At 45.8% G+C, this 43355-nt stretch carries 42 protein-coding genes, 1 tRNA gene and 1 pseudogene; 24 read left to right on the plus strand and 20 right to left on the minus strand.

What is annotated here, in order from left to right:
- The first annotated feature begins 363 nt into the window (after nt 1-363).
- The 4 genes from QUB35_RS26840 (at nt 364) to xth (ending at nt 3572) form a co-directional block, all read left to right on the plus strand.
- Entirely contained in the window at nt 364-1794 is a 1431-nt protein-coding gene (locus tag QUB35_RS26840; RefSeq protein ID WP_333144695.1) for an ATP-binding protein, read from the plus strand.
- Between the two features lie 64 nt (nt 1795-1858).
- Nucleotides 1859-2269, plus strand: a complete 411-nt coding sequence (locus QUB35_RS26845; protein WP_333144696.1) for a HEPN domain-containing protein — start codon at nt 1859-1861, stop codon at nt 2267-2269.
- Nucleotides 2248-2637 carry a hypothetical protein gene (locus QUB35_RS26850; protein ID WP_333144697.1) on the plus strand — a complete coding sequence of 130 codons (390 nt, stop codon included), beginning with the start codon at nt 2248-2250 and terminating at the stop codon, nt 2635-2637. Before QUB35_RS26845 ends, QUB35_RS26850 begins: the two co-directional genes overlap by 22 nt.
- Before the next feature lie 149 nt (nt 2638-2786).
- Nucleotides 2787-3572, plus strand: a complete 786-nt coding sequence (gene xth, locus QUB35_RS26855; protein WP_333144698.1) for an exodeoxyribonuclease III — start codon at nt 2787-2789, stop codon at nt 3570-3572.
- A gap of 16 nt (nt 3573-3588) precedes the next feature.
- Here xth and QUB35_RS26860 read toward each other — a convergent pair whose 3' ends face one another.
- Nucleotides 3589-3762, minus strand: coding sequence for a hypothetical protein (locus tag QUB35_RS26860; protein ID WP_333144699.1), 174 nt, complete (start codon nt 3760-3762; stop codon nt 3589-3591).
- A gap of 56 nt (nt 3763-3818) precedes the next feature.
- Here QUB35_RS26860 and QUB35_RS26865 point away from each other — a divergent pair, with 56 nt between their 5' ends.
- Entirely contained in the window at nt 3819-4694 is an 876-nt protein-coding gene (locus tag QUB35_RS26865) for an SDR family oxidoreductase (protein ID WP_333144700.1), read from the plus strand.
- Between the two features lie 75 nt (nt 4695-4769).
- Here QUB35_RS26865 and QUB35_RS26870 read toward each other — a convergent pair whose 3' ends face one another.
- The gene (locus QUB35_RS26870) at nt 4770-5891 is read right to left on the minus strand and encodes an EAL domain-containing protein (protein WP_333144701.1); all 1122 of its coding nucleotides are present in this window, start codon (nt 5889-5891) and stop codon (nt 4770-4772) included.
- A 618-nt stretch (nt 5892-6509) separates the two neighbouring features.
- A tRNA-Pro gene (locus QUB35_RS26875) sits at nt 6510-6583 on the minus strand.
- Nucleotides 6584-6674: 91 nt separating this feature from the next.
- Here QUB35_RS26875 and lipA point away from each other — a divergent pair.
- From lipA to QUB35_RS26890, 3 genes and pseudogenes are all read left to right on the plus strand, one after another.
- Nucleotides 6675-7550, plus strand: a pseudogene (lipA, locus tag QUB35_RS26880) (lipoyl synthase); the annotation flags it as partial.
- Between the two features lie 991 nt (nt 7551-8541).
- On the plus strand, nt 8542-9807 hold the full coding sequence (sigC, locus tag QUB35_RS26885) for an RNA polymerase sigma factor SigC (protein ID WP_333144702.1): 1266 nt from the start codon (nt 8542-8544) through the stop codon (nt 9805-9807).
- A gap of 480 nt (nt 9808-10287) precedes the next feature.
- Nucleotides 10288-10815, plus strand: a complete 528-nt coding sequence (locus QUB35_RS26890; protein WP_333144703.1) for a transcriptional repressor — start codon at nt 10288-10290, stop codon at nt 10813-10815.
- A 177-nt stretch (nt 10816-10992) separates the two neighbouring features.
- Here QUB35_RS26890 and QUB35_RS26895 read toward each other — a convergent pair whose 3' ends face one another.
- From QUB35_RS26895 to QUB35_RS26905, 3 genes are all read right to left on the minus strand, one after another.
- On the minus strand, nt 10993-12573 hold the full coding sequence (locus tag QUB35_RS26895) for a peptidoglycan-binding protein (RefSeq protein WP_333144704.1): 1581 nt from the start codon (nt 12571-12573) through the stop codon (nt 10993-10995).
- Between the two features lie 656 nt (nt 12574-13229).
- Entirely contained in the window at nt 13230-13406 is a 177-nt protein-coding gene (locus QUB35_RS26900) for a hypothetical protein (RefSeq protein WP_242724391.1), read from the minus strand.
- Between the two features lie 450 nt (nt 13407-13856).
- Nucleotides 13857-14318, minus strand: coding sequence for an SH3 domain-containing protein (locus tag QUB35_RS26905; protein WP_333144705.1), 462 nt, complete (start codon nt 14316-14318; stop codon nt 13857-13859).
- On the opposite strand from QUB35_RS26905, the gene QUB35_RS26910 reads away from it, so the two are divergent.
- On the plus strand, nt 14293-14433 hold the full coding sequence (locus QUB35_RS26910) for a hypothetical protein (RefSeq protein ID WP_333144730.1): 141 nt from the start codon (nt 14293-14295) through the stop codon (nt 14431-14433). The two genes, QUB35_RS26905 and QUB35_RS26910, sit on opposite strands and share 26 nt — an antisense overlap.
- 84 nt (nt 14434-14517) lie before the next feature.
- Here the strand turns inward: QUB35_RS26910 and QUB35_RS26915 are convergent, their stop codons facing one another.
- The 7 genes from QUB35_RS26915 to rpmH all read right to left on the minus strand — a co-directional run bounded on the left by QUB35_RS26915 (nt 14518) and on the right by rpmH (nt 19553).
- The gene (locus QUB35_RS26915; RefSeq protein WP_333144706.1) at nt 14518-16026 is read right to left on the minus strand and encodes an AAA family ATPase; all 1509 of its coding nucleotides are present in this window, start codon (nt 16024-16026) and stop codon (nt 14518-14520) included.
- A gap of 129 nt (nt 16027-16155) precedes the next feature.
- Nucleotides 16156-16668 carry a YceD family protein gene (locus QUB35_RS26920; RefSeq protein WP_333144707.1) on the minus strand — a complete coding sequence of 171 codons (513 nt, stop codon included), beginning with the start codon at nt 16666-16668 and terminating at the stop codon, nt 16156-16158.
- A 98-nt stretch (nt 16669-16766) separates the two neighbouring features.
- Entirely contained in the window at nt 16767-17240 is a 474-nt protein-coding gene (locus tag QUB35_RS26925; RefSeq protein WP_333144708.1) for a R3H domain-containing nucleic acid-binding protein, read from the minus strand.
- Nucleotides 17241-17251: 11 nt separating this feature from the next.
- Nucleotides 17252-18400, minus strand: coding sequence for a membrane protein insertase YidC (yidC, locus tag QUB35_RS26930; protein ID WP_333144709.1), 1149 nt, complete (start codon nt 18398-18400; stop codon nt 17252-17254).
- A gap of 204 nt (nt 18401-18604) precedes the next feature.
- Nucleotides 18605-18997: a PH domain-containing protein gene (locus QUB35_RS26935; protein ID WP_333057957.1), complete on the minus strand. Its 393-nt coding sequence runs from the start codon at nt 18995-18997 to the stop codon at nt 18605-18607.
- Nucleotides 18969-19373 (minus strand): ribonuclease P protein component, encoded by a 405-nt coding sequence (gene rnpA, locus QUB35_RS26940; protein WP_333144710.1) that lies wholly within the window; start codon nt 19371-19373, stop codon nt 18969-18971. The genes QUB35_RS26935 and rnpA overlap by 29 nt, the downstream gene beginning before the upstream one ends.
- A 42-nt stretch (nt 19374-19415) precedes the next feature.
- Nucleotides 19416-19553, minus strand: coding sequence for a 50S ribosomal protein L34 (rpmH, locus tag QUB35_RS26945; RefSeq protein WP_015174196.1), 138 nt, complete (start codon nt 19551-19553; stop codon nt 19416-19418).
- A gap of 292 nt (nt 19554-19845) precedes the next feature.
- Between rpmH and QUB35_RS26950 the strand changes: the two genes are divergently transcribed.
- Together QUB35_RS26950 and QUB35_RS26955 are read left to right on the plus strand one after the other, a co-directional pair.
- Nucleotides 19846-20253 carry a type II toxin-antitoxin system HicB family antitoxin gene (locus QUB35_RS26950; RefSeq protein ID WP_333144711.1) on the plus strand — a complete coding sequence of 136 codons (408 nt, stop codon included), beginning with the start codon at nt 19846-19848 and terminating at the stop codon, nt 20251-20253.
- Nucleotides 20250-20672 carry a type II toxin-antitoxin system VapC family toxin gene (locus QUB35_RS26955; protein WP_333144712.1) on the plus strand — a complete coding sequence of 141 codons (423 nt, stop codon included), beginning with the start codon at nt 20250-20252 and terminating at the stop codon, nt 20670-20672. The genes QUB35_RS26950 and QUB35_RS26955 overlap by 4 nt, the downstream gene beginning before the upstream one ends.
- On the opposite strand, the gene QUB35_RS26960 is transcribed toward QUB35_RS26955, so the two are convergent.
- Nucleotides 20661-21200 (minus strand): hypothetical protein, encoded by a 540-nt coding sequence (locus tag QUB35_RS26960; protein WP_333144713.1) that lies wholly within the window; start codon nt 21198-21200, stop codon nt 20661-20663. The two genes, QUB35_RS26955 and QUB35_RS26960, sit on opposite strands and share 12 nt — an antisense overlap.
- On the opposite strand from QUB35_RS26960, the gene QUB35_RS26965 reads away from it, so the two are divergent.
- The 8 genes from QUB35_RS26965 (at nt 21180) to QUB35_RS27000 (ending at nt 29251) form a co-directional block, all read left to right on the plus strand.
- A complete protein-coding gene (locus tag QUB35_RS26965) occupies nt 21180-21842 on the plus strand; it encodes a class I SAM-dependent methyltransferase (protein ID WP_333144714.1) in 663 nt (220 codons plus the stop codon). The genes QUB35_RS26960 and QUB35_RS26965 overlap by 21 nt on opposite strands.
- Nucleotides 21843-21973: 131 nt before the next feature.
- Complete coding sequence (locus QUB35_RS26970; protein ID WP_333144715.1) at nt 21974-22105, plus strand: DUF433 domain-containing protein; 132 nt, start codon at nt 21974-21976, stop codon at nt 22103-22105.
- A 123-nt stretch (nt 22106-22228) separates the two neighbouring features.
- Nucleotides 22229-22939: a M15 family metallopeptidase gene (locus QUB35_RS26975; RefSeq protein WP_333144716.1), complete on the plus strand. Its 711-nt coding sequence runs from the start codon at nt 22229-22231 to the stop codon at nt 22937-22939.
- A gap of 631 nt (nt 22940-23570) precedes the next feature.
- Nucleotides 23571-24644: a glucose-1-phosphate thymidylyltransferase gene (locus QUB35_RS26980; protein ID WP_333144717.1), complete on the plus strand. Its 1074-nt coding sequence runs from the start codon at nt 23571-23573 to the stop codon at nt 24642-24644.
- Nucleotides 24645-24940: 296 nt separating this feature from the next.
- A complete protein-coding gene (locus QUB35_RS26985; protein WP_333144718.1) occupies nt 24941-25474 on the plus strand; it encodes a hypothetical protein in 534 nt (177 codons plus the stop codon).
- Nucleotides 25475-25726: 252 nt separating this feature from the next.
- Nucleotides 25727-27865 (plus strand): glycosyltransferase, encoded by a 2139-nt coding sequence (locus QUB35_RS26990; protein WP_333144719.1) that lies wholly within the window; start codon nt 25727-25729, stop codon nt 27863-27865.
- A gap of 115 nt (nt 27866-27980) precedes the next feature.
- The gene (locus QUB35_RS26995; RefSeq protein WP_333144720.1) at nt 27981-28199 is read left to right on the plus strand and encodes a hypothetical protein; all 219 of its coding nucleotides are present in this window, start codon (nt 27981-27983) and stop codon (nt 28197-28199) included.
- Nucleotides 28181-29251 carry a glycosyltransferase family 1 protein gene (locus tag QUB35_RS27000; RefSeq protein ID WP_333144721.1) on the plus strand — a complete coding sequence of 357 codons (1071 nt, stop codon included), beginning with the start codon at nt 28181-28183 and terminating at the stop codon, nt 29249-29251. The genes QUB35_RS26995 and QUB35_RS27000 overlap by 19 nt, the downstream gene beginning before the upstream one ends.
- Here QUB35_RS27000 and QUB35_RS27005 read toward each other — a convergent pair.
- A complete protein-coding gene (locus tag QUB35_RS27005; protein WP_333144722.1) occupies nt 29248-29376 on the minus strand; it encodes a hypothetical protein in 129 nt (42 codons plus the stop codon). The two genes, QUB35_RS27000 and QUB35_RS27005, sit on opposite strands and share 4 nt — an antisense overlap.
- 213 nt (nt 29377-29589) lie before the next feature.
- Nucleotides 29590-31737 carry a glycine--tRNA ligase subunit beta gene (gene glyS / locus QUB35_RS27010; RefSeq protein WP_333144723.1) on the minus strand — a complete coding sequence of 716 codons (2148 nt, stop codon included), beginning with the start codon at nt 31735-31737 and terminating at the stop codon, nt 29590-29592.
- Between the two features lie 178 nt (nt 31738-31915).
- Here glyS and QUB35_RS27015 point away from each other — a divergent pair, with 178 nt between their 5' ends.
- Complete coding sequence (locus QUB35_RS27015; RefSeq protein ID WP_333144724.1) at nt 31916-33043, plus strand: HetZ-related protein 2; 1128 nt, start codon at nt 31916-31918, stop codon at nt 33041-33043.
- Between the two features lie 604 nt (nt 33044-33647).
- On the plus strand, nt 33648-34706 hold the full coding sequence (locus QUB35_RS27020) for a GspE/PulE/PilB domain-containing protein (protein ID WP_333144725.1): 1059 nt from the start codon (nt 33648-33650) through the stop codon (nt 34704-34706).
- A gap of 542 nt (nt 34707-35248) precedes the next feature.
- On the opposite strand, the gene QUB35_RS27025 is transcribed toward QUB35_RS27020, so the two are convergent.
- From QUB35_RS27025 to trpB, 3 genes are all read right to left on the minus strand, one after another.
- Nucleotides 35249-35881: a ribonuclease D gene (locus tag QUB35_RS27025; RefSeq protein WP_333144729.1), complete on the minus strand. Its 633-nt coding sequence runs from the start codon at nt 35879-35881 to the stop codon at nt 35249-35251.
- Nucleotides 35882-36032: 151 nt separating this feature from the next.
- The gene (locus QUB35_RS27030; protein ID WP_333144726.1) at nt 36033-36539 is read right to left on the minus strand and encodes a CAP domain-containing protein; all 507 of its coding nucleotides are present in this window, start codon (nt 36537-36539) and stop codon (nt 36033-36035) included.
- Nucleotides 36540-36835: 296 nt separating this feature from the next.
- Nucleotides 36836-38074, minus strand: a complete 1239-nt coding sequence (gene trpB / locus QUB35_RS27035; protein ID WP_333085184.1) for a tryptophan synthase subunit beta — start codon at nt 38072-38074, stop codon at nt 36836-36838.
- 258 nt (nt 38075-38332) lie between these two features.
- Here trpB and QUB35_RS27040 point away from each other — a divergent pair, with 258 nt between their 5' ends.
- Nucleotides 38333-38701: a translation initiation factor gene (locus QUB35_RS27040; RefSeq protein ID WP_333051370.1), complete on the plus strand. Its 369-nt coding sequence runs from the start codon at nt 38333-38335 to the stop codon at nt 38699-38701.
- Nucleotides 38702-38853: 152 nt separating this feature from the next.
- The gene (recR, locus tag QUB35_RS27045; RefSeq protein ID WP_333036394.1) at nt 38854-39447 is read left to right on the plus strand and encodes a recombination mediator RecR; all 594 of its coding nucleotides are present in this window, start codon (nt 38854-38856) and stop codon (nt 39445-39447) included.
- A 101-nt stretch (nt 39448-39548) separates the two neighbouring features.
- On the opposite strand, the gene QUB35_RS27050 is transcribed toward recR, so the two are convergent.
- Complete coding sequence (locus QUB35_RS27050) at nt 39549-40697, minus strand: flagellar assembly protein H (RefSeq protein WP_333144727.1); 1149 nt, start codon at nt 40695-40697, stop codon at nt 39549-39551.
- A gap of 258 nt (nt 40698-40955) precedes the next feature.
- Between QUB35_RS27050 and QUB35_RS27055 the strand changes: the two genes are divergently transcribed.
- Nucleotides 40956-43067, plus strand: a complete 2112-nt coding sequence (locus QUB35_RS27055) for a prolyl oligopeptidase family serine peptidase (RefSeq protein WP_333144728.1) — start codon at nt 40956-40958, stop codon at nt 43065-43067.
- Nucleotides 43068-43355 lie beyond the last annotated feature (288 nt).

Below are 43355 nucleotides of genomic sequence, written 5' to 3' on the forward strand. Positions count from 1 at the left end.
GGTGGCTGTGGGCTTTTTCATTCCTTTATTTTACCAGATGCCGCCACTTAAGTTTTTTTGACCTGAATCCTTACGAAGTATTTTCATTACGATCTTCAGAGGATGATTTTATTTTCCCCATATTACTGTTAATTTTCCTGCTTTAAATAATAAAGTTGACGGACGAGAATGTTTAGACTCAAAAATTAATACCTTTTGATATGATATCATCTAACTTTATTTTATTTAACTAGCAAATAGTATACTTTAGTAGCCATTTTTACCTCAAAACATATTGAATTAAGTAGGATTTAGTTGCTAAAGTATCAAACAGTAGGATAGAGTAGGAAAATCATAGGCAAAACCCCACCCCCTACTCGATATATGGACGTTCAAGAAGTTTTAGAATGCGCTGACAATCTTGTATTCACCAAAACGCAAAAACACCTAGACCATCTTCAAGAAGCTATATTGCGCGGTACTTGGCAACGCCAGAAATACCCTGAAATTGCCAAAAGCTGCCACCGTAGCGAAGCTCATGTCAAAAAAGTAGCCTCAAAATTATGGAAGCTTTTATCAGAAACATTAGGTGAAGACATCAATCAATCTAACTTTCGCCCAACTGTAGAGAGATGGCAATTCTCGAATTTCTCCATTACTGGGAATGGCTGTGTGCAGATAGGTAAAGTCTCCACAGATGGTTCCCTCTCTTTCACAGTCCCCGAACCAACACATAAAAACGAGGATATATCAAATAAACCAACAGAAAACGCTAAACTTACAGTATCTCAAGACTTATCCGACGCACCAGAACCCAACCTATTCTATAACCGCACATCCGAACTCACCACCCTCAACCAGTGGATTTTGGAAAACCGCACCCGCCTCATCACCATATACGGCTTATCCGGTATTGGCAAAACCGCCCTGACTCTCCAACTCATCGCACAAATTCAACACGAATTCGATCGCATCATCTGGCGAAGTCTCCGCAACTCTCCACCCCTCGCATCACTCCAAACCGACTTAATTAAATCCTGTAGGGGCGGTGCCCCCGTGCCCGCCCCCTCCGTGCCCGCCCCCTATCCAGAAGAAAGGGCAACCACGGGGGGATTGCCCCTACTAGAATATTTACGATCGCACCGCTGTCTGATCATCCTCGATGATATCCAAACCATTTTCAGCAGCCAACAACTCGCAGGAAACTACCAACCTGGATATGAAAATTACGGCGCATTCTTCAAACAAATAACAGAATCATCCCACAACAGTTGCTTAATCCTCCTGAGTTGGGAAAAACCCAGAGAAATCGCCGCCTTAGAAGGCGAAAACCGCCCCTGCAAATCTCTGCAACTCAACGGTTTAGGCCCCGAAGCACAAGAAATATTCAGAGAAAAAGGGTTAGCAGAACCGGAGAAATGGTCAGAACTGATCGACCTTTACCGAGGCAATCCATCCTGGTTAAATATAGTTGCCACATTGATTCAAGACTTATTCGGCGGTAGCGTTTCCGAATTCCTCTCCTATGATACCCTATTCTTAGGAGACTTAGAATCACTCCTGCACCAGCATTTCGATCGCCTAACCGCATCCGAACAACAGGCGATCGCATGGCTAGCCAATACCCCCGAACCTGCCGACATCTCAAAAATACCAGAAAACCTGCAACTATCACCGCCAGAACTCTTGAAAGTCATGCAATCTTTAGGACGACGGTCATTAGTTGAAACAGTAAAACACAACGGGCGATCGCACTTTACGATCGGGCCAGTAATCAGAGAGTATATAATCAACAAAACCCGAAACAAAAACTGATAAATTTATCGCTCTGCTAAACTAGAGCTAAGATAGTAAAAATTTATGGAGGTATGCTAAACTTTTGAATAGGCAAGATTTACAGAACCTAGCACTCACTCGACTTGAAGAAGTAGAAGTGCTGCTCGACAATCATAAATACTCAGGTGCTTACTACCTCAGCGGTTATGTCATTGAATGCGCTTTAAAGGCTTGCATTGCCAAGCAAACTCAGGAATTTGATTTTCCTGACAAGAAAACTGTTATGGACAGTTACACCCACGATTTGGAAAAGCTGGTTAAAGTTGCGAAACTTGATACAGAATTCAAGACTCTTCTAAAAGATCCTAATTTTTCATCTCGATGGTTAGAGGTCAGAGATTGGTCAGAAGAAAGCCGTTACCAAAAATATAACCGACAAAAAGCCCTGGATATTTACTCAGCAATTACTGACCCAAATCACGGAGTTTTACAATGGCTACAGCAACATTGGTAAGTTACGAAATAGAAGAAGGTCAAAGACTAATAGATGCTCTGAATGCAGCAAATCTATCAGTTGATTCTGCTCTCTGGAACTACGCACCAGGGCCAGAAACATGGCGGCTGATGCTCACCTCACCTCTGCACGATCGCGAAGGCTCACTGAAAACTTATGGGGAAATTCTATCAGTCTTTCGCCAAGTTAAACCAGAATTGAAAATCGATTGGACAGCACTTGTAGCAGTCAGCCCAAAACATGAATTAATTGAAGGCTTACGTCAGTTACAGCAAGATTGGAATTTAGACTTATCAGGCAGAAGACTCACAAATAATCGGGTTAATCAGACGTGGGTCGAAGATGCTTACATTTATCAAATCAAGTGAGTTGACCCGGCAAAAAATAGCTTAAAATAGGTGCGATCGCTTTTATTATTAGTCCGCGCAGGCGGACTTTGTATGTGTAGTAGCGGTTTCAACCGCCGAGTCATCCGAATTTGGGTTTCCCCCACATCACCGTTAGGATTACTATATTAATGAAAATCGCCACCTGGAACGTCAACTCAATCCGCACCCGCATAGAACACGTTACTAGCTGGTTGCAAACAAACTCCCCAGACGTTCTCTGCCTCCAAGAAACCAAAGTTACAGACAAAGACTTCCCCCTAGAACCCTTCACCAACCTCGGCTACAACTGCTACATTTCCGGTCAAAAATCCTACAACGGCGTCGCCATTCTCAGCCGATCGCCCCTAACGCAAATCAGCACCGGATTTGCCCCCCTTCTCGGCGACGAAACCACAGATATTTTTGACGAACAAAAACGCCTAATAGCCGGAACGATCGACGATATTTGCATTATTTGCGTATACGTTCCCAACGGTTCCGAAGTCGGCAGCGAGAAATATGAGTACAAACTAAAGTGGCTCAAACTGCTGCAAGAATACCTCAAAATAGCACTAGATAAATCCCCCAAATTGTGTATTTGCGGCGACTTCAACATCGTCCCGGACGATCGAGATATCCACAATCCCAAAGCCAATGCTAACTCCGTCGGCTTGTCTGTCGCCGAGCGCCTCGCGCTAAAAGAAATCATAGAATTAGGATTAAACGACCCCTTTCGCAAATTCACATCAGAAGGCGGCCATTATAGCTGGTGGGACTACCGCGCCGCCGCATTTCCACGCAACAACGGCTGGAGAATCGACCACCATTATCTCAGCCCTCCCCTGTACGAACAAGCAAAAAACTGTACAATAGACATTGCTCCCAGAAAATTAATCAAACCCAGCGACCATGCCCCCGTAATTGTCGAAATTTGATTTATAAGTTATAAGGTTAGTAACAATTGACATCTTGCCCCATTCTCAATAAGCCTTGGATGGGCGGACAGGATGCCCACACCACAATAAAATTAACTCTTTGTGGAACAGGCATCTTGCCTGTTCTTAAGGGGCAGGATGCCCAACCCCTACTCCCCACAATAAAACTCACTATTTGTGGAACAGGCATCTTGCCTGTTCTTGAGAAATGTGCAATATGTAAGTAACAACCAACCACAAAAAATCATGTTCTTAGTAACCGGAGCAACAGGCGCACTAGGCCGCCGAATTGTACGAGAAATCAGACAGCAAGAAAAGCCTGTCCGCGCATTCGTTCGCCTCGCATCTCGCTACTCAGAACTAGAAAACCGAGGCGCCGAGATTTTTATCGGCGACTTAAAACAAGACAAAGATATTAAAAAAGCCTGCCAAGGAGTGCAATACATTATCAGCACCCACGGCACCGGCGGCGACGTTCAAGCAGTACACTACCGCGCTAACATAGAATTAATCGACTGCGCCAAAGAAGCCGGAGTGCAGCACTTTGTCTTTATTTCTGTACTGGGAGTCGATCGAGGATACGAAGATTCCGCAGTATTCAAAGCCAAGCGAGAAGTTGAAAAATACCTGCAAAACAGCGGATTGAATTATACAATCTTGCGGCCTGCCGGTTTTGCTTCCAGCTTGTTACCGCTAGCAGAAAGATTTCGAGAAACCGGACTTTACCTGCTGATTGGCGACGGCAAAAACCGCACCTCTGTTGTCAGTACCGATGACTTAGCAAAGATTGCCGCAGACTCGGCAACAGTCGAAGGCGCACGCAACCAAATTCTGCGAGTCGGTGGCCCGGATGTGCTGACAAGGGATGACATTCCCTGCATTTTTGCACGCTTATTCAAGCGCGAACCGATAGTAATCAACCCGCCGCTGATGGTGTTTGACGGTTTGAGAAATGCGTTGGGTTTATTGAATCCTCAAGCTCAAAAAGACTTAGGAACTTTGCGGGTATTGCTGGGTAACGAGTATTTCTGCACTCCCGAAGAAGTGCAAAACTTGGAATCAATCTACGGCATGAGAATGGAATCCTTAGAAATGTTTCTGCGGCGCAATTTAAGCGTTTAAAGTGCTAGTAATTCTCGTTCCCAGGCAGAGCCTGGGGACGAGCAAATGTAGCGCCAAATCGCAAATGGAAACCACCTAAGCAGAAATAGGTACTGGTTCAGCACCAATATAACTCGTAACTGCGATCGGCGGCGAAGTCGGCTTAGCAATCAAATAACCTTGAACAAAAGTTGCTCCCCGTTCCCGCACCCACTCAAACTCCTCCAAAGTTTCCACACCTTCAGCAACAGTTTTAATTTCTAATTGAGCGGCAATTTCTAACATCTTTTCAGTAATTAGGGCCTTATAATAATCTTGATCGACGTTGCGAATCAATTGCATATCCAACTTAATAAAATCTGGACGCAGTTGGTGCATCAAATTTAAATTAGAAGAACCGCTGCCAAAATCGTCCAGGGCAATTAAAAATCCCGCCTCTCGGTAAAACCTCAGAATATTAATCAAGTGATCGATATCAGGAGGGTGCTGAGATTCCGCTACTTCAAAAACAATATTGCTGTGAGGAATTCCAGATTCATCAATAGCCTGTACTGTTCTTCGCAGGCACGTAGCGGGATCGTAAACTGAAGTCGGAGAAAAATTAATAAAAAGTAGTTCTTTGATATCGTAAACATGGGCTTCGCGGATAGCGCGAGTCCGGGCTAAAACATCTAGTTGAAAAATTAGGCCGGCTGATTCTGCTTGGGCAAAAATCCGACCCGGATAAATTAAGTTTCCTTGCTCGTCAATTCCTCGGAGCAGGGCTTCGTGGGCAAAAATTTTAGAAGTATCTGAGGTATAAACAATGGGCTGAAAATGTGTAGTAATGCGTTCTTCGGACAATAAATCTAACAGCCAATCAGAGTTACTCAAATTAATAAAACTGTCTAAGGAAGTGCTGCGATAAAAATCGCTAAGTTTTGGCTGTTCAACTTCGCGCATCCACAAAACTTTTGTCTCTTTCAACTCTTGAGTTGTCAGCACCGATGATGCTAGGGCGTTAAACTTTTCTTTGGCTATTCCCTCAAGCATAACGTACAAACACTTGCTCTCTTCTAAAAGCTTGAATTCAAGTTTAGCCTTAGTCAGTGCCGAAATAACCTTGGTCAGGGTGTGCGATACTGGAAACCACAGGTATAGACCTCCCCTGCCCTCTATTTTTTCGGGTACTGTTTCGCAGCGAGAGCAGGAGCCGAAGGCTTTGCCACTTATTTGCATTGGAATATCCTCCGGTTTTCGGGTTAATTTTAGACCCGCTAAGAATTAGCTTTTATTATAAGCTCATTCACCTATTAATTCATCTATCTCAAGATGTAAATCTTAATGAACTTGTATTTAAGAATTATTGCAGTATTTATACTTGCCTCCGGTTTCAAACCTTGGTCAAAGTTCTCAGCATTGAGCAAGTACCTGTGATTAAACACAGTCCCAAATCATCACAGAGGGAGAAGGCAAAGACTTGTTCTCTAGTCTCTACTGCTGCTCTGATTGTTTACGTTTTATTCTATAATTCCCTCTGCCAAAACAGTGGCTACAGTTGATTTTTTAGCAAAGGGGAATTAACACGCCCATGAAGCGCAGCTATCCCGTAGGGAATCGCCCGATCGACTAATTTATGCGTACCAGAAATATACACACCCGGATGATCGCCCAAAACAAACTCACTTGCTGGGGCATATCCAATCTAATTTTATAATCGGGATGACAGGATTTGAAGCAGTTTTGGAGATACTCAGCTACTTAGAAGAGTCGGACTGAGCGAAGGATGAGCGGAAAGTGGAATATTCTAGAGGGTAATAAATCTGAAACTCGTTACCCGTGAAGAGTTAAAAGCAATCGGGATGACAGGATTTGAACCTGCGACCCCCTCGTCCCGAACGAGGTGCGCTACCAAGCTGCGCTACATCCCGAAATTAGTCACTAGATTTTAAGCTTATCACATTCAAGTAAAAATTTAGCAACCTCGTATATAATTATTTGTAAAACACTACTCAGGCGGAGACAGACGTGACAGTTAAGCCCCAGTGGTTGCGAGTTAAAGCCCCCCAGTGGGAGCGCGTCGGCAACGTCAAAGAAATTTTGCGGGATTTATCCCTGAATACGGTTTGCGAGGAGGCGTCGTGTCCGAACATCGGCGAATGCTTCAACGCAGGTACTGCGACTTTTTTGATTATGGGCCCGGCTTGTACCCGCGCCTGTCCTTACTGCGACATCGATTTTGAGAAAAAGCCCCAACCTTTAGATCCCACAGAACCCCAAAGATTGGCCCAAGCAGTGCAGCGGCTCAAACTCAACCACGTCGTGATTACCTCTGTCAACCGGGACGATTTGCCGGATGGGGGCGCGTCTGTGTTTGTCGAGTGCATTCAAGCAGTGCGATCGGCGATGCCCGATACAACTATAGAAGTTTTGATTCCCGACTTGTGCGGCAACTGGCAGGCTTTAGAAATTATTCTCGCAGCCCGGCCAGAGGTACTCAACCACAATACCGAAACCGTAAAGCGACTTTACCGCAAGGTGCGGCCGCAAGGAAAGTACGATCGCACCTTGGAACTATTGCAGCGAAGCCGCGAACTCGCACCAGGGGTTTACACCAAATCCGGCATCATGGTGGGACTCGGAGAAACAGACACCGAAATTCGGGAGGCGATGCAGGACTTACGGGCTGTCGGCTGCGATATTTTAACAGTTGGACAGTACCTGCAACCGACTCAAAAGCACTTGAACGTCGAAAACTTTGTGCCTCCAGAACAGTTTGATGCTTGGAGAAAGTTTGGCGAATCTTTGGGATTTTTGCAAGTTGTCGCTTCTCCCTTAACTCGCAGTTCCTATCACGCCGAACAGGTGAGGGAACTGATGAAACTTTACCCACGCTAGCAATTTTAATTTGAGTTGACTCGCGCCCATTGGTGACAAGTTAAGACTTAACTGCATTTGTCAATCAGTAATATTACTCAAAAAAACTGCTTTTTTAGGAGTGGAAAATTTACGATTTGAGAGGGAGTAAGTATAAATATCATGGGAGGCATGATTCCTCGATCGCCCATATCTCAGTTTTATGCCCAAAATCCGAGTAAATGTTGAGCATAATTGCTGATTGACAATGCTTTCTTAGCTTAACTTGTTACCAATGACTCGCGCCCGTTAGCGAAGCCCTCGAAGAGGATCGCACCATTCTCACTACAACCAGATCAACCGGGTAACACCGAGGAAAAACTTGCGCTTGATATGCAGGCCCTGGGCAAAAAACCCGGTTTCAGATGCGGATGTTCTGGGCGTGATGTTAACCCGGAAGCAGCCGCCAATAGCAAAACAATTATCGGTCGATCGCCAGCTCAAACTCATGACTTACGCAAAAGACATCGAGAAACCCGGTTTTTGCGTCAGCCAATAACTCGGTACTGGGGACTCTAGCAACTCTGAAACCCATATTCTGTAATGGATTAAACTTCCGCGCTCACTGCAGCGTATTTAATCAAGAGCGCCGAGTTATATAAAGTTTTATTAAAAAAATGGCGAATTTTCCGAAGTGATCGGGAACCAGCTTATTGGTGATGAAGATTAACTTAACTTCTGACTAACGTCACTTGTTTCTAGCCAGTAACTATCTATACTAGCTACATAAACAAAGAAGTAAAGCACACTTTTCGGGCCTTCAACCTGTTACATCAGAAAGTTCTTAGCGTTTTCCAGAATCTTGGTAAAACAAGTGGGGCAGCAAAAGTTCGATCGAACAACAGCAGAAAAGTCAGAAAAGTTACTAAAGAAACACAAAGCGGTGATGCTTCGTCTTAACCAAATGGGCATCTTAATTATAAATAACCGCTAAGCGTAGCATCTTTTCACCGGAGCCACTGAGAAAATCACTATGCCAGCCACCTCTTTTTACGCTGAAGCTGAATTCGACGAACAACTGCAAGTCAATCCCTTGCAAGGTGATGTGTTGGATGAAGATGCTGAAGAAGCTGGAGACGAACTGCTCGACCAAGACCCAGCAGAGACAGAAGATGCAGACCCAGCAGCCAAATTGCAAAAAAATGCCAGCCGTCGCACTACAGATTTAGTGCGCCTGTACCTCCAAGAAATAGGTCGGGTTCGTCTCTTGGGTAGAGACGAAGAAGTCTCGGAAGCTCAAAAAGTTCAGCGCTATATCAAATTGCTGGAATTACGTAACACCGTCGCCTCCCAGGAAGAAGGACTAATTGGGCGCTTCGTGCATTTAATAGAAGTGCGCGATCGGTTATCCGCACAGTTGGGACATAAACCTTCCCTGGAACGCTGGGCATTAACCGCCGGTGTCGGTGACGTGCCAGAACTCAAGCGAATTATGTCCGAAGGCAAGCGCCAGTGGGCCGAGTTAGCCGAGATGACGGTGGAGGCGATCGAAAGAATTCAAGCTGAAGGCATCGAAGCTAAAGACCACATGATTAAGGCGAACCTGCGCCTAGTGGTTTCGGTGGCGAAAAAATATCAAAATCGCGGTTTAGAATTGCTCGACTTAATACAAGAAGGTACTCTGGGACTGGAGCGAGCTGTAGAAAAGTTTGACCCGACGCGGGGCTATCGGTTTAGCACCTATGCCTACTGGTGGATTCGGCAGGGAATTACGCGGGCTATCGCCACTCAAAGCCGCACCATTCGCCTCCCCGTCCACATCACCGAAAAACTTAACAAAATCAAAAAAGCCCAGCGCAAAATTTCTCAAGAAAAAGGTCGGACAGCTACGATCGAAGACATCGCTGTCGAGTTGGACATGACAGCGCCCCAAGTCCGAGAAGTTTTGCTGCGAGTTCCCCGTTCTGTTTCTTTGGAAACTAAAGTGGGCAACGAAAAAGATACAGAGTTGGGCGACTTGCTCGAAACCGACAGCATCTCCCCAGAAGAAATGCTGATGCGAGAAGCTTTGCACCGCGACTTGCAGCAACTGCTGGCAGATTTGACCAGCCGCGAGCGAGATGTAATTCTGATGCGCTTTGGTTTGGGTGACGGACACCCCTATTCGCTGGCAGAAATCGGTCGCGCCCTCGACTTGTCCCGCGAACGAGTGCGTCAAATTGAAGCCAAAGCTTTGCAAAAACTCCGCCAACCTAAGCGTCGCAACCGCGTCCGCGACTATCTGGAGTCTTTGACTTAAATTGGGACGGTCAGTCAGCGCGATTAATCAGGGATCAAGGCATTTGGCACTTGTGCAGAAGGCATGAGGCATTCGGCAGAAGTAACAATATTTACTTCTAAACAACTTCTCTGTCCTCTGCAGCAAGTCAATCGATTTTAGATTTTAGATTTTAGATTTTAGATTTTAGATTTTAGATTGAAGTATTGACTTGCGCGAGATGAATCCGGGGGCTTGTATCCTGGATGCTTTCATATCGTTTCCGGTTGTATCGGAATGATTTAACCGCAGAGGGCGCAGAGAACGCAGAGGGAGAGAATACAGAGAGGAATAATTCCGATGCTACCGGATTTGATATCAGTCATAAAGCTGGTTACAAGTCAAAAAATATCAAAAACCAAATTTTTTCCTCAATCTTTTTTCAATAAGCTGCGATATTTGCAAAATATCTCGATCGTTGTGTATTATTGTCAATAGGCAGACTTTCTTGAGAGGGTCACTATGGCACTTTATACCGCGTCCTCATTCAAATCCGAACTCAATGACAAAGGCTGGCGGATGACTCCCCAACGGGAAACCATCTTGCACGTGTTTCAGAACCTCCCCAAAGGCAATCACCTGAGTGCGGAGGATTTGTACACTTTGTTAAAAAATCGCGGCGAAAACATTAGCTTGTCCACCATTTACCGAACTTTAAAGTTAATGGCAAGGATGAGCCTCCTCCGCGAACTCGAATTAGCAGAAGGTCACAAACACTATGAAATAAACCAGCCTTACCCGCATCACCACCACCACCTAGTCTGCGTTCAGTGCAACAGAACGATCGAATTTAACAACGATTCGATTTTGAAAATTGGCATGAAGCAAGCTGAAAAGTCTGGGTTGCACCTGCTAGACTGCCAGCTAACCATTCATACGGTGTGCCACGAAGCTTTGCGGATGGGATGGCCGTCTTTGGTTTCCAGCAATTGGTCTTGTCCGAGGTCGATCGCCCAGAACGGCAGCAGCGCCCCGGATTTAATCGAGTGACATTACACTATTTTCGCATTTCAAGTACGACTTGTTACAAGTTTTAACAAAAATCGGTAGCCCAAGTGCGATCAGAGTTACGCAGAAACCGGGTTTCTTAAGAAAAATACATCATTTCAGGAATGAGTCGGAAACAAGAAACCCGATTTCTTTGATGTAGCGTCCGCAAGCCTGGGGCTAAAAAGTTTGGCTCAACAAATCGTCGCTGCTAACCCCGTAACTGCGCTGAGCTCGATCGAGGGCATCTCTCGTCGAAGTATCCAAAACTCCGCTGATCGAGCCTGTGTAAAAGCCGAGGTCTTGCAGCCGCCTTTGTAATTGCTGAATGCTCGATCGAGAGTTCAAACTGCTGCTAATTGGAACAGCAGGAACAGCTAGCCGCCCAGCTAATCCGTTTTGGAGCGCAGCCCAAGTCGCCGGAGTGGCAATACCCGTCGCCGGTGACAAATTGCGTTCCTGCTGAAACGACAGCACCGCAAACTCAGTCTCGGCTCCAAATACTCCGTTCACCGGGCCGGGGTTTTTGCCCAGACTTCTGAGCGCAGACTGAAGCTGTCGGACAGCAGGCCCAGTATCGCCCCGTCGCAGACCAGCGGCGATTTGCTGCGGCACAGGCGCTGCGGCCTGCCTGTTGCCTTGCCGCAAAGCCGATCGAGTGCTGCGATCGACCCTTCCAGTCCCGAACAGCCCGCTATCTCTCTGAAAGCGGATCAAAGCTGCCTGAGTTGGTCGATCGAACCAACCGTGAATCTGGCTCCTGTAATAACCCAATTCTTGCAGCCGCCGCTGCACAAATTCTACTTGTCGGCCTCTGTCGCCCAACTCCAGAAAATCTCCGGCATTACTCTGTTGCTCATCTTCCTCAGTCCATGAGGTAATTTGAGCTTGCCTCATCTGGGCATCGATAGCAGTCAAAGTAGCAGTGTCAGCGCAGCCGTCAGAAACCAGATTGTAATCTTGCTGAAAACGAGTCACAGCGTAGAGAGTGCGTTCGCGAAACTTGCCGTCAACGCCGCCTTCAAAATAGCCCAAAGCTTTTAATTGCCGCTGGATCAAGTCTACCGTCGCCCCTCTGTCCCCGAACCGCAGCCCCTTGCAACCGCCATTCCCTGAAATATCCCCTGGAAGCGTAACGGGGGGAACTGGCCGGGTGGAACCAAACAGCAAAGCTAAAGTTTGCCTATCGGCAATTCCAGTTACCCGCAGTCGATTTATTCGCTGGAAGTATCTAACCGCATTTTGAGTAACTTCGCGAAAACTCCCTGTTGGACGCGCGTTGAAGTAGCCTAGCTGCTGCAACCTGCGCTGGAGTGCGGAAACATCTGCACCCGCGTCTCCAAAACGCAGCTCCCGATAATTTGTATAAATAGTATTAAAAGGTCGATCGTCATCCCCGGCAAAACTGTTGAGTGCGATCACAGTAGCTCGATCGGGCCTACCAGTCAGCGACAGTTGATAGTCTCGCTGAAAGTTAGTCAGCGCCTGTTTTGTTACCGGGCCGAGTTGACCTGTCGATGATCTGGGAAAATAACCGAGTTCCCGCAACCTGTCTTGAACAGAGCGCAAATTTGGATATCCCGGATCTATTTGAGCAAAAGCCGAACCGGCTGCACTCAAAACCGACAGCATCAAAGCCAGAGACAGCAAACGGACGTAAGTCTGACTCGATAGGTTTTGCCACTTGGGCTCATCAAAAATTTTCGACTCTGCGGGTGCTTCGCAAACAAGAGCAAGTTCGAGGTAAGCAAGAGATTCCATAATTTTTTAGTGTGAAATTGTGGGTGGATTGTGTGAGCAAACTGCCAAAAATCATTTTTAGCACGCTTGGCTTGGATTCTATCAACGCTAAGTTCTACTTGGAAAGCGCGAAGCACCCGTTTTTCTAAAAAATTTACAGTCAAAAATAATTACAGGTAACAACCAAGATAGCATCGCTGCTTCTAGAGACGCGAGACTAAACAAAAAAGTTTGCAGGCATAGTCTTAGCCTTTAAGGCCAAAAGACAATAAGTTCTGGGGTAGTGCTGGCTAATATTTTATCTGGGGGCCGCAGAAATTACCACAAGACTTGCGGGCCGGTTCTTATCACCTTAATTGGTTGTCGGGTAAAGAGCCTGAAATCGCAGGTTTTTTGTTAAGAAACGCGGCTTCTTCATGTGGCGAGTGCGTCTGGGAAAGTACCGCTGATTAACGAAAAAACTAGCCACTAAAAATCCCCACTTTTGCTAGTTGCAAATAGAACGGGGATTTTTTGATAAGCTCACATCTTGCATCATTCTTAAGAACAGGCAAGATGCCTGTTCCACAAAGAGTGAATTTTCTTGTGGAATAGGCTTCTTGCCTGTTCATAAAAAGCTTATTGAGAATGGTGTAACATCTCGTAAGTTGACTGTGTATTAAAAAATCGACGCTCGCTTAAATTAAGCCGAACCGATCGCAAATTACAGCTACTCCCGCTGCAAAAATAGTAATTGCGATGGCTACTAGCGGGTTTTGGCCTCTGCTCACCGCAAAAGAGGTAACGACCCCAGCTCCCAAAGCTGCAGTAACAGCAGCAGTCGCCAAATCTCGATCGGGACGTTTGTCGTACATATTTTTTATTGTTGGTAGCTGTTAAGCTGAAAACTTACATCTTGTTATCCAAGCTACCATTCTTGCCTCTGCGCCAGTGACAACAGCCTGGGTTTTGCAACTAACCTTAAAATTTTGCTAATTTTCTTAACATACTCTCCTGAAAAACATAAGTTTTACTTATGTTTGTTCAAGTTTTTCTGTTGACTTTTAGCTATTGAAACCTTTTGTCTGCTGGGCTTTTATGTCAAATTCAGGATTTTGCAGGGGGCGATCGCACCCGCAGTCTGTGCGCCTCAAACTGCAATCTCAAATATCGTAAATAAATTTAACTTGACTTTTTGTGATAAATGTGTAAATCGCTATTTGGGCAACAATAGACAGGAAAAAAACCGGCGTTGGTGAACAATTTTCACACTGCCATTCCTTCGCTGCCGTCACAATCAGAGGAGTATATTTTTTGTCTAAATCCTATTCGCCCTCAATTCTTTCAGTATTGCCGCCTTTGACCCAACCTTCGCGATCGCCATCCTCAATCCGAATTCGCTGCCACTCTTTGTCGGGCGACTCTTCCAAAACTACGACTCTTTCCTTGTAACCAACACCGCCAATGCGGTTCGAGTCTCGGCTACCAGTATCCCGGAGAATTAAGCCGATCGGCTGAGTCACCAGAGCTCGGTAAGCTCCCGGTTCCAGCGGTTTCGGAGACGGGGCATCGCTAGATGTAGAAACAGGGCTAGCCTGGGCTGTTGACTTCGGCGCAGCGCCCGCAACCTGAGCTGGTGTTTTGTCGTTGGAAAAAACTGGTTTTTCGGGGATAGTAGTTAGCTTAGCGGCAAAGTAAAGTGCAGCAGCCACGCTAGCACCTGCCATCAGGACGATCGCGAGCAGAAAACCCACTAAAAATTTGAAAACGCTATATACAGTGTTCATAAAACCGCAAATGAAGGAAGAGGGAAGTTCGGCAACGGATTCTGTAACGGATGTAACGGATGTAACGGATGTCAGGCAGAAGGCAGAAGGCAGAGGGAAGAAAGTTGACTGTTGAGTGTTGACTGCTGAATGTTGAGTAAAATCTGGTAACTGCCAACTGACAACTGGCTACTAACTACTGACTACTGACTTCAAAAGGTTAACCTTGAATCCGGCGGCTCAAACTGCCGTATCTAGAAGCAAGGCGAGCTTTCCCAGCCGCGGCCCAATCTTGGAGAAACTGGATTTGCTCTTGAGCCGTTCTGGCTAAGGGCACCATCTGACTAGCTGATTCTAAAATATCATCCGTGGTAAAGTCTCGATTTTGGCTAAAGCCAATGTGCATTGCTTCAATCAAAGTTTGCTCGATTTCGGCCCCTGAAAAATCGGGAGTTTCGTAAGCCAAGCGCTCTAAATCGTAATTTTTGATGCTGTGCGATCGCAACCGCAACAAATGTACCTCAAAAATCGCCCGCCGTTCCTCCTGGCTGGGCAAACCCACAAAAAATATTTCGTCAAACCTGCCTTTTCTCAGCATTTCTGGCGGCAAAGACTGGATGTTGTTGGCTGTTGCGACTACAAACACCGGCGAAGTTTTTTCGGCCAACCAAGTAATAAATGTCCCGAACACCCGGCTGGTTGTCCCGGAATCCCCTTTACCGTCTAATCCCGCAAAAGCTTTGTCAATCTCGTCAATCCACAGCACGCAGGGGGCCAAAGCTTCGGCTAGCTGAATCATTTGCCTGGTGCGGGATTCCGATTCTCCGACTAATCCGGCAAACAAGCGCCCGACATCCAACCGCAGCAAAGGCAAATGCCAGTGGTGGGCGATCGCCTTTGCTGTTAAGGATTTTCCGGTTCCTTGAATTCCGACTAACAACAAACCTCTGGGATGCGGCAAACCGTATTGGCGAGCTCGATCGGAAAAAGCACCGCCGCGCCGCAGCAGCCATTCTTTGAGATTGTCCAAACCGCCGATATCGGATATATTTTCGCGGGCTGGGTAAAAATCCAGAATTTGAGTTTGGCGAATTGTTTGGCGCTTTTCTTCTAAAATCAGTTCCGCGTCGTCGGAATGGAGTTCGCCTCTGGTGGCGATCGCCTTTGCCAAAACTCGGCGGATTCGTTCGATCGACAACCCTTGGCAGGAGCGCACTGTTTCGTCCAGCAAACGCCCTTCAATGGCTTGTCCGGTAGCCCCTAATAGCCTTTCTACCTCAACTTTGATTTCCGCCGCCGCAGGCAGGGGAAATTCCAAAACTGTCATCACTTCGCTGAGGTCTTCCGGGATCGAAATTAAAGGAGATATGATGACAATATTTTTGGGCACAGATTTGAGGAGTCTCGCCAAATTCCGCAGCTTGCGGGAAATCGAGACATCTTCCAAAAACCGCTGAAAGTCGCGCAGAATAAAAATTGCCGGCGCAGTGGCGGGTAATTTTTCGAGAAATTCCAAAGCTTGCAGCGGGTTGCGCTTGCCAAAACCTGTATCGTTGGGATTGCCTTGGTAGCCATCAACAAAATCCCAGATGTAGACGGCGCGAGAACCTTGTTTTTTGGCACTTTGGGCGATCGCCGCTTCTACGCGCTCTTCTTCCCGTGTGGGAATGTAAATTAGGGGGTAGCGCGATCGCAGCAGTAGTTCAAACTCGTCGCTAAAAATAGTCATTAGTCAGTTGTCAGTGGTTAGTTGTTAGTTGTTAGTTGTCAGTGGTTATTTGTTATTTGTTCTTTGTTCTTTGTTATTTCTTATTAGCTAATGCCAACTGCCCACTGCCAACTGCCCACTGCCAACTGACTAAGGCAATTGCCGTTTAAGTGCTTCCAGAGACGCCCAGCGACTGTCTGAGACTGTTTCGGTGCTTTCTGTATTTGCATCATCAGTTAAAGAAATTCCCGGACATTCAGTATCGCATATCTGTTTGTGCGGCAGTTCCAAACACATTTGCTCGTACACCCAATCGCCCGGAGAGAAATAGCCGCCTGGGGACAAATTTTCCACCAAATCTTCTAAAGCAACTTCTATTTCTGCTGAACTTGAATCTGTTTGATTTGCTGTTTCTTCTAGCCAGATTAGTTCTGATGAGTTGAGTGCCAAACGATGATTGTATTGTTTCAAGCATCTGTGGCAGGTGAGAGTAACAATTGTTTCTGCTTTTGCCTTCACCTCAAGATAATTCCCTTGGTGACTCACTTGCAGTCGCCCTCGCACCGGAGTAAGAGTTTCTAAATCGGGGATAAATTCTTCAAAATCAATGACCTCTTTCCGCTCAGTTTTTGTGAGTAGATGAGGGATATAAATTGTCTCCATAATCTTTCGCCTTCCTAATTCTTGAATTCAAAGGTCAAAAGGAATAGTTAATTTTTTAACTTCTTCCTTCTTCCTTCTTCCTTCTTCCTTCTTTAGCGTCAGCGCAGCCGCACTACCAAACGCCGATCGGGTTCTTGTCCTTGACTGTAAGTTTCTATATCCTCACATTCGCTCAAAAAGCTGTGGACTTGACGGCGTTCTGCCGAAGACAGCGATTTTATTTCAACTTCAACTCCCGTCGATCGGGCTTGATCTGCTGCGTACTCTGCCATCGATCGCAATTCCTCTTGGCGGCGGATGCGATAGCCATTTAGTTCAACTGTATAAGGAATTGACTCCTCTACTTCCTGACCTATATTCTGAACCGTGTTGCAGAGGTACTGAATGGCATCTATTACATTACCGTTTTGCCCGACTAAGATTGCAACTTGTTCGGGAGTCAGATTGCTTTCATCTATTGTCATCCAATAGCAATCTTTTTGTTGTTCGCATACCACTTTTGAAGGAATTGCGGACAGTTGTAGCAATTCTTCTAACCATGCCTGTCCGCGCTGCATTTGAGAGTCTTTCATTGTTGTTAAAATCAAGCCTTTTTCTTAGAACGCTTGGGCTCAAATGGAAGTGCATCTAATCCTTGTTCTTTTTGGGTTTTTGCCTCTGCTTCGTCCACTATTTTTTGCAGGTTTTCCGGCAGCGGTTCTCGCGACAAAATGAACGATTGAACTGTTTGGAAGATGTTAGCAATCAGCATATACATCAACACGCCGGCGGGCAGCGGGAAGAACAAAAACATCCCTGAAAATATGACTGGCGTCAGTTTGTTGACTGTAGCCTGTTGGGGGTTGTCGTTTGGTCCTTGTGCTTGTCCTGAAAGGATTTGGTTGATATACAAACTGATGCCGAAGCCCAGGATCATTACCAAAATATCCCAGTGGATTGTACCGTCTGAGTCGATCGCGCCAACGCGACCTAGAGCTTCAATAAACAGGAATCCTTTGTTACTAGCCAATCCGGGGATTGTGCCTTGAACTGTGGCTTCACCGGGCGCTAATGCCGTGATGTTGCCCTGTTCATCTACCTTGACAGTTTCTTCGCCTTTGATGACTTTCCAGCCCGGTTCAAAGTCGATTTCGCTTTTATTTTCTGCCGCTAAAACTTTGAGAGGTTTGCCCTCTGGGGTTTGAAAATTAATCTTGGTTGTGTCGCCGACTGCGAGTTTGTCGCCGCCTGGAATTACACCCACAACAGGAGCATGAAAAGTACCTGTGACGTAAATATTTTGTGGCGGTGTAGCAAAAGCTTGCGGTTGAACATTTTCGATTTGTTCTTTCGGCAAAACTTGAACGTTGACGCTGTAATTTATGTCAGAAAACGGCGAACCCCTGAGCGTTGCAAACAGTGCAAACAGCACTGGCATTTGCAGCACCAACGGGAAGCATCCTGCTAGAGGATTACCAAATTCTTTGTATACTTTGCTCATTTCCTCCTGCTGTTTTGCAGGATTGTCTTTATAGAGTTTTTGAATTTGATCTACTCGCTCTTTCATCAATGGCTGCGCTACTTTCATGCGCCGCATATTGCGAAGAGAGCCTGCATTGAGAGGATAAAGAGCAAAGCGAATCACAAGCGTCAGAGCTACGATCGCTAAACCGTAGCTTGGCACGATCCCGTAGAAAAAATCTAGGATCGGGAGCATGAGGTTGTTGGAGAGAAACGAGATACCGAAATCCATTCGCTTTGAGTTAATTTAGGTGCTCTATGTTTGCTGTTGAGAACTATTTTTACCCGCTTAACGCGAGCCGCCTCAATTTTTAGGGTTTTGTCTCTATCTTAGGACATTGCCCGTCGATCGACCGCCCGGTCTGCGGGTTTGTTTTAATGAGTTTGCCAATACTCGCACTGAATTGGGCCTCTAATCAGGGTGAAAGCGGTTCGGTTATTTAGCTTGGGCCGCGTTTGCTTTTTGAGCTGCTGCGGGCAGTTTTTCGTTAATGTAGTCATACATTGCTCGAAATTTCGGCATAGCTCTGAGTTCCAAGCGGCTGCCATTTTTCATGGTGAGCACCATGTCTCCGTAAGTCCCGAAACCGCGAGGTACTGTGACGATTTTGACTATATCTGAGTAGATAACGTCTGTCTGTTCGCCCCCCATCCAACCGCTAGTTACGGACACTCGGCGGCTCGTGATCCGATACCGCAGCCACAGAGCCCGGACAATTGCTCCTACTGCTAGGGGGATTCCCACCACAGTCAGCCCCAGGAGTAAATTGAGGATCAAGTCTCCGGGCGCGGGGCCGCCTTCATAATATACTTCCTCTCGAATTCCCATCTAGTACCTCGGCTTCTACCAACAACTGCTCTAATTCTTGCAGAATTTCTGCATAATTGCACTCTTGTGCGATCGGACGCACGACAATTACTAAATCCCACCCGAATTTTAATCGGGGCAATAGCTGTCGCAAAGCTGCCCGAATCTGACGCTTAATCCGGTTGCGGACTACAGCGCGTTTGCTGACTTTCAGGCTGATGGAAATGCCTGTGCGAGTGGGCTGCAAGGATTTTTCGGCTGTCGGTTTCGCAAATTCGGCGCTTTTTGGTTTACGCAGAGCTCTTAAGCTGAAATGGGCCGAGTTACGGCGGATTCCCTTGCGGTATACGGCGCTGAAGTCTTTTCGGTGCTTAAGTCGGTTTGTATCGGGCAACATGGCGTAGGGCGATCGTTGAGGCCTCTCAACCTTGATGCAGTGCTAGACTGCGAGGCGGTGGCGACCTTTGCTGCGGCGAGCTTTGATTACCAATCGACCGGTTACGGTACGCATTCTGGCGCGAAAACCGGATGTTCTTTTTCTTTTGCGGCTGGTTCCGTGCAGGGTTTGCTGTGTCATTTTGATTTCTCCCGGCTTGTTACTTTACTTTTGATTAATATTCACAATCTTCTAGTATACCATAGAAGGGTTTTCTTGGCAATAATATTTTTCACGGTTGAGATGTAATCAGAGTAAGAGTGAAGTTGCGATCGCAGCCTTGAATGATTGGTAAAGGCTAGAATCCCGCAGGCTTTAAGTGCGGTGGCCTTCTGAACTGCTGACATCTATTGAAAGCCTTGCGAAAAGAATTAATTGGATGTTTGAAAAACAATGGGTTAAAATGCCAAATATAACCAACCAGAAAAAACAGATGAATGCCACAGTATTAACCCCGAATCCGAATCCTTTAACCCAATTAACTTATCAAGTTCTAATTGAAAAGCACGATGAAGACCTCTACAGCGCAATAGTTTGGGAATTGCCAGAGTGCAGAAGCTCAGGATCTACTAAAGAAGAAGCTTTAAAAATTTTGCACCGATTGTTGACCGAGCGTCTAAAAAAAGTCGAAATAGTCTCTCTGACAGTAGACATTCCCCAAACTGAAAATCCTTTAATGAAGTGGGCAGGAGCCTTTAAAAACGATCCGCACTTTGATGAGATGCTAGAAGATATTGCAGAACTGCGCCGCGACAGGAATGTACAAATGGCAGAATATTACGATCGACTCGATGAAGCAGAAGCCACCAATAAAATTGAGGTGGAGGAAACAGCTAAGTGACTTTGTGGATATTTGATACAGACCCTGCCACACTTTTTCAGCAGGGGAATCCACAAATAGTGCAGCGTGTCAGGGCAGTTAATCCAAAAGATATTGCCATTACGATCGTTACATTTGAAGAGCAAATGTATGGACGACTTAACCGTATCAGACGAGCGACATCAGGGGAGGAAATAATATTAGCTTATGCAAGTCTGCGAAAAACCATTAACTATCTGACCGAATTTGAATTGCTTGACTTCGATCTAGATGCTGAAAATTATTATAAGGAATTTTTGCGGCAAAAAATCCGCGTTGGCACGCAAGATTTACGGATTGCCGCGATCGCACTTGCAAAAAGCGGTATTCTACTTACCCGGAATCGCCGAGATTTTGAAAGAATCCCTGGATTGAGGTTTGAAGACTGGTCAGTGCAATGATTGGGATATGCGATCGAGCATGATGTAGTTGTTGAAAAAAGTTCGATGGAGTTCACCATGATTCGACCAACCACACCCAATGACACCGCCGCGCCGATGACCCTGGCAGACGCCACCGGCCTGTTCGAGCCGAACCAACTCGATGAAGTTGGCGAAATGTTGGCTGACTAATTCGGTGACAACAGCGGCAGCCATCGCTTTTGGATCGCAGACGACGCCAGAGTGTCTCAGCCAAATGTGGCGATCGCGCGTGTCTCTCTCCCGGCGGACTAGGCCTCTTTCTTCCCGATCGATCGCGCCTGTCAGCCTCCCGCCTACCTCTTGCAGTTTGTCGCCAATGCTGGAAGTCGGCAAACCGTCTTCTTGCCACAAGCCCAAAGGGTGCAAGTCGGTTTTTTGGCGATCGAATGCTACGCTAAAAGCGGGAATCCGCCCTCTGCCGGATATGTTAACAATTCTTATTGTTCTTAAACTAGAAAGAGTAAATCTAGTTCGCGATCGGAATTTATGTTGCTTCCACCCGACCAACGCACCAAGTTAGACGACACCGACGACAATTTGTTCTATTCCAATCCCCGGTTTGTGACTCACGTAGACGATGGATTTATTCAGCAACTCACCGATTTATATCGGGAACGGCTGAAACCGAATACTCGGATTTTTGATATGATGAGCAGTTGGGTTTCTCACTTGCCCGACGAGATGCAATTTGCCCATGTTGAAGGGCACGGCATGAATGAAGACGAGTTGGCAAAAAATCGCAGACTGAATCATTATTTTGTGCAGAATTTGAACGCAAATCCCAAATTGCCACTGCCGGATGCAGAGTTTGACGCGGTTGTCAACTGCGTTTCGGTACAGTATTTGCAGCACCCGGATGCGGTTTTTGCCGAGATTCACCGGATTTTAAAGCCTGGTGGCGTAGCAATTATGAGCTTTTCCAACCGGATGTTTTATCAAAAGGCGATCGCGGCTTGGCGGGAAGGTTCGGAGGGCGATCGGGTAGAATTAGTCAAGGGTTACTTTGATTCCGTCAAAGGAGCGAATATACCCGGATTTAGCAAGCCGGAAGTAATTGTTCGCAAGCCTAACTTGCCGAGTTTTATGCAAATGCTGCGAATACCAAGCGGCGATCCATTTTATGCGGTAGTTGCTTACCGCCAAAGTTAGGATTTTTGGGTCGTAAGGACTTTAGGTGGAGATTGAAAGCACTAAAGTCCTTACTACAAACCGATCGAAAGCTACGCTCTGTAGGTTAGGATATATTTAATATTTGCTCCTAAAATATGGAAAACCCGCTTTTGCAGCGCATCACACTCGCTCCAAATATTTGTCACGGAAAACCCTGTATTCGCCGTCTCGGATATCCAGTAGAGTTAATTCTTGAATTACTCAGTTCTGGTATGAATGCTAAAGGAATTATAGATGATTAGGACGATTTAGAACATGAGGATATTCTAGCTGCTTTGCTATTTGTCGCGCGGCTGAATCAAGTGAAAAGCATATACCGAGTATTGTAGTTCATCAGTAATAATAAACTAGGGTAACACCTTGATATGAAACCATATCACCAAATAGCGATCGACGAATGCGGCGAACCTTTAGTCCCAATTCCAACAGAACATTTTGTCTTTGAAATGCCGCACCCTTATCAAAAGTTGGGTGCACCCTATCACAATAGCAAAGCAGATTCGCCTTACTATCTGCGGCAAGGAGTTGTAGATAGTTTAATCGCCGCTCAAACCCAGCTACAGCAAAATTATCCAAATTGGAAAATTCTGATATTTGACGCTTATCGGCCGGTGGAAGTCCAGCAATTTATGGTAGATTATACTTTTAATCAAATTGCCCTAGCTCAAGGCTGCGAATTTCCGGTTTCCGAAGACAAACGTCAAGTGATTATAGAACACGTATATCAATTTTGGGCAGTACCGAGCCTCGATCGCGCGACGCCTCCCCCTCACAGTACAGGTGCAGCTTTAGATATAACTTTAGTGGATGAAAATAATCGGCAAATTGATATGGGTTCTCCGATTGATGAAATATCAGAACGTTCTTATCCCGATTATTTTGGTAAGAGCAAGGAGCCGCAAAAACAGGAATATCACCGCCGCCGGAAAATATTAAAAGATGCGATGATAGGTGCGGGTTTTCAGCAACATCCTAACGAATGGTGGCATTTTTGTCTGGGCGATCAGATGTGGGCTTGGTTGACAAATCAAAACAATAATGGTAGTCAATTTTTGGCCCGATACGGTCGCTATTAAAAGGGTACGCAATTAAATCGGGACTGGCGCACTCACAACCTTAAGAAAGGGGTTTTGTGACAAAAAACCTCAGCTTTTAACTGCTTCCTGTGGCAATAAACCTGGTTTCTGACACTCTGTGCCTCCAGGAATATAAAAGTTTGAGCAAAATAAATCATTTGTATCAGGATACACGGCAACTATTGCCAGCGGGGTAGCGGTGGTTTAAAATCAACGAGAGCGAACAAGTGCAGGCAAATCAAGCCAGCACTGCAAACCCTAAAGGATAACTCAGAGTTCACCCAGTCAGGAACCTCAGCCTAAAGGCATGAGGCTTGAAGGAGAAATCTAACAAGCCATTCTGACGGGCCTAAGTCTTAACTGACTACGTTTTTTGGGTCACGATACCGGAGAATGCGAAGCTAGTTTTCCGCTCTATCGCTGAGGGTTAAACAGTCCTAAGGTCACTGGGACGGTGCTTTCAGCCTAACAAGCCCTTAAAACATTGACCGACAAGCTAACTTTACTCCGAAAGGAGAACGGGACAACCATATCCCGGCGGGGAGGCAACCATACCTCCCCAACCCCGCAAGGGGATTTAATTCAATGTAAAGCCGTCCTAGAAGGACGGGGTTTCAAACCCATAATTCTGATGAAAGCACTCATCCTCTCTGGCGGTAAAGGAACACGCTTGCGTCCCCTCACCTATACGGGTGCTAAGCAGTTGGTTCCTGTAGCAAATAAGCCGATACTGTGGTACGGAATTGAAGGAATTGTGGCGGCTGGGATTACGGATATTGGGATTATTATTAGTCCCGAAACCGGGGAAGAGGTGAAGACGAAAACAGGAGATGGATCTCGCTTCGGGGCCAAAATTACTTATATCTTGCAAGAAAAGCCGGCGGGGCTCGCTCATGCGGTAAAAGTTGCCAGACCATTTTTGGGCGATTCTCCGTTTATTATGTATTTAGGAGATAACTTAATTCAGAATCAGTTAGATCCGTTTTTAGAGATTTTTAACAAGCAGAAACTAGACGCTCTGATTTTGCTGCGTCCCGTTCCCAATCCCTCTGCATTCGGTGTGGCAAAAGTTGATGAGAAAGGCAGAGTTTTGGAGTTAGTAGAAAAACCACAAGATCCGCCATCGAATTTAGCACTGGTGGGAATTTACTTTTTTGCTCCTACTATTCACGAGGCGATCGATCAAATTCAACCCTCTGCCCGCGGCGAACTGGAAATTACAGACGCTATTCAACAGCTCATGAATCAGGAAAAACAGGTAGAAGCCTGCAATTTAGAGGGCTGGTGGCTGGATACGGGTAAAAAAGACGATTTGCTGAGTGCAAACCAAATCATTTTAGATAGCCGTATCGTAGCTTCAACTGAATTAAAAGTAGATGCCAAAAGTCAAATTATCGGGCGAGTGCAAATAGGGGAAGGAACGGAGGTTATTAATTCTACAGTTCGGGGGCCAGTGGTAATTGGGGAAAATTGCCGCATTGAAAACTGCTTTATCGGGCCTTACAGCAGTATTGCCGATCGCGTGACGATGATTGATGCTGATATCGAACACAGTGTAATATTACAAGGGGCGAAAATACTTGGCATTCACCAGCGAATTGTTGACAGCGTGATCGGGCAGCGAGCTCAACTCACCAATGCGCCCGCTCGTCCAAAAGCTCTGCGGTTTATGATTGGTGATGACAGTCAAATTGAGTTAGCTTAAATAGGAAGGAGAAGGTTGTGCGATTGATTCGAGGTAAGGTGAGCAATGTATCTGTGTCAACTTAAGCTCAAAGGTACTACGAGTCTACTGTCTTCTTTCCACAGTCTTCCCGATCCCCCCTAACCCCCCTTAATAAGGGGGGGACAAGACTATTCAAAGTCAACCCCTACTCCCCTTCTTAAGGGGGATTTAGGGGGATCGAGACTCGGATAGAAACCAGATTTAGACATGGTTTCAGTCTTAAGCTGGCACTAAGGGTGGGCACGGCGTAACTTACATTTAAAGGAGAAGAAAGTTTGCAGTACGAAGAAATACCAACTCAACAGATAATACATAAATTGCGGCAAACTTTGGAGCCGCGAATTGGTATTGCTGAGCCGTCGCTGTTGGGAATAGAAAATAGTACGATCGCCCAAAATGAAGATGACGAAGACATCGCCCTTTTAAAGGCGGGTTTCGACATTTATAACATCCCCATTACCTCTTACCAAAGGCGACTCGGTTCCGCAGTCATTGTCGTTAGGAAAATAGTCCGAAAATTGCTCAGACCGGTACTCGAACGACAAGTAATTTACAATTTTGCTAATACCCGCGTCGTGCATACATTAAGCACACAGTTGCAACAATTGCAAGAAAATCAACAAACTATCTTTGAAAAAATTGAATCGGAATTCAGCAGCGAATATCCCGAAGTTACAGCACAGCTTGAGACTCAACAAAGAGCGATCGCAACTTTTCAGTCGGAAATAGAGCAAATTAAAGCAGTGCAGCAGCAACATACTGCTATTTTAGAGAAGATTACCGCTCAATTGCTCGATCGACAAAAATAAAGCATCAAAGATGACCCAAAAAAAATTGGTCGCAACCCCCCGATTCAGTCCCGAGAGCAATGCTTCAATGCTTCAATCAAAAATCGAAAATTATTCAATTCCTCAATCTAAAATCCTAAATCCCAAATCGAAAATTCCTCAATCCTTCAAATTTTCAATGATTCAAATTTTCAATGATTCAATCCCAAATAAAAAATCCTTCAATCCTTCAATTCCTCAATCTAAAATCTAAAATCTAAAATCTAAAATCGAATGACTGCACTGCCCATATGCTCGTTAATTATAGTCAACTATAACGGTCTGCGCCACACGAAAGATTGTTTAAAATCTCTACAAAAACTTGCGTATCCCGAATCGCAACTAGATTTAATTGTAATTGATAATTGTTCTCAAGACGATTCCGTTAATTCCCTGCGCGAACTATTTCCCAAAGTTCGGATTTTTGTCAATACTGCCAACAACTTTGCTAAAGCCCTCAACCTCGGCATCAGCGAAGCAAAAGGGCAATATATCGGCTTTCTAAATAACGATGCTACCCTTGACAGTCGCTGGTTAGAGATTCTTGTAAAACGGCTAGAAACTAATAAAGAAGTAGGGGCGACCAGCGGCAAATTGTTGTTTAAAGACGGGCGAATTAACAGCGCAGGTATTCAGCAATTACCTAATTTTTATTGGCAAGATGTGGGATTTGGCGAAAAAGATGCGGGACAGTACGATACAGAACGGGAAGTCGAAGGGCTGTGTTGGGCCGCGGTGCTTTTCCGCAGAGAATGTCTCGAAGATGTGGGACCGATAGATGAAGATTTTGTGATGTATTTTGAGGATGTAGAGTTTGCAAAACGCTGCCACAAACGCGGTTGGAAAATGCTTTATACTCCTGCCGCCATCGCCCATCACGAATATCGGGGTTCGAGTAAAGGAAGCAAACTTACCGAGTATTTCTGCAACCGCAATAGGTTTTTGTATTTGGCAAAACATGAACCATTGCAATTAGTCAAAGGAATTCATACTTCTGATTTTTTTACTAACAAGCAGTACGATTTGCTGTTCGAGAGTTTATTTGTAGCGATTAAAAAACTTCTAGATTATCAGAAACCAGAAATCATCGAAACTGTATTGCCACAGTTGTCGGAAAAGTTGGCGGTGATTTACAGTCGCCTGAAGATCGATCGCATTTTGTCTCGCTTACAGGTGGTTCGGGGCGATCGCAAAATGTCGATCGCCATTTACGATCACGGACTGCATTTTATCGGCGGCGGCCAAAAATACGTCGCTACCCTCGCCTCGCTGCTGCAAAATGAATTTGACATTACTTTTATCGCCAACAAACCAGTTGCTGTTTCCGACTTAGAATCCTGGTATGGACTCAACCTTTCAGGATGCAAAATTAAAATTATGCCCTTGGCGTTTTACGATAAACGCGGAATGCAGTGCATCGATTCCAGCATCATCGTGGAAGATATGGAAAATCCCTTTGATGAAATTGCCAGAGAAAGCAAAAACTACGATATTTTTATCAACGCGAACCAACTGGAAAAAGTTAAACCACTATCGCCAATTTCAGTATTTTTCTGTCACTTTCCCAATACCTTCCGCAACCGTCATTTTGCTGTCGATGATTACACTTTCATTATTGCCAACAGTCAATTTACCGTCAAGTGGTTGGAGAAACGCTGGAACCTACAGCCAACTTTTCTGCTTTATCCCCCCGTGGAAATGGCAACAGTTAAAGTGCCGAAAGAAAACATAATTTTGGCGGTGGGACAGTTTGAAGCTGGGGGAACAAAAAAGCAAATTGAACTAATTAAAGCTTTCCGCAGTTTGCTAGCGGATTATCCCGAAGATTTTCAAGGATGGCGACTAATTTTAGTTGGCAGCAGCATTCCGAAAAATCCTTATTTAAAGACTGTTCAGAATTTATTGAAGCAAGATTCAAGGGCGATCGAGCTAAAAGTCAATGTTGACTTTGATGAGGTAAAATCACTTTATGCTAGAGCGAGCATATTTTGGCACGGCTGCGGTTTGGGTGAAGTCAATCCTCAAAGATTTGAGCATTTCGGGATGGCGACTGTGGAAGCAATGCACAACAGTTGTGCTCCGATTGTTTTCAACGGCGGCGGTCAACCGGAAATTGTCGAACATGGGCGATCGGGCTTTGTGTTCAATACCGTTGAGGAACTTTGCCAGCGTTCACATCAACTAATTGTTAATCCCGATTTGCTAGCAGAACTTCAAGCAGGTGCACAGCAACGCAGTCAGAACTTTAGACTTGCACATTTTGAGAAAAAAGTCAATAGTTTTTTTGATATTCTTCACCAAGAGTATGCTACAATTCGGCTGCCAAATCCTGCCGATATAGCTCAAATGCTCGATATGGAACGCGATCGATAAATTGCGTAGGGGCGGGTTTTACCAACAATATTTAATGATTGCAAACAATTTATATAAACCCGCCCGTACACCGCCAATAACTAACATCAAATCTGACTTCTGTGCAACCATAAAAATGTACATTTTCATTGTTCGTTGGGTGGGGGCGGGTTTAGGAAATTATGGGTTTTCGGCAATTATTGTTGGTAAAACCCGCCCCTACAATTGGGATAAATTTTGGTTGGGTGGGGCGGGTTTAGGAGATTATGGGTTTTCGGCAATTATTGTTGGTAAAACCCGCCCCTACAATTGGGATAAATTCTGTTCTATAAAATCATGTCTAATTCACTGTTAATCAATTTGTCCTTCTTAACACCCGAACCAACTGGAATCGGGACTTACGCCGCTAATCTTTTCCCGCAACTGCAACAGCTAGAACCAACATTACTGACTTCCCAGCAAATTAACAATTATACTTGCTATCAAATCCCAGAAACTCTGACACCGGATCGAGGGTCAAAAGGACAAATTAACAGGCTGCTGTGGACTCAATTCAACTTGCCAAAGATTTACAAAAAATTGCAGTCAAGCCTGATATTTTCCCCCATTCCCGAAGCACCTTTATATTCCGGCTGCCGCTACATCGTCACAGTTCACGATTTAATTCCTTTGCGATTTCCCCAACCTTTTTCTCGATTAACAGCTTATTTCCGCTACTACATACCCCAGGTTTTGCAGCAAGCAGAACACATTATTTGCGATTCTCAAGCAACGGCGGCAGATGTTGCTAAAATTTTCCAAATTCCGCCTAAAAAGATGACCGCAATTCCCCTAGCTTGCGATAATATTAATTTTAGATATCTCGACTTGCCCGCCAAAAATTATTTTCTTTATACCGGCAGACACGATCCTTACAAAAACTTGGAAAGATTAATTGCTGCATTTGCGAGTTTACCCGATCGCGCAAATTACGAATTGTGGCTAGCTGGGCCTCCCAATGCCTACACACCGCAGTTGACAGCACAAGTTGAAGAATTAGGTTTACAATCTTTCGTAAAGTTTCTCGGTTACGTTCCCTATTCTCAATTGCCCGTACTGATGAATCAGGCGATCGCCCTAGTTTTCCCTACACTTTGGGAAGGATTCGGCTTACCAATTTTAGAAGCAATGGCTTGCGGCACACCCGTCATCACTTCCAACCTGTCATCAATGCCAGAAGTAGCCGGAGATGCCGGATTATTAGTCAATCCTTACAGCGTCCCAGAAATAGCCGAAGCCATGCAAACAGTAGCCACAGATTCAAAAGTGCGATCGAACTTAAAAACTGCTAGTTTAGCCAGATCATCTCAATTTAGCTGGAACAAAACCGGCAAAGCAACCGCCAACATCTTACAACAATATCTTTAAACCTTCCCTCTCTTCCTCTCTGCGTCCTCTGCGCCCTCTGCGGTTAAACTCACATCTTGCACCATTGTCAGCAACAGGCAAGATGCCTGTTCCACAAAAGATAAATTTTCTTGTGGAACAGGCATCTTGCCTGTTCACAAAAGGCTATTTGAGAATGGTGCAACATAGGAGTTAAAACTGACGGAAAAGTCTAGTATGTGTGGGTTTCAGTCCTCTTAAGAGGACTTTCGCTTTGAGACGGGGGTTTCAACCCCCGGCGGACTGAAGCGGAGGTTTTCAACCCCCGGCGGACTGAAGCGGAGGTTTTCAATCCCCGGCGGACTCAAATATTGTAAATTCTAAGTTTTCACGATCGCCCCAAAGTCAGCCAAAACCCGCGCGTGATTCCGCAGCAAACCCAGTAAATTCAACCGATTTTGCTTAATTTCCGGGTCAGAATCCATCACCAAAACGCTTTCTGGCCCGTCGAAAAAGTTGCTGACAGTCGGAGCAATTTCCGTCAAACTATCTACTAACTGCTGGTAATTCCGAGTTTGTTTGGATAACAGGGTTTGCGGCACTAACTGCACGACTGCATCATAGAAAGCTTGTTCAGACGACTTTTGAAATAACTCCGGTTTCACCGCCGTTTTCGGTTCCAATTGTATTTTATCCAAATCACCTTGAGCCGCCAAACGAGTTGAACGGTTGACTGTTTCGTAAATTAGATCCAAAGTCTGGTTATTGCGGATTTGTTGGAGGAAAAGTGCTCTTTCCAGTGCGTCTAACAAATCTCTCAATGCTCGTTCAGTATATTCTGGGTCGTTTTCTCCCAAAACTGCATTTACCAAATCATAATCTACATTCTTTTCTTCTTGCAACAAAGTCCTAATTCTTTGCAAGAAAAACTCGTATAATTGCGATAGCAACTCCCCCGGTGTTTCTGGGCGCGCTGCGGTAAATTCGGCAACAACTTCTGCAAGCAACTTGTGCAAATTGACTGGCAACTGAGCCGCCCAAATAATGTTAGTTATTGCATTCGCTGCGCGGCGCAAAGCGAAGGGATCGGATGAACCAGTCGGCAACATTCCCAAACCGAAGATGCTGACTAATGTATCTAATTTGTCGGCTATGGCGACAACTTGACCTGTCAGAGTTTGGGGCAAATTGTCGCCCGCACCTTTGGGCAAATAATGTTCAAAAATCGCTGTGGCTACTGTTTCCGATTCGCCACTTGCTAAGGCGTATTTCTGCCCCATGATTCCTTGCATTTCGGGAAGTTCGTAAACCATTTGGGTTACGAGGTCGGCTTTGCAAAGTAAGGCTGCTCTCGCTACATCAGCTTGCTCTTCCTCTGTGATTTGCAGTTGATTGACAATTAAACTGGCAATCTTGCACAGCCGATCGACCTTTGCGCGTACTGTCCCCAAATCTTCCTGGAAAGTAACTGTTTCCAACTTGGGCAAATAATCCTCTAGAGGCTTTACCAAGTCTGCTTTGTAGAAAAACTGACCGTCTGCCAATCTTGCCCGCACTACTCGCTCGTTACCGGCGGCAATAATCGCGGCTTTAGCGGGAGATCCGTTGGAAATTGTAATGAAATAGGGCAGAAGTTCTGGATAATCGGGGCTTTTGAGGATGGGAAAATACCGCTGGTTTGTAACAATAATTGTGGTGATTACTTCCGGCGGCAATATCAAAAATTCTTCGTCAAATTTGCCGACAACTGCGTTCGGCCATTCTACTAAGTCGGTGACTTCTTCTAACAAATCTTCGGTAATGTCGGCATAACCGCCTTGTTTTGTTGCTGCGGCTTCTACTTGTGCTTTAATTTGATTTTTGCGCTGGGTTCGATCGACCTCCACGCAAGCAGCCCGCAGACACTCGACATAATCCTCGGCTTGCCGAATCGAGACAGGCTGCGGATGTAACACCCGGTGTCCTTGGGAAATTCGATCGCTCTTGACCGTATCCGAACCACTCACCAATGTAATTGGCAGTACAGTATCATCTAACAGTGCCACGATCGATCGAATTGGGCGCGGAAACTTCAAATCTCCGTCGGCCCACCGCATAAATCTTTTGCCTTCTAACTTGTTAATCCACTGCGGCACAAGTTCTGTCAAAATATCCGCTGTCAGCCGCCCCGGAATCTTTTTGAGCACAAACACAAAATCGCCTTTATCCGTAGCGCGAACTTCCAAAGCATCAATTTCTACGCCCTGCTTTTTCGCAAAACCTTCGGCTGCTTTCGTCGGTTTGCCATCTTTAAAAGCCGAACTTGCGGGCGGCCCTTTTACCTCTTCTTCTCTATCTAATTGCTGAACTGGCAGTCCTTTCACGAGAACGGCCAAACGCCTCGGAGTAGCGTATACATTAATAGACTCATTTGTCAAGGATTCTTCTGCCAGCGTTGCAGGTACAAGTCGCTGCCACTGCTGGGCGCTGCCTGAGACAAAAGATGCGGGCAATTCTTCTGTACCGAGTTCTAATAAAAAGTTAGGCATATCGCACCGTAATGGAATTTTGTTTAGGGTAATTTAAGGTAATTTATCCGATCGCGCGTTGGCGTTAGCGAAGCGATCCGAAGGAAAGCCCTCGAAGAGGATCGTATATCTGAAAAATACTCAAAAATCCAGGATACCACGTAAAATCGGGGGTGAAAGACAATATTCTCGGCAGCCCATGACCTTGGCGGAAAGACTAGGACAAGATTGGAAGTCTCGACTCGAACAAGATTGCCCGCAGGAGAGTTCTAGCACTCGCGAGAGTGTTGTCCGCTGGCTGTTGGGAGACAAGCCCGAAAGATTTGACACTCTTAGCCCAACTCAATTGTCTGTTGCCTCTGGGGCGATCGACTTTTTATATCGAATTTTGATTTCTCGGTATCTGGGAGTACCGCCAGAAAAAGCTTACCGCAACTTGATCGGGCGACTCGGCGGTTTGGTAGTGCTCCGGCAAAAAATCCAAGCGTGGGTTTCCCTGAGTCGCGACAGACAGCGGAGTGCGGTGGAGGTACTACAAGAAGTGATTCAGGAAATGCTCAATTCCGATCGCTACCTGCAGCAGCAAGTCGCCTGGATTGCCGAATGCACCTCAGACAGACGGCTGCGAAATGCTTTGCTGCTAGCGAGTACAGAAGAATACTGCTTGCGGCCGATCCGCAACCAGCCGCTGCTGGTGTACCGTTTTGTCAACTACCTGCGGCGTGCCCAGCGGGGGGGGTTGACCCAAGTGCCTGCGGGAGACTGGGTGCGGCTGGTGTCGGAACAGGTTCTACCCGACGATACAGACGAACCGCTCAGCCTGCTAGACGAACAGGCGATGTCCGAGTATCGAGAAAATCAAGCTTGGGAAGAGCAGCAAACTCAGCGGCAGATTGTCCAACAAGAATTTGAGAATTACTTGGCCGCTGAAGTCGATCCGCTGGCTTCCCGGTGGCTGCGGCTTTACCTCCAAGGTCGTTCCCAAGAGGCAATTGCCGAGGATTTGAAGGTTCCAATCAAGCAAATTTACCGTTTGCGAGAAAAAGTCAGTTACCACGCGATTCGGGTTTTTGCGGTCAAACAAGCACCGGAATTAGTCGCCAACTGGCTGGAAACTTCGCTCCAAGAACACAGTTTGGGCTTGACTCCGGCTCAGTGGCAGCAATATTTACAAAACCTCACGCCGGTGCAGCGGCAGTTGGTAGAATCGCTGAAAGCAGGGAAAAGTGTAGAGACGATCGCATCTGAATTAAAGCTGAAAACCAATCAAGTCATCGGCGAGTGGAGCAAACTCTATTTAGCAGCTCAATCTCTCCGCAACGAGTAGATTGGTAATGGGTGGCAGGCAATTGCTAATTGTTAATGGGCGGTAGCATTTTTCAGAATCCGCGCTACAAATCAATTCCCTCACAGCCACAGAGTTCTGCGAGTTTCCCCGTGGAAAACCGCGCGATGCCCTTTGTATCAATTCAGGTTAGATTAATCGGGCTCTTGTAGCGCTGCCGAGACGATCGCGCTCCGAGACGATCGCAGTCAACTCTCTGAGGTAAGATACTAGCAGCACGATCGACTTTTCAGGATTTTTTAACCAATCCTAAATTCAGCGGTGGCCCGTAAATCATCGGTTGTGGTGCATCTATAATACTTGTGCATTAAAGACATAATTCTGTCGTTGCTAGCCACGGGAATCAATTTCGGGCGATCGATGATAGTGGGTCTAGACTGCGCCAGTCATCATCTAGTTCTCAATCTTTTGGTAGAATTTGAGGCTGCAATACAGCAGGGAGAAAATTCTGGGACTAAGGATGTTTCTTTAATAAAAGCTTCCGGTTGTTAGGCCAATTCCTCCGTCAGGGAAGTTGCAGCGTTTAATTTTATCGCATCAGGTTGGTGCGTCGCGCTCGATCGCGCTTCCAACTACAAAGCAGCTAATGGTACATACATCTTCAACAGACTCGGCAGCTACAATGGACTCCGATCGAATATTTCAACTAATCGACACAGTTGTCCCCTTTGAAGCTTGCCTTTACTATCAAGTTTTGCCTTTATCTCTAGAAGGTAATCGGTTTAAATTGGGCGTAGTCGATGCCCAGGATGACTCCGCCTTGGACTACGTGCAGCGGATTTTAGCTTACATGAATTGCTCAGTCACAACAGAGCCAATTGCGTCGGAAACTCAGCGCTCGATGCTCTCAGCTTACTTGCTGCACGGGAGCCAGCTTCGAGAACCCAGCCAGACAGAAACCGCAGCAGCCCCAACACCCAAAAATCCCGCACCAGCAATTTCACGCCCCAAAGCAGAAACGCTGCTGTCTGTGCCAGAACCCTCGATGCCCGATCGTGAGCAGTTTAAACCTGCTGGCGCCGAGGTTCCCCCGACACCGACACAGCTATCGGTTTTGAATGTCGAGGCCTTGCACTTGTCAAGCCCAGTCGAAGTTTTGGCAACTTTGCCCGCGCCCCAACTGCTGGAAGAATTGCTTGGTAGAGTGCTGCGAGAGGGTATCGGCCGCCTGTTTTTTGAGCGGCATCAGTCCCAAGGCCGGATTCTTTGGAGTCAAGACGGCGTTTTGAAATCGATGCTCGAAGGTATCGATATCGTCCTTTTCCAAGAGGTCATCGACGAGTTGAAGCGGCTGACAGATATGCCTGTGTGCCCGGTGGAACAGCCCAAACAAGTCGAAGTTGAGCGCATCTATCAAAACACTCATTTGCTGTTGCGCTTGCGGGTAATGACGGTGGGTGGCAAGGAAGAAGCCACCCTGCAAGTTTTGCGGGGGGCAGCTTTGAGGTTTTACCAGCAGCAGCAGTTGTCTACTTTGAGTCGCGACGCGCTGCGGCTGGCCGAAGAATTGCAGCGGAAAGTGAATCAAATTCGCGATCGAACTCGCCTTTCTCCTGTGCCTTTAGAGGGGTTGCCGGCTTTGGAACAGGTGATTAGAAATGTTGACGACCAAATTGAAGCATTGATGCACGAACACAATCCCTAGCAGCCCTACTTAGCAAGAGCTCACTGTTTTGAATTTTTTTTTTACTCATATCGTTTCCGGTTGTATCGGAATGATTTAACCGCAGAGGGCGCAGAGAACGCAGAGGGAGAGAATACAGAGAGGAATATTTCCGATGCTACCGGATTTGATATCACATCAAGTCCGGTGAAATAATAATAATTACGTTTGTAGTGAGGACTCAAGTCCAAGCGAGTTTTATCATAACTCAAGTTTTCACTACAAAACAATTTGATGGCAGTTCTGCCAGGTGCTATCTAGTCCGGTCGATTCCCTTCGCTTCGCTTCGCCCGAAATCAGGTAGGGGCGGGTTAACCAATAATATCTGCCAATAATTGACAATCTCAAAAACCCGCCCGGCCGGGATATTATGGTCAATCGATCGGACATAATATGACACAAGATTATACCAGTTCCCTAAAAGAATGGAACTGTATGCCTGTACTCTAAACCCTGGTACTCATCAGTCATTCCCAATCTAAAATCTAAAATCTAAAATCTAAAATCTAAAACCTAAAATGGTATTAGCCATGCTCAAAAACATCCTTGTACTGCAATAAATCCAAACTCACAAAAACGGGCAAACACTGAAAACATTGTTGTGCAATTTCCCAGCGTTCTTCTCGCTGCAACATAGCAGTCAACTTTTGTTTAGCGCTCAGCAAATAGCGGACATCGTTAGCAGCATAATTTAGTTGGTCGTCAGAAAGATTAGTCGCATTTCCCCAGTCGGAACTTTGAGATGTTTTATTTAATTCTACCTTTTCAAGTTCTAAAATTAATTCTTTCAATCCGTGTTTGTGGGTATAAGTTCTAGCAAGTTTACTAGCTAGCTTGGTGCAGAAAACTGGTGCAACGTCAATACTTAAATTGTAACGCATTGTTGCCATATCGAAGCGCGCAAAATGAAATACTTTCTCAATATTTTCGGCTTCCATTAACTTCTTTAAATTCGGTGCTGCTGTCTGATCTTTGGCAATCCGCACCACTGCAACTTTACCTTCTGGATTGCACAACTGCACCAAACACAAGCGATCGCGCCAGGGTAGCAAACCCATTGTTTCCGTATCAACGGCGATCGCCTCTGCTGTCAAATAGTAAGATAAGAGAGAATCGGGAATATCACGATCGCACACTTGAAAATCTGCAAATTCCATTATTAGTAATTGTTGACTGTTGACTGTTGACTGTTGACTGCCTTCTTCCCTCTTCCCTCTTCCGGCTTCCATCGGACTGACATCCGTTACATCCGTTACATCCGTTACATCCGTTACAGAATCCGTTGCCGAACTTCCTTCTTCCTCCCGCTTATCGACTGCGGACAAAAAGCTGAGTAAAATAATACTCGCCTTTGGCATTTTTCGCAACCCCAATACCGGTCACATTAAACTGACCCTCCATATTCTTACGGTGGCCGTCACTTTTAATCCAACCCTCAACAGCATTGCGTACCGGGTCGCTGTAGCCCATATTGTAAGCAAGATTTTCAGCTACACTTTGATAAGGAATCGTAATTGCTTTCGCCCGCCCCTCAAATCCATCGTGGCTGAAACGTACTTTACCGTTAGCCATATTTTCGCTGTGAATTCTTGCTATCTGACTGATTCGCGGATCGACACTCAGCGGCGGCAACTTCTTAGATGCTCGGTATTGATTTATCTGTTGGTTAACCGCTTTTTCTAAGTCAGTAATAGCACTCGAAGCAACATTAGTATTCATGGGAGTTTGTGGCAGCGATCGCGTAGGAATGGAAGTGTCACACTTAGGCAGGATTGTCAACAATCCCAAGCAAATCGAAATCAAACCTTTGGACATGAAATCAAACGAAAAATAAAGTTAATTGTTACCATTAGTGTCAACTTAATGCCAAAAGTAATATGAGTATACCGTCTGAGGATAAGCCTCTAGATCCCCCTCGCATACCCCCTACTCCCCCTTAATAAGGGGAGTAGGGGTTGACTTTGAACGCTTCCAGTCCCCCCCTTATTAAGGGGGGCTAGGGGGGATCTAGACTTCGATACAAACGAGAGATACAAAGGATTTTAGTCTTAAGTTAACACCAATTAATTGTTACCAATTCCTACAGGGCGATCGCCCCACATTCCGCTAACCTAGATATTCAGAACCTTCGCCACAGTGTTCACGTCTTTATCGCCGCGTCCCGAACAGTTAAGCACAATGCGCGGATTGCCTGTTAGCTGCGGGCACAGAGTCTCCAAATAGGCGATCGCGTGAGAAGTTTCCAAAGCCGGAATAATCCCCTCCAACTGCGAAAGCCGCTGAAATGCTTCCAGCGCTTCTGCATCAGTTACGCTATAATATTCAGCCCTGCCCGCATCCTTCAAATAACTGTGTTCCGGCCCCACACCCGGATAATCCAAACCCGCACTAATCGAATGCGGCTCAATCACTTGACCTTCATTATCTTGCAGCAAATAACTCATTGCCCCGTGCAGAACTCCCACACTTCCTTTAGTCAAAGTAGCAGCGTGTTTATCAGTTTCCACACCTTCGCCCGCCGCTTCAATACCAATCAATCTAACAGTTTCTTCCCCGACAAACTCGTGGAAAAGACCCATTGCATTAGAACCGCCGCCGACGCAAGCTAATAAAATATCCGGCAAACCACCCCACTTTTCCTGGCACTGAGCGCGGGTTTCTTCACCGATTACTGCATGGAAATCGCGTACCATCATCGGGTAAGGATGCGGGCCCGCTACGGAACCGAGAATGTAATGAGTTGTTTCGACATTTGTCACCCAGTCGCGAATCGCTTCGGAAGTCGCATCTTTCAGCGTTCCCGTACCTGCAGCCACCGGCCGCACTTCGGCACCCATCAAGCGCATTCTAAACACATTTAAAGCCTGTCTTTCCATGTCGTGAACGCCCATGTAGACAACGCATTCTATACCAAAACGAGCGCAAACTGTGGCGGTAGCAACGCCGTGTTGACCGGCACCAGTTTCAGCAATTACCCGCTTTTTGCCCATGCGTTTTGCCAGCAATGCTTGAGCTAAAGCGTTGTTGATTTTGTGAGCTCCCGTGTGGTTTAAATCTTCGCGTTTGAGGTAAATTTGCGGGCCAGTTCCGTCTGCTTTAGCGTAGTGTTCGGTGAGGCGTTCGGCGAAATACAAAGGGCTGGGGCGGCCGACATAATCTTTGAGCAGTTGTTGGAGTTGCTGTTGAAATTCCGGTTCGCTGCGGTATTTGTGGAAAGCGGCTTCTAGTTCAAATAAAGCGGGCATCAGGGTTTCGGGGACGTATTTGCCACCGAATTTGCCGAATCTGCCGAGGGAGTCGGGGCGTTGGGCGCTGGTTTCGGTGGTGAGATGCAGGGGGGTGACTGTCATTTGATTTTAGATTTTAGATTTTAGATTTTTTAGATTGGCGGGTAAGCTAGAGGCGGGCGTGTCGATCGCGCGCTTAGTCGATCGTACCAAATTGCTTGGGGACTTGAGGCGATCGAACAAATTTCATTATAATTCCCTGAACCCTTGATGGGCTAATACAATAGGTATAATATCAGAGTCTAAACGAGCGATCGCCGCCTTACACCCAATCCGCTAAAACTAGAAATACCAGTAAAAAAAGTTCAAGCATCTTAACCTATGGCAGCATCCAAACGCAAAGATTCTGACAGCAAAACAACCGAGGGCAAACGAATAGTTTACTCCGAGTTTGGCAACGTTGACAACTCGGCCGCCCTCCAACGGGGAGTTGCCGAAGTTCCCCCCAATCAACAAAACCTCAAAATCGAAGCATCCCGAAAAGGACGCGGCGGCAAAACAGTTACAATCATCAGCGGCTTTCAGGAAAAACCCGAAACATTAGCAACTTTAGCCAAGCAGCTAAAAGCCCAATGCGGTACTGGCGGCACAGTCAAAGATAATGAAATCGAAATTCAAGGCGAACACAAGCAAAAGTTGCTAGAAATTATCACAAAATTAGGCTACAAAGCTAAAATTAGTGGAGGGTAAATTAGTCAATATTCCTCAGTGTATGGGCGGGACTGGTTTATGATATACTTAGTTTTAAACATAGATGGTTGGTAAAACCCGCCCCTACATCGCACAAATTATCTTGTCGCGAATCAACCAGAAATGATATTACCAATTACCGCCAATTTTTAATGTACACTCGACCTTTAGCTCGTTTAATCGAACAATTGCAGCGCTTGCCGGGAGTCGGCCCAAAAACAGCCCAGCGGCTAGCTTTACATATTTTGAAGCGACCGGAAGAAGAAGTGCAAGCCCTAGCTAAATCTTTGATTGATGCCAAACAGCAAGTAGGTTTCTGTCAAGTATGCTTTCACTTATCTGCTGACCCTGTTTGCGAAATTTGCCGCAATACCAACCGCGACACTCATACCATTTGTGTAGTATCAGAATCCCGCGACGTAATCGCTTTAGAAAAAACGCGGGAATACATGGGTAAATATCACGTTGTTGGCGGCGTTATCTCGCCGATGGATGGAATTGGCCCCGAACAATTGAACATTCAACCGTTAGTGCGGCGCGTCAGCCAGCAAAAGGTTAAGGAAGTAATTATTGCTATTAGTCCCAGCGTGGAAGGCGAAACTACTACTCTTTATATCGGTCACTTATTAAAACCTTTTACCCTAGTGACGCGCATAGCTTTTGGTTTGCCGATGGGGGGAGATTTGGAATATGCCGATGAAGTTACATTGGCTCGTGCTTTGGAAGGAAGGAGGGAGTTGGATTAGTTATAATTTGTCCCGCATCTAAATTGTGTTTTCTGGCGGGCGGGACGCCCAACCCCTACTTTCCACAAGAACTCGATCGAGCTTAATCGCTCTTTTTTTACTCAAAGGGAAGAGTTTTCTATTCGAGCCATTAGTTCTTCTATTGACAAATCCGGCAGTTGTGACAGCAATAGCGATAAATTTTCGGCCGACAATGCGAGCAAATTTGGGATGAGATTGACGGTGTTTACTTCTAATTGACCAAAGCGCTTTCTCAAGACATTTTCGGCGATTAAAGTTTGTACTTGTTGTCTATCTGCTTGGGCAATTGGCAATGTGGATAATTGCACTAACAACATAGTGAATTCACCAACAGGTAAAGCCGAGACAGAGGCAAAAAAGGCAATTGTCTTAGCGTCTAAATCCCCAAATCTGACTTGCAGAAAGTTTTGCAAAATCAACCGCTGTGCTTCTTCTCTTCCTTCTTCTCTTCCTTCTTCTCTTCCTTCTTCTCTTCCTTCTTCTCTTCCTTCTTCTCTTCCTTGTTGTGTGGCCTCATCTATTTTTTGTTGTAACAGAGGTACGAGCGCCATAACTAACTCCTTATCTTCCTGATTTCCTGGGGTACTAGCTGCTAAATTTACTTGCAGATTCGCTTGCAGGTTGTACAATAATTCTAGCGTATTAGCTCGTAGGGGACTATCAACAGGCAATCTTGTTAATTCCGCGATCGCCCCTTGCTGTACTTTACCCTTACCTAAAATCCGCAACCACATCGTTTCTGGAACATTCGGTAGCTGGTGGATAGCTATCAATCCTACTCGCCAAACTTCCGATAGAAAATAAACCCCCCTCCCCCAACCTTCTGACTCTTCTGGAATCATAAAATTAAAGCTGCTTAACAAAGCCTCCGAAGCAGTGGGAGTCAGAATCCACAATCTGGGTAATTGTTGGGATTCTAAACGTTGCTCTTCTCGATTAGCTCGGCGCAGTAATTCTGCCCTAGTATTTAAAAGTTTGACAACACAACTGAAAATATCCTCTGTATTGACGGCATTGCGAAATGGTTCGATCGCAGCCACAGTCGCAGTCATTTGACCTAACAAACCTAAATTCTCTACGTATTCAGGCGATACAGAAGTGGGTTTAAACCAGATATCAATTTCTCGAACTTGAGCAGAAACATCTTTACTGGTTTCTACTTCTCCTAGAGGTGACAATAACTCTCTTAGGTATTCTTTGGCAAACTGGTCATGGGGAAATTTAGTCATTCTTGGGAAGCACTTTATTCCGAAAGAAACTAAATTAATTATATCTCATTTTAAAATAGTATTTATTGGCGATAGGTTCTATGTTAGACACCCAATATTTTAAAGGATTCAGGTATCAAAGTATTCGGTTTTTTGAGGTGGGGTTACTTATTTAACCAAGATTTAGGATAAAATCTCAAATCCCAAATTGAGCTACTCTCCCCTGTCACTGCCGCGAAAGGGTAAACTGGAAAAAGTTACCGAGAGTAGTAAAAAATCATGACCCAATTCGATCGACCTTTAAGCTACCCCACAACCCGCAAAATCGACCAAACAGACGACTACCACGGCGTCAAAGTATCCGACCCCTACAGGTGGCTGGAAAACCCTGACTCGGAGGAAACCCAAGCTTGGGTGGAAGCCCAAAACGCAGTCACTTTTGCCTACCTCAACGAAATTCCGGCGCGGGAAAAAATCAAACAGCGCCTGACTCAACTTTGGGATTACGAGAAATACGGCATACCTTTCAAAGAAGGATCTCGCTATTTCTACTACAAGAATGACGGCCTGCAAAATCAATCCGTACTCTACACATTAACATCCCTCGACGACGAACCCAAAGTATTAATTGACCCCAACACTCTCTCAGAAGACGGAACTGTTGCTTTGGGTGGGATAGCTATCAGCGAAGACGGCAAATACATGGCTTACGGTTTGTCAACTTCCGGTTCCGACTGGCAAGAATGGAAAGTCCGCGATATCGAAACAGGTGCAGATTTATCGGATCATTTAAAGTGGGTGAAATTCTCAGGCGCATCCTGGACTCACGACGGTAAAGGCTTTTTTTACAGCCGCTACGACGAACCCAACGAAAAAAGCAAGCACGAAGACGTTAACTATTACCAAAAACTGTTTTATCACAAGTTAGGAACAGCCCAATCAGAAGACGTATTGATTTACGATCGCCCAGACCAAAAAGAATGGGGATTTAGCGGCGGCGTCACTGAAGACGGCAAATATCTAATTATATCAGTTTGGCAGGGAACTGAAACAAAAAACCTGATTTTCTATAAAGACTTAACAGCCCCTGAATCGCCTGTTGTAGAACTCATTAACGAATTCGAGGCAGAGTACAGCTTCATCGACAATGAAGGCCCTCTGTTCTGGTTTCAAACTGACTTAAATGCACCTTGCGGCCGGGTAATTGCGATCGACACCAACAACCCACCTCCTTCATCCCTCGCTGGTGACGAAACCCCCCCGTCGCCCAGGGAGGGGGGGTTCACAGAAATTATCCCCGAAGCAGCAGAAACCCTCCAAGGCATTGGCCTGCTGAACAATCAATTTGTGGCTTCTTATCTGAAAGACGCCTACACCCAAATTAAAATCTTCAACTTAGACGGCTGTTTCGCGCGAGAAATAGCTTTGCCGGGAATCGGTTCGGTGGGAGGATTCGGCGGCAAGCGGCACGACACCGAAACTTTTTATGCTTACACCAGTTTCACTGCACCAAACACCATTTATCGGTATAATCTGGTGACAGATGAAAGTACGATTTATCGGCAGCCCAATGTCGATTTTAATCCCGACGATTACGAGACAAAACAAGTATTTTACCCAAGCAAAGACGGTACGCAAGTACCCATGTTTATCACCCACAAGAAAGGCTTGCACTTGGATGGCAATAACCCCACCTACCTTTACGGATACGGTGGTTTTGGTATCTCGCTAACTCCGAGTTTTTCTGTTAGCAGGATAGTGTGGTTAGAGATGGGCGGAGTTTATGCGATCGCCTGTTTGCGGGGAGGTGGCGAGTACGGCGAATCATGGCACCAAGCAGGGACAAAGTTGAATAAGCAAAATGTGTTTGATGACTTTATAGCTGGCGCTGAATGGTTGATCGAAAACAAGTACACCAAGCCTGCAAAATTGGCGATCGCAGGCGGTAGCAATGGCGGTTTATTAGTGGGGGCTTGCATGACTCAGCGGCCGGAATTGTTCGGTGCAGCATTGCCCGCAGTCGGCGTTTTGGATATGTTGCGCTTCCACAAATTTACCATTGGTTGGGCTTGGACTTCTGAATACGGTTCGCCGGAAAATCCCGAAGAATTTTCCACAATTCACGGCTATTCTCCGTTGCACAATCTCAAACCGGGAACGGCTTATCCGGCGACAATGATTACAACTGCCGATCACGACGATCGGGTGGTTCCGGCCCACAGTTTCAAGTTTGCTTCTGCTTTGCAAGAAACCCACGCGGGAGAAAAACCAGTGTTAATTCGCATTGAAACTAAAGCGGGACACGGGGGCGGCAAACCTACTGCTAAAGTGATTGAAGAATTGGCAGATGAATGGGCTTTTTTAGTGCGCGAACTCGATATTGACGCTTAACAAGCCGCATTAGGGCGTGCGATCGACGCAGTTTCATGATTTAGATAGAAAGAGGGTGTAAAGGACGATCGTTCTTTTTGAATGGAAGGGCGATCGTTCTTTTTTGTCACCGCAATCCTGGTATTAATATATAATTTGTCAAGTTTTTTTGTTAAGTTTTGTAGCCTTAAGTGGCTATTATTACATGGCTGTGAGTTTACTGCACACCAAATTAGGATCGCGAATTAAATAACTTACAATTTTAATTGTTATTGTGGGATGGGCGTCCCGCCCGTCCAAAAAGGACGG

This window comes from Microcoleus sp. B13-B6 (assembly GCF_036705405.1).
In the GTDB taxonomy this organism is placed as follows: domain Bacteria; phylum Cyanobacteriota; class Cyanobacteriia; order Cyanobacteriales; family Microcoleaceae; genus Microcoleus.

What these genes read in the sequence shown, in the direction of transcription:
- QUB35_RS26975 (WP_333144716.1), top strand. Translation starts at nt 22,229, where the DNA reads ATGAAACCATATCACCAAATAGCGATCGACGAATGCGGCGAACCTTTA.
- QUB35_RS26895 (WP_333144704.1), bottom strand. Translation starts at nt 12,573, where the DNA reads ATGGAATCTCTTGCTTACCTCGAACTTGCTCTTGTTTGCGAAGCACCC.
- sigC (WP_333144702.1), top strand. Translation starts at nt 8,542, where the DNA reads ATGCCAGCCACCTCTTTTTACGCTGAAGCTGAATTCGACGAACAACTG.
- QUB35_RS26915 (WP_333144706.1), bottom strand. Translation starts at nt 16,026, where the DNA reads ATGACTATTTTTAGCGACGAGTTTGAACTACTGCTGCGATCGCGCTAC.
- glyS (WP_333144723.1), bottom strand. Translation starts at nt 31,737, where the DNA reads ATGCCTAACTTTTTATTAGAACTCGGTACAGAAGAATTGCCCGCATCT.
- xth (WP_333144698.1), top strand. Translation starts at nt 2,787, where the DNA reads ATGAAAATCGCCACCTGGAACGTCAACTCAATCCGCACCCGCATAGAA.
- QUB35_RS26865 (WP_333144700.1), top strand. Translation starts at nt 3,819, where the DNA reads ATGTTCTTAGTAACCGGAGCAACAGGCGCACTAGGCCGCCGAATTGTA.
- QUB35_RS26925 (WP_333144708.1), bottom strand. Translation starts at nt 17,240, where the DNA reads ATGAAAGACTCTCAAATGCAGCGCGGACAGGCATGGTTAGAAGAATTG.
- yidC (WP_333144709.1), bottom strand. Translation starts at nt 18,400, where the DNA reads ATGGATTTCGGTATCTCGTTTCTCTCCAACAACCTCATGCTCCCGATC.
- QUB35_RS26870 (WP_333144701.1), bottom strand. Translation starts at nt 5,891, where the DNA reads ATGCAAATAAGTGGCAAAGCCTTCGGCTCCTGCTCTCGCTGCGAAACA.
- QUB35_RS26950 (WP_333144711.1), top strand. Translation starts at nt 19,846, where the DNA reads ATGAATGCCACAGTATTAACCCCGAATCCGAATCCTTTAACCCAATTA.
- recR (WP_333036394.1), top strand. Translation starts at nt 38,854, where the DNA reads ATGTACACTCGACCTTTAGCTCGTTTAATCGAACAATTGCAGCGCTTG.
- rpmH (WP_015174196.1), bottom strand. Translation starts at nt 19,553, where the DNA reads ATGACACAGCAAACCCTGCACGGAACCAGCCGCAAAAGAAAAAGAACA.
- QUB35_RS27025 (WP_333144729.1), bottom strand. Translation starts at nt 35,881, where the DNA reads ATGGAATTTGCAGATTTTCAAGTGTGCGATCGTGATATTCCCGATTCT.
- rnpA (WP_333144710.1), bottom strand. Translation starts at nt 19,373, where the DNA reads ATGTTGCCCGATACAAACCGACTTAAGCACCGAAAAGACTTCAGCGCC.
- QUB35_RS27030 (WP_333144726.1), bottom strand. Translation starts at nt 36,539, where the DNA reads ATGTCCAAAGGTTTGATTTCGATTTGCTTGGGATTGTTGACAATCCTG.
- QUB35_RS26965 (WP_333144714.1), top strand. Translation starts at nt 21,180, where the DNA reads ATGTTGCTTCCACCCGACCAACGCACCAAGTTAGACGACACCGACGAC.
- QUB35_RS27020 (WP_333144725.1), top strand. Translation starts at nt 33,648, where the DNA reads ATGGTACATACATCTTCAACAGACTCGGCAGCTACAATGGACTCCGAT.
- QUB35_RS26920 (WP_333144707.1), bottom strand. Translation starts at nt 16,668, where the DNA reads ATGGAGACAATTTATATCCCTCATCTACTCACAAAAACTGAGCGGAAA.
- QUB35_RS27015 (WP_333144724.1), top strand. Translation starts at nt 31,916, where the DNA reads ATGACCTTGGCGGAAAGACTAGGACAAGATTGGAAGTCTCGACTCGAA.
- QUB35_RS26900 (WP_242724391.1), bottom strand. Translation starts at nt 13,406, where the DNA reads ATGTACGACAAACGTCCCGATCGAGATTTGGCGACTGCTGCTGTTACT.
- QUB35_RS26935 (WP_333057957.1), bottom strand. Translation starts at nt 18,997, where the DNA reads ATGGGAATTCGAGAGGAAGTATATTATGAAGGCGGCCCCGCGCCCGGA.
- QUB35_RS26890 (WP_333144703.1), top strand. Translation starts at nt 10,288, where the DNA reads ATGGCACTTTATACCGCGTCCTCATTCAAATCCGAACTCAATGACAAA.
- QUB35_RS27050 (WP_333144727.1), bottom strand. Translation starts at nt 40,697, where the DNA reads ATGACTAAATTTCCCCATGACCAGTTTGCCAAAGAATACCTAAGAGAG.
- QUB35_RS27040 (WP_333051370.1), top strand. Translation starts at nt 38,333, where the DNA reads ATGGCAGCATCCAAACGCAAAGATTCTGACAGCAAAACAACCGAGGGC.
- trpB (WP_333085184.1), bottom strand. Translation starts at nt 38,074, where the DNA reads ATGACAGTCACCCCCCTGCATCTCACCACCGAAACCAGCGCCCAACGC.
- QUB35_RS26860 (WP_333144699.1), bottom strand. Translation starts at nt 3,762, where the DNA reads ATGCCTGTTCCACAAATAGTGAGTTTTATTGTGGGGAGTAGGGGTTGG.
- QUB35_RS26850 (WP_333144697.1), top strand. Translation starts at nt 2,248, where the DNA reads ATGGCTACAGCAACATTGGTAAGTTACGAAATAGAAGAAGGTCAAAGA.
- QUB35_RS26905 (WP_333144705.1), bottom strand. Translation starts at nt 14,318, where the DNA reads ATGAACACTGTATATAGCGTTTTCAAATTTTTAGTGGGTTTTCTGCTC.
- QUB35_RS26840 (WP_333144695.1), top strand. Translation starts at nt 364, where the DNA reads ATGGACGTTCAAGAAGTTTTAGAATGCGCTGACAATCTTGTATTCACC.
- QUB35_RS26980 (WP_333144717.1), top strand. Translation starts at nt 23,571, where the DNA reads ATGAAAGCACTCATCCTCTCTGGCGGTAAAGGAACACGCTTGCGTCCC.
- QUB35_RS26990 (WP_333144719.1), top strand. Translation starts at nt 25,727, where the DNA reads ATGACTGCACTGCCCATATGCTCGTTAATTATAGTCAACTATAACGGT.
- QUB35_RS27055 (WP_333144728.1), top strand. Translation starts at nt 40,956, where the DNA reads ATGACCCAATTCGATCGACCTTTAAGCTACCCCACAACCCGCAAAATC.
- QUB35_RS27005 (WP_333144722.1), bottom strand. Translation starts at nt 29,376, where the DNA reads ATGCCTGTTCCACAAGAAAATTTATCTTTTGTGGAACAGGCATCTTGC.
- QUB35_RS27000 (WP_333144721.1), top strand. Translation starts at nt 28,181, where the DNA reads ATGTCTAATTCACTGTTAATCAATTTGTCCTTCTTAACACCCGAACCA.
- QUB35_RS26995 (WP_333144720.1), top strand. Translation starts at nt 27,981, where the DNA reads ATGTACATTTTCATTGTTCGTTGGGTGGGGGCGGGTTTAGGAAATTAT.